The following is a 55561-nucleotide window of genomic DNA, read 5'->3' as shown; positions in this document are numbered from 1 at the left end:
TGCACTGCTACACCGCCGCCGTGGGCCGGGTGTTTTTCGAACTCCTCCAGCGCACCGGCGGCTACTCCGGATTCGGCGCCGCCAACACCCCCGTGCGCCGCGCCGCCCAGCATGCGCCGGCCGCCGCCGGCACACCCGCGGGCGGGAGTCCGGCCGGCTGATCCCGGCCGGCTTCCCCGGCAGCCGCAGCACCAGCAGGGCCGGCGGGCGGTTTCCCCAGCCCCGTCGGCCGTCCGCCGCCGCGCCCCTCCGCTCCGGCGGCAGACCTCCGCTCAACTGCCCGACCCCCTCACCCCGGAGACCCTCATGGCCCCAGACAGCAGCTCCCCCGACAGCACCCCGAGCGGCCGGGGGAGACCGCCGGGCGGCACCCCCGACCACGCCGGCCCGGGCGGCGCATCGCCGCAGAGTTCGGCCGGAGCTGCTCCGGCAGCAGGGCCGGACGCCGCCGGCACGTCCGGAGCGGGTACCGGACCCCAGGTGCGCGACCTTCCCGAGCCGGTCCGGCTGCGCGGGATGATCGGCCCCGGCATCGTCGCGGCCGGGATCGGCCTGGCCGCCGGCGAGATCATCCTGTGGCCCTACATCACCGCCATGGCCGGCTTCGGGCTGCTCTGGCTGGCGCTGGTCACCGTCCTGCTGCAGTCGGTCATCAACATGGAGATCGAGCGCTACACCCTGGCCACCGGGCAGACCGTGGTCGCCGGCTTCTCCCGCTGGTGGAAGGGGTGGGGCGTGATCATCTGCGCCGCCGGCGCCTTCCAGTACGCCTGGCCCGGCTGGGCGACCAGCGCCGCCACCGTCTTCACCTTCACGGTCGGCGGCGGCGACCCGCTCTGGGTCTCGGTGATCTCGCTCTTCGTCATCGGCATCCTGCTCACCGCGTCGCCGGTGGTGTACCGGACGGTGGAGAAGGCCGAGTTGATCAAGGTCGGCCTGACGCTGTTCTTCCTCGCCGTGGTGGTCGTCGCCGTGCTCGGCGCGAGCACCTGGGCCGAAGCCGGTACCAGCGCGGTCGCCGAGTTCGGCCAGGTGCCCGCGGAGATCCCCTTCGCGCTGATGCTCAGCGCCATCGGCGCGGCCGGCGCCGGCGGCGTGCACAACCTGGTGCTGAGCAACTGGATCCGGGACAAGGGCTACGGCATGGGCCGCCACGTGCCGGTGCTGGTCTCGCCGATCACCGGCCGCGAGGAGCCGGCCGGGACCGACCGCTATACCTTCCCCGACGACGAGCGGAACGCCGCCTGCTGGAAGGTGTGGTGGCGCCGCGCCAACGTCGAGCACGCCGCGTCGTTCACCGCGGTCTCCATCATCGCCATCGGCCTGATGTGCATGCTGGCCTACGAGACGCTGTTCGGCCGCGGCGATATCGAGAACAGCCCGGAGTTCCTGCGCATCCAGGGCGAGCTGCTCGGCGACCGCGTCGGGCCGTGGCTGGAGCTGCTCTTCTTCTCGGTCGCCACCGTCTCGCTGTGGGCGGCGGCGCTGGGCCTCATCGACATCATCGGCCGCGTCATCAGCGACTTCGTGAAGCGGAACTACCTGGAGTCCTCCACCCGCTGGACCGAGGGCCGCCTCTACCTGGCCGTCGTGTGGGGCGAGGTGCTGCTGGGCACCGCGATCCTGCTGTCCGGGATGGACCAGCCGGTGCAGCTGCTGCTCATCTCCACCTGCGCCGCCTCGGTGGTCACGCTGCTCTACGCTGCGCTGCTGCTGCGCCTCAACCGCCGCGACGTGCCCGCCACGGCCCGGATCGGGCGCGGCAGGACCGTGGCGCTGTCCGTGGCCGTCGCCTTCTACGCGTTCTTCGCCATCGCCACCCTCATCAGCCAGCTGAGCGGCGCCTGAGCCGGCAGCGCCGCCCCCGGTCAGGCGCGGCGGGCGACGTCGACGGTGCGGACGCGGTGGCCGGCGGTCTCGGTGACGCGGAGCACGCGGTCGCCGGCCGGGACGGTGTCGCCGCGGCGCGCGAGGCGGCCCAGCCGGGCCACCACGTAGCCGCCCACCGTCTCGTAGGGCCCCTCGGGCAGGTGGATGCCCGACTCCTCGGTGAACTCCTCCACCCGCAGGCCGCCGTTGTAGGAGCCGGCGCCGTCGGGGTGGTGCTGCTCCGCCGCCGCGGCGGGGTCGTGCTCGTCGCGGATGTCGCCGACGAGCTCCTCCACCAGGTCCTCCAGCGTGACGATGCCCGCCGTGCCGCCGTAATCGTTGACCACCACCGCAATGTGGGTGCCGCGGCGGCGCATGTCGCCCAGGGCCGGCAGGGCCGGGTTGGTCGTGGGCAGTGCGATGATCGGCCGCATCACGTCGCGCAGCACCGCTTCGGGGGAGTGCTCCGGGAGCAGGTCGCGCACGTGCACGTAGCCCGGCACGTCGTCGACGTCGGCACCGGTGACGGGGTAGCGCGAGTAGGGCCGCGCGGCGACCTGCGCGACCGCCTCGGCCACGGGAAGGTCGGCCGGCAGGAACTCCACCTCCACCCGCGGGCGCATCACCTCGCGCACCGAGCGCTCGGCCGCCTGGAACACGTCGGCGACGATGTCGCGCTCGTCGCGGGCCAGGTCCTCGTTGGCCGACACCAGTTCGCGCAGCTCCTCGCGGGTGACGTCTTCGCTCTTGGTCGCCGGGTCGCCGCCCAGCACGCGCACCACCGCGTTGGTGGAGACCGACAGCAGCCAGATCACCGGCCGCATCAGCGTGGCGAACCGGTCCAGCGGCGGCGCCACCACCAGCGCGATCCCCGCCGACTTCTGCAGCGCGAACCGCTTGGGCACCAGCTCGCCCAGCACCAGCGACAGGTAGGCGATGAGCAGCGTCAGCGCCACCAGCGCGGTCGCATCGGCCGCGCCTGCGGGCAGGCCGGCAGCGCTCAGCAGCGGCGCGAAGTCCGGGGCCAGGGTCGAGGCGCCGTAGGCCGCGGAGAAGAACCCGGTGACGGTCACCCCGATCTGCACCGCAGACAGGAACCGGTTCGGATTGCGGGCGACCGAGGCGACCTTCGCGCCGCGCGGGCTCTCCTTCTCCAGCCGGCGCAGCTGGCTCTCCCGCAGCGAGACCAGGGCCAGCTCGGTGCCGGCGAACACGCCGCCCAGCAGGACGAAGGCGACGACCATCGCGATGTTGAGCGCGGTCTGGCCGTCCATCAGCGGCCCCGCTCGGCAGCGGCCGCCGCCGCGGCGGGTTCAGCACGGGCCGCCTGGGCGGCGGCGCGGCCGGGACAGGAAGGGTCATCGTCCACCGGGGTTCCTGCTCCTCTCTTCGGCGCTTCTGTGCCGCCGGTGCGGTGCCAGCCGGCTCCGGCGGCGGGTGTCCGACGTGTATTGCCGCACGAGCAGGCGCCTAACCGGTGACGTCGCGCCGCGATTCAGCTGTGGGCGAACACTGCGCGTGAGAGGCGCGGGGCGGCGGGGACCGGGCCGACCGGGCCGGTGGCGGCGAGCGGGGCGGCGCGCGCCTGCCGGTTCGGCGGCCGCAGTGCCGCGCCCGGGCCGCACCGGGGCGGGTTCAGGTAGGAAGCGGCGGGGCCCCGGCCCCGGAGGCCGAGCCCGGCAGCAGCGCCGCGCGCACCCGGTCGCGCGCCCCGGCGAGCGAGGGGCCGTACCAGGTCAGGTCGCGTCCCGGCAGCAGCGCGCAGGGCAGCGGCGCGAGTGCCTCGGGGCCGTCTGCGGCGGCGAACGGGTAGGGCTCGTCCGGCAGCAGCACGACGTCGGGCCGGCGGGCCGCAATACCGGCGGGTCCGGTGCGCGGGTACCGCCCGGCGCCCTCCCCGCCCTCGGCGAAGACGTTGGCGGCGCCCGCACGGCGGAGCAGGTCGCTGGCGAACGTGTCCGGGCCCAGCACCATCCAGGGATCGCGCCAGACCGGTACCGCCACGCGCAACTCCGCCGGCGGCGGCGGGCCCGCCCACGCGTCGGCGGCGCGGTGCAGCCACTCCGGCTCGGCCAGCTGCAGCACCTCGGCGAGCAGCCGCCGCAGCGCGGCGATGCCCGCGGGCACCGTGTGCACGGCCGTCACCCAGACGGCGATCCCCCGCTCGGCCAGCCAGTCGACGTGCCGCTTGCGGTTCTCCTCCTGGTTGGCCACCACCAGGTCGGGCTTGAGCGCTGCGATCCGCTGCACGTCGGGGTTCTTCGTGCCGCGCACGGTCGGGGCGGCCAGCCCGGCCGGCTCGGTGCACCACACGGTGCGGCCGGCCAGGAGCTCCGGTGCCGACTCCGCGACCGCCTCGGTCAGCGACGGCACCAGGGACACCACCCGCCGCACCGGCCGCGGCACCTCAACGGCGCGTCCGAGATCGTCGCGCAGCCGCTCGGTCGGGCCCACGGGTCCTCCCACCGTCCTGCCGCGGGAACGGGGGCGCCCCGCGGTCGCGGACTGCGCACGCTACCGCGCGCCCGCCCGGAGCGGAACGGCCCGCGCGGTCCCGGCCGGGGCTGCGCACGGCCGGGGAGGTCAGGCGAGGCCGGCGACTCCGTCGGGCTCGCCGTCGGAGCCGTCCTGCGACGTGCGCGCGGGGCGGCCCAGGCGCAGGATCATCTGCGGGTGGCCGGAGGCGGCGAAGCGCTCGGTGATCAGGGCGCGCAGCAGCGGCTCCTCGAGCGGCTGGGAGTGGTAGGCGCTGCGCAGCCCGCAGCTCTCCGCGGTCAGTGCGATCCGCTGCAGCGCCTGGCCGGCGGCGAGGTGGCCGCTCCGGTCGTCGGCGACGGTGGTGAGCAGCGCGACCGCGCCGGTGGCCGAGCCGCCGACCGCGCGACGCCCGCCGATGCGGCCGTGCCCGAAGTCGCGGCCGGGGAAGAGCACCGCCTCGTCATCGGCGACCGGGGGGAAGTCCTCGGCGTGCACCCCGCCCGGCCGCGGGTCTCCGGCGGCGCGCACCCAGCGGTCCTGCTCCTCCACCACCGGCAGTTCGCTGCGGTGCAGGAATTCCGCCGCGGCGACCAGCGATGCCAGCGAGCGCACCCGGTCCACCCCGGTGACCAGCTGCAGCGAGGCGTGCTCGCTCTCCGCGGCGTCCTGCAGGCGCCGGATCCGGGTGGGGTCGCTCACCGGCTCGGCGAACGCGCCGCGGTGCGTGCGGCGGGAGTCGACCGCCTCGAAGAGCCGCACCGCGTCCGGGTCCGGCTCGGCCGTGCCGTCGGCCGTGACGGCGGCCAGCAGCCCCGGCCGGTCCGGATCGGGGAGCAGCCGCACCTGCGGCCGGAAACCCTGGGCCTGGAGTGCGACGCGGATGGTGAAGAGCGCCGCGCCGCAGCTCATGATCAGCTCGCGCGCCGTCGGGTCGGCGATCTCCAGCTGCCGGTCGCTGTCGGCGCTCAGGGTGATGTGCGTGCTGTCCCCGCCGATGATCCACGGGCGGGTGCCCGCGATGGACGGTGCGCGGTCGGCCGACCGCCGCGCCACCGCCAGCGCCTCCTGCTCCGGCCCTTCCGCCATCGCTGCCCCCGTCCCAGCTGAGCCCCGCTACCGCCCCGTGCGGCCACCCTAGCCACACCGCCACCGCGCGGCCGGGGAGGCGCGACCGGCGTGCCGCGCGCCCGGCCGGCGCACCGGCCGGATGCGGCCCCGCCTGCCGAGTCCGGAACCTCCGCGTGCGCGCCGCGGTCAGACGGGGAGGCAGAAGCGGAAGACAGGCAGGGAGGTGCCGGACGCAATGGCAGCAGCGTGGGTGGTGGTGGTCGAGGAGAGCACCGGCGGCTACCGGGGCCGCTTCGTGGCCGACCCGTCGGAGGGGACCGTCTACGGCAGCCGCGAGGAGGCGATGGAGGCGGCGCACGCGCTGGCGTACTCCCACTTCCCGCCGCATCCGTCGTCGGAGCGCCGCCGCACCGTCGTCCGCCGCGCCGACGACTCCTTCCTCGTCGTGTGCCGCGGCATGCTCGAGACGCACTTCTTCCGGGTCGAGGTCGGCGAACTGGTCTGAGGGCGCCGGAGCGCACCGGTCCGGGGCCGGGCGCAGCGGCACGCCAGGGAAAGGGACCGCAGACGGCAGGTGGGGGCGGCGCCCGCGCGGAGCGCCGGGTGGTCTACGTCGACGAGTGCAACGGGCCGGTGAACGACCCGATGGACGGGGGTGCGCTGCCGGAGGAGCGGGCGGTCTATCCGTCCCGTGCGCTGGCAGCGGAGGCCGCCTACCGGACGGCGCTGACGCACACCGGGTGGGGCTGGACGGCGGTCCGCACACGCACGGTCTTGGAGGAGGAGCGGGGCGCCTACACCGTCATCGCCACGATCTTCCTGGGCACATTCCGCTTCACGGTCCGTGTCCCGCGGGTGGTCGCCGTGGAGTGAACCGCGGCCGGGCTGGGGCCCGTGCGCGCAGCGGCCGAACGCGCGGCTCGGGGGACCGGCCGCTCACCCCGGCAGCGGAACCCGGGGTGCGCCCGCTCCGTCGGATGTGCTGGCGGAGCGGACCAGGGGGCGCGGGGGCGGGCGGGACCGCGCCCGGCAGCGCGGAAACGCGGAAACGCGGGAACGCGGGAACGCGAAGAAAGTAGGCGCCGTGGACCGGGAGACCGGGATCGGAGTGGCCCTGGGAGCCGTCATCGGCGCCTGGTTCGGCCGGATCTGGCTCCAGTGGGCCGGCGAGGGCCTGTCCGGCGGGCACCAGGTGCTCACCGTCCTCGGATGGCTGGTGTTCGCTGCCTTCGCCGCAGCGGCCGCCGCCGTCGCGGTGCGCGCGGTGCGGACACCCCTGCGCGGTGCCGCCGCATCCGGAGCACCGGCGCAGCCCGGCCGGCCGCACCCGGCGTGGTTCGGCCCCGTCATCGCGGTCGAGGTCGCGCTGGTCGCCGGCGGGGCCCACGTGATCCACGAACGGCTGGAGAGCCCGTGGCTGCAGCCGGCCTGGGTGCTCCTCGTGGTCGGAGCGCACTTCGTGCCGTTCGCGATCCTGCTCCGGGTGCCCCTCTTCTACTGGCTGGCGGCCGCGCTGTGCGGAACCGCCGTCGCCGCGGTGGCCGCGGCATCGGCGCTTCCCGGCGCAGACGGACTCTGGTATTCGGTCCCCGGCTTCGGCGGGGCGGTGTCGCTGTGGGCCTTCGCCGGCACGGCACTGACCATGGCCGTGCGCGGCACGTGGGGGCGGCAGGGGTAGGTCGTGCTTTTTGAACCATTCCTGGCTGCGCGACCACCAGGCTGCCTCTCGCTGCGCCGCTGCACTCGAAAAGCCAAACCAGGCTGAGCTTCGCCCAGCGGACTTGCGAGAGATTGCCTGGACGGCCGCTCGCCTGACGGAAGCCTTCAGAAAACACTCCCTAGGGCGCCTGACACCGGCCGGCGGCCTGGCGCCGTCCGGCGCGCTGCGCGGTCCCTCCGGCCCCGGCGTGCGAGTGTCTCAGGTACCGACCAGGGTGCCGCGGTCGCCGGCGGCACCGGGCTCCGGTTCGGCCTGCGCCGCGGATCCTCCGGGGAGGGGGACCCCGGCCTTGGCGTCGAGCCGGTCCTGGGTGAGCTGGTAGGCGATGAAGCCGGCCGCTCCGAGGAAGACCAGGACGACTCCCGCCGCCGTCACGCCCAGCACCGTGTAGATCAGGCCGACGTCGACCATCGGGCCACCTCGCTCTCAACGGGTCCGTGTGGTTCTGCTCCTCCCTCTAGAGTAATCACCGTTAACTGAAGCTGACGGTGTTTCTTTTAGTGAACTGCGTCATGTTTGCTCCGCGGAGCGTTCCCGGAGCCCCGGCGCAGTAAGGTCTGCGGATGGCGACACTCAGCGATGTACAAGCCGTCATCGACGCCGGCGGTCACCGCGGCGTGGTCTCGGTGGTGCGCTCCGACGGCTCGGTCCACTCCAGCGTGGTGGCGGCCGGGCTGACCGAGCACCCCCTGACCGGCGACCCCGCGGTCGCCTTCACCACCGTCACCGGCGCGGTGAAGCTGCGCGTCCTGCGGGTCCGGCCGCAGGCGACGATCGTGTTCCAGGCCGGCTACCCGTGGGCGAGTGTCGGCGGCCCGGCCCAGCTGGTCGGCTACGACGATCCGCTGCCCGGCATCGATGCACCGCGCCTGCGGGCCCTGCTGCGCGGCGTGTTCACCGCGGCCGGCGGGACCCACGACGACTGGGACGACTACGACCGCGCGATGGAGGAGGAGCGCCGCACCGCGGTCCTCATCCCCGCCGAGCGCATCCTCGCGATGGGCTGACGCGCGCCGGGCGCAGGACAGGGCGGTCGCGCCGCCGGCCCGACCCGCAGGACGGCCGGCGGCACCGCGTTCGGCCGCTCAGGCCAGCGCGAAGCCCCGGTAGCCGTCTTCGGCCACCTGGGTGCACAGCTCCCGATAGGGTCCGACGCCGCCCACGTAGGGGAGCAGGCGGCGCGGCTTGCCGGGGATGTTCGCACCGACATACCAGGAGTCGGCCTGCGGGTAGAGCGTGAGCGCCGCGGCGTCGGCGACGTGCTGCGTCCACTCCGCCTGCGCCTGCGGGGTCGCCTCGATCGTGCGGGCGCCGCGGTCGCGCAGCCCGGCGATGCAGTCGGAGATCCACTCCACGTGCTGCTCGATGGAGACCAGCATGTTGCTCAGCACCGACGGACTGCCGGGCCCGGTGACGGTGAACAGGTTCGGGAAGCCGGCCGCCGCCAGCCCGAGGTAGGTCTCCGGGCCGCCGGCCCAGGCGTCGCGCAGGCTGCGGCCGCCGCGTCCGTGCACGTCGACCGCTGCCAGCGCGCCGGTCATCGCGTCGAACCCGGTGGCCAGCACGATGTCGTCGGCCGGCCGTTCGCGGCGGCTGGTGCGCACGCCCCGCTCGGTGATCTCCGCGAGCGGTTCGCTGCGCAGGTCGACCAGGTGCACGCCGTCCCGGTTGTAGGCGGCGTAGTAGCCGGTGTCGAGGCAGGGCCGCTTCGTGCCCAGCGGGTGGGTCGTCGGGCAGAGTGCCTCGGCGGTGGCCGGGTCGTCCACCTCGGCCCGGATGCGGCCGCGGACGTAGTCGGCCACGGTCCGGTTCGCCTCGGCGTCGGTGAGGATGTCGGTGAAGCAGCGCAGCGCGCCGAACAGGCCGCCCTCGCGCCACATCCGGTCGAACTCCGCCTGCCGCTCCGCGGGCCCCACCGCCAGCGCCGAATGCTGCGGATCGGTGCCCGGCACCCCCGAGTGCGACGCGCGGGCCGCGGCCCGCCGCTGCGGCGACCGGCGCCGCGCCGCGTCCAGGGCCTGCGGCGGCAGCGGCGCGTTGCGGGCCGGCAGGCTGAAGTTGGCGGTGCGCTGGTAGACGGTGAGTTCGGCCGCCTCGGCAGCGATCAGCGGGATCGCCTGGACCGCCGATGAGCCGGTCCCGATCACCGCGACCCGCCGGCCGGTGAAGTCCGCGCCGCCGTGCGGCCAGCGCGCGGTGTGCAGTGTGCGTCCGGTGAACCGCGCGCTGCCGCGCAGCCGGGGGTCGTTCGGTACCGACAGGCAGCCGGTGGCCATCACCAGGTGGCGGGCGCGCAGCACAGCGCCGCCCTCGGCGCGCACCCGCCACAGCGCCTCCCCCTCGTCGAAGGCGGCCGCGGCGGCCCGGGTGCCGGTGGTGATGCGCGGATGCAGCGCGAAGCGGTCGGCAACGTGCCGGATGTAGGCGAGGATCTGCTCCTGGTCGGGGTAGCGGTGGGTCCAGTTCCAGTCCCGCTCCAGCTCGGGGGAGAACGAGTAGGAGTAGTCGATGCTCTCCACGTCGCAGCGCGCGCCCGGGTAGCGGTTGCGGTACCACGTGCCGCCGATGCCCGGCTCGGCCTCGATGGCGTGCGCGTCCAGGCCGAGCCCGGCCATCCGGTGCAGCAGGTACAGGCCGGCGAAGCCGGCGCCGACGACGAGCGCGTCGAGGGTGCGGTCGGGGAGCGCGGCGGAGGCGTCCGGGGAGGAGGACGGAGCGGGGGGCGCGGGCGGCATCGAGGGGCCTTTCGAGCCGGGGTCCGGTTCTCCGCAGTCTCAGCCCGGGTGCGGCGCGGGTCAACGGTCCCTGCCCCCTCCCCGGCGGGCCTTTCGGTGATTCATTCCGGAATCGTGATGGAATCGGTCTCTGACTGATACCTCGGGCCTGGGGCTGCAGGGGAGGGTGGGGGACCCGTTGTGTTCCGGCCGCCGCTCCGGCCAGGTCTGCGGGACCGCCCGACCCTGTCTGCCCTGTCTGCCGAATCCCCCGACCCGACCGGCGAGGCGCCCATGGACGTGCTGCTGAACGCGCTCATCTGGATTGCGAACAACGTCTTCGGACAGGTCGCGATCCTGATCGGACTGATCACGCTTCTCGGCCTGATCCTGCAGCGCAAGCCGGTCGAGGACGTCGTCGGCGGCGCGATGCGCGCCGTGCTGGGCATCGTCATCCTGTTCGTCGGCGTCGACCTGTTCAGCGGCGGCCTGGCCGACTTCCAGGCGATCGTCTCCAGCGCCGTGGGCGCGGAGCCGCCGGCGTCGCAGAACACCCTGGACGCCTTCCTGAACTCGCACGGCGGCACTATCGCGCTGGTGATCACGCTGGGGTTCATCATCCACATGCTGCTCGTCGCCGTGTTCCCGGCGGCGCGCTACGTGTACCTCACCGGGCACCTCATGTTCTGGGTGAGCGTCGTCATCACCGCCTGCCTCGTGGAGGCGTTCGGCGACCTGCCGCAGTGGACGCTCGTCGTCAGCGGCTCGATCCTCATCGCCTGCTACTGGACACTGCAGCCGCTGTGGATCGCACCGTTCATGCGCAAGGTCACCGGCCGCGACGAGTTCGGCCTCGGCCACACCACGTCGGTGCTGGCGCTGGTCACCGCGGTTGCGGCCAAACCGCTCGGCGATCCGGAGCGGCACAGCACCGAGAAGCTGAAGCTCCCGCGGCAGCTCTCCTTCTTCAAGGACGTCAACGTCAGCACCGCGCTGGTGATCGGCGCGATCCTGCTGGTGTCGATGGCCTTCGCCGACCAGGGCGTGGTGGCCGAGGCGGCCAACAACTACGAAGAGGGCATCGACCCGTGGGCGTGGGGTGTCATTGCCGGCTTCCGGTTCGCCGCCGGCATCGCGATCCTGCTCTACGGCGTGCGCATGTTCCTCGCCGAAATCGTGCCCGCCTTCAAGGGGGTCAGCGACAGGCTCATCCCCGGCTCCCGGCCGGCGCTGGACATCCCCACCATCTTCCCGTTCGCGCCCACCGCCGTCATGGTCGGCTTCGTCTCCAGCACCGCGGTCTTCCTGGTGCTGCTGGGGGTTTTCGCCTGGGCCGGCTGGTTCACTCTGGTCCCGCCGATGATCATGCTGTTCTTCGGCGGCGGCGCGGGCGGAGTCTTCGGCAACGCGGTCGCCGGCTGGCGGGGCGCGGTCTTCGGCGGGGTGCTCAACGGCATCGTGCTCGCCGTGGGCCAGGCCCTGTTCTGGGCGCCGCTCAGCAACACCGCACCGGAGCTGTCCACACTGGCCGACCCGGACTGGTACCTCATCATGGCGGTGCTGCTGCCGCTGTCCGGCATCGCGCCGACCGTGTGGGTGGCCCCCATCGCCGTCGGCGTGCTCACCGTCGCGGTGCTGCTCTGGCTCTCCCGGCGCAGCCGCGGCGCCGGCGCGGCCGAAGAGCCGGGCGGGTCCGGCGGGGCAGGCTCCGGCGGCCGGATGACCGAGGACGAGAAGGAGCGGCTGCGCGCCAAGGGGCGCGAGCGGATGCGCGGCAAGGGCGCCGAGGGCGGTTCGGGAAAGGGCGGCGGCTGACTGCAGCCGCCGGGCAGCACTGCACAGGACAGATCAGAGAGGGGCGCGGATGTCGCGGTCGGAGCCGTTGGCGGTACTTGCGGTGTGCGGGGTCGGTATGGGGTCGAGCCTCATCCTGAAGATGACGGCGGAGGGCGCGCTCGCCGACCTCGGCGTCGCGGCGAAGGTGGAGAACACCGACGTCACCACGGCCCGCGGGATGACGGCCGACGTCGTCATCGGACAGGGCATGCACACCGGCGACCTGGACGGCCTCGCCCCGGTCGTCCTCGCGGTCGACGACTTCCTCGACCGGGACGGCCTGGCGCGCGACCTTCGCGGCCCGCTCGCCGACCAGGGGTGGCTGTGAGCGGCGGGGGAGCGCCCGGGGCGGGGGCCGGTTCCGGCGGCCCGGACGGCTCCGCCGACGGCGGGTCGTTCGACGCCGGCGGCCTCGGTGCGCGGATGCGCGGCCATCTCGCCCGGGTGGAGGAGGCCAACGCGGCTGCGGTGGGCGAGGTCGCCGACCTCGTCGTGGAGCGCGTCGTCCAGGGCGGCGGCGTGGTGCTCGCCGCCGGCTCGGGCCACTCGCTGATCGCCGTCGCCGAGGCGTTCTTCCGCGCCGGCGGGCTCGCTCCGGTGAAGCCGGTCTACGATCCCGGGCTGCTGCCGCTGCACGGCGCCGCGGAGGCCACCGCGGCCGAGCGGAAGAGCGGCCTGGCCGCGCGGGTGCTCGCCGAGACGGGCTACCAGGAGAGCGACATCCTCGTCGTGTTCTCCACCTCCGGCGTCAACCCCTACCCGGTCGAGCTGGCGCGCGAGGCGCGCGAGCGCGGCATCCCGGTGGTGGCCGTCACCTCGCGGGCGGCGTCGGCCGCGGCGCCGCGCCGCGCCGGAGGCACGCTGGCCGAGGAGGCCGACATCGTCATCGACACGCTGGTGCCGCCCGGCGACGCGACCTACCCGGAGGCGGCGCCGGTGACCGCCCCGGTGTCCAGCCTGGCCAACGCCTACCTGTGGGACCTTCTGCTGGCGGCGGTCTACGACCGGGCGCAGGCAGCGGGCGCCGAGCCGCCGCTGTGGCGCTCGGCCAACGTCACCGGCGGCGACGAGGCCAACAAGCGCCTGTTCAGCCGCTACGCGCCGCGGATCCCCGAACTCGACTGAGGCTGCGGCCGGCCTGCACCTCCGTGCAGGCCGGCCGCCAGCACGCCGGGCCGCGGCGCGCCGCCCGGCAGGGTCAGCGCGCGGCCGAGGAGCGCTCGACGTAGCCGAGCCGGCCCAGTTCGGTGCGGGCCACCGACATCACGTCGGCGTGCTCCTCCGAACTCAGCCTGGGCCGCCGGGCCGTGTTCTCCGCGGGCATGAGCTCCAGAGCCGACACCTTCGCGCCGGTGAACGCCCGCAGCTGCTCGGCCGTCTCCACCTCCGAGCCGGAGATGTCCTCGTACCGCAGCGTCATGAGCCGCTCCGCGCTCAGCTCCGAGCGCAGCCGGGCTGACAGCCGCACGGCACCCCGCCAGCGCAGCGCGCACTTGGCCGCCGTCGACAGGTGCTGGTAGCGGTCGCGCTCGTCCCCGGTCTCGACGCCGAAGAACGGGTGCGGGAGGTCGCCGTCCAGGCGCACCGCGCCCGGCCGGAACCAGCCGGTCTCCCGCTCGTCGCCGAGCATCTCCGCTACGGCCTCCCGGCCGTCCCGGATGACCTGGACGAACGCGGCGTCGGCGAAGGCCGCGGAGAGAACCGGCGCGCTGTAGATCAGGTCCCGACTGGCGTCACCGTAGGCAGTGATCTGGGCCGCGTGCTCGCACGGCTCGGCCGAGGCGCGGGCGCTGTAGGCGGTGCCCGGGCAGAACGGGCAGGTGGGCGGAGTCAGCTGCCAGGATTCCGCGAAGGCGTCCCGCAGCAGTGCGGCGGCGCCGGACGAGCGCTCCTCCGCCACCCCCGGTTTGCGCGCCACCGTATAGACCGCGCCGGACACGGCCGGATGTCCGGCCCGCAGCAGCACCCCCGGGGCGCGGCCCAGCGCTCCGGCGACGAGATCGGTGCCGGAGTGCGGCGCCCCGATGACGAATACCGGGCGCCTGACCTTCGCCCCGTTGACAACGAGGATGTACGGCGGCTGCTTCATGTTGGTCGATTTTTGCACTCTTTGCCGGACTCCGGGGCGTGCCCCGCCGCCGAATCCGCGGCGCCCGCGGCGGTTGGGGCAGGTCGGCCATTGATAGGGGGATGTTGGAGGAAATGTACCGTGTCGAGGCCGTGTCGGAACGGGTTGCCGCCCGTGACCTGACCCGCAGTTCGGCGCGGTGCAGCGCTTCGATGCGGGGCAGTCCGGCAGCCGGATCCGCGCGGCTTGGGCCCGGCATGCGCCGAGGCGCCCCCGGGTGTCCCGGGGGCGCCTCGGCGGAGGACGGCGCAGTGCGCCTGGGTGCGTGCCCGCGGTGAGCGGGCCCGGATCAGCGGGCGGCAGCCGGAGCGGCGCCGCCGTCCTGCTCGGCGATGTCCTGGAGGGCGACGCCCTCCTCGATCTTGGCCTGGGTCTCCTCGGGGATCTTGAGGAACCAGGCGAGGATCGCGGCGATCACGTACATGACCGCGAAGATGATGACCACGGTGGCGGCGCCGAGCGGCAGGAAGAGGCTGACGATCGCCGGGCCGACGAAGGTCGCGGCGCCCGCGCCGAAGTTCAGCAGCGCCATGGCGCCGCCCTTGTTCTCCGGGGCCATCGACGGCAGCAGCGCCGAGATCGGGACGAAGCCGGCCAGCGTGGCGCCGTAGAACGCGCCGGTGAGCAGTGCCAGCCAGTAGTGGTCCGGGCCGGCGGCCAGCGGCAGGAAGTACACCGCCAGGATGCTGATCGAGCAGCCGATGGCGCCGAACCAGAAGATGGTGTTGCGCCAGCCGAGGCGGTCGCTGATCACGCCGAAGATGAGGTTGAAGAAGATGTTGGTGCCGTAGATGACCGACACGAGGAACAGCCAGCGGCTCTCGCCGAAGCCGATGTCCGTGGCGAAGATCGTCGGGAACATGACCAGCATGCCGAACTGCGGCGCGGTGTTGATGACCCGCACGACCATGCCCATGCCCACGCGCGGGTTCTTCCACGCGATCGAGAAGCTGGACATGAGGCTCTGGACCGGCTTGACGCCCTCGGGGGCCAGGCGCTGGTAGCCGGTGCGCTCGCGGACGCCGAGCAGGCAGATGAGGCCGCCGACGGCGATCACGCCGAGGGAGAGCCACAGCGTGCCGTAGTGGCCGAAGACCGGGTTGGTGAAGCCGGCGACGAGCGAGCCCAGGGTGGGCAGGCCGCCGGTGAAGGCGAAGTAGAACCAGCCGACCGCCGCGCCGAGCCGCTGCGGGTTGGCGATGGCGGTGATCCACACCAGGAACCCGAAGGCGAACATCGGATAGCCGAATCCGCGCAGGCCGTAGAAGAGCATCATCAGCGGGAAGCTCTCGATGGTCACGGCCACCAGGAACAGGGCGTGGAAGACGACCCAGATCCCCAGGCCGATGAGCATCACCCGGCGCGGGCCCCACAGCTCCGACAGGGCGCCGGAGAGCCAGGACGCCAGCATCACCGCGACGCCGTAGACGGTCACCACGTAGGAGGCGCGGATGTCGTCGCCGGCGCCGTTGGCAGCCATGAACGGCGCGATGAACCCGGACTCGATGCCGTCGCCGATCATGAAGATCAGCAGGCCGACGTAGCCCAGAGCCAGGGGGATCGGAAGCCCGGCGCGCTCCAGCAGCCGGGCCACCGGCCCGCGCCGCTGCGCGGCTGCGGGTGAAGTGGGTGTTGCGGTCATGTGTCCTCCAGACGAGATCCGGAGCACATCATGGACTTTGTGAAGTTAACATGCAACACGAGAACGTGATCAGTTTTCATCACATCTCGGTGACGGGGGTCATACTGCCGCGCCCGCGCCGCGGCCCGGGGCCCCGGAAGCCCTTGCGGCTGCGGCGGTCCGGCGTCCAGCGGCCGGCGCCGCCCCGGCCGCGCGGCCGCATCGCCGGGCGGCGCAGATCACCAGGGGGCGACTTCCACCGCGGCGTGCTGGCCCGCCTCCTCCGCCAGCTCGGGCGGGGTGTCGGCGTCGACGATGAGCCGGTCGTAGTCGCTCAGCGGTGCCAGCCGGTGCAGTGCGGGCCGGGGCATCTTCGAGGAGTCCATCAGCAGCACGCGCGTGGAAGACGCGGCGAGCATCGCCCGCTTCACCATCACGATCTCGGGCTCCTGGTGGAAGGTCATGTCCGCCGTCATCGACGAGGTGGAGACGAAGGCGATGTCCACCGTCAGCCGCTCCACCGCCTCGATGCAGGCCATGCCGATGAAGGAGTCGTGGGTGCCGGAGTAGTCGCCGCCGATGCAGATCAGCCTGATCTCCTCGGCGCCTTTGAGGGCCTCGATCGCCCCCAGGTAGTTGGTGGCCACGGTGAGCGGGCCCAGGTCGGGCAGCAGCCGGGCCAGTTCCAGGGCCGAGGTCGAGTCGTCGAGCAGCAGCGACATCCCGGGCTCGATGTGCGCCGCGGCCGACCGCGCGATCGCCGCCTTGGCCTCCACGTGCGCGCCGCGCCGGTACTCCTCGTTGCTCTCGAACACGGTCGAGGGCAGGGCGGAGACGCCGCCGCGGAACTTGCGCAGCAGGCCGCGGCGGGCGAGTTCGTCGAGGTCGCGGTGGACCGTCATGAGGCTGACGCCGGTCAGCTCGACCAGCTCTGCGGCCGAGGCCGACCCCTGCGCGATCACGTAGTCGGTGATGCGCTGCTGCCGGATCGTGCGTGAACGCGTGCTCCCGCCGGATGTCGCCTTCGTCATGTGAACCAGGATTGCGCATCGGGGCGTCCGGGTGTGCGCTGGGGCACGACACCGGCCGTGACAAGTAACAACTACCATGTTAACTTCGCGTTGACTTTGTGAAAGGGGTCTATCGATGACACTGGGCGCGGTCGTCTTCGACATGGACGGGGTCCTTGTCGAGAGCGAACACCTCTGGGAGGAGAACTGGGCGGCCTACGCCGCACGGCACGGGGTCGAGTGGACCCCCGCCGACACCGCCACCTGCCAGGGCAAGAGCGCTCCGGAGTGGGCGGCCTACCTGGCCGAGCGCAGCGGCGTTCCGGACCGGGCCGAGGAGGCCGAGCACGCCGTCGTCGACGGGATGATCGCCGCCATCGGCGAGGGCCGCGCGCCGCTCATCGAGGGCGCCGACGCGATGGTGCGCGACGTGGCCGCCCAAGCCCCGATCGCGCTCGCGTCCTCGGCCGCCCGCCGCGTCATCGATGCGGTCCTCGACGCCTACGCCCTGACCGGGCACTTCACCGCCACGGTCTCCTCGGCCGAGGTGGAGCGGGGCAAGCCCAGCCCCGACGTCTACCTGGAGGCCGCCTCCCGGCTCGGCCGCAGCGGTACCGAGTGCCTGGCCGTGGAGGACTCCGGCAACGGCATCCGCGCCGCGGCCGCCGCCGGCCTCACCGTGATCGCCCTGCCCAACCCGGAGTACCCGCCCAAGGCCGAGGCGCTGGCGCTGGCGACCGACGTCGCCAAGGGCGCACCGGACGCCAGCGGCAAGCTGCTCGCCCGCCTCGGCGGCGAGCGCGCACCCCAGGAGGTGAGCGCATGACCGTGCTCGGCGACCCCACCACCTTCAAGCGCGACTGGCTCGACGGCTTCGCCACCGCCTACGGGCGGACCGTGCGCAAGGTGCCCGGCGCCTACGGCGTCGTCGCCCGCAGCCAGCGGCCCGGCAAGGTCGCCGTCGTCATCGGCGGCGGCTGCGGCCACTACCCGGCCTTCGCCGGCCTGGTCGGCCCCGGCCTCGCCGACGGCGCCGTGGTCGGCGACGTCTTCACCAGCCCCAGCGCCGAGCAGGTCTACCGGACCGCGCGTGAGGCCGACAACGGCGCCGGCGTCCTCTTCGGCTACGGCAACTACCAGGGCGACGTCCTGCACTTCGGGCTCGCCGCGCGCCGCCTGGCCGCCGAGGGCATCGACAGCCAGACCATCCTGGTCACCGACGACATCGCCTCCGGCCCCGCCGAGGCGCCGGAGAAGCGCCGCGGCGTGGCCGGCGACTTCCTCGTCTTCAAGGTGGCCGGCGCCGCCGCCGAGCGCGGCGACGACCTGGCCGGCGTGCACGCGGCCGCGGTCAAGGCCAACGACGCCACCCGCACCTTCGGCGTCGCCTTCGGCGGCTGCACGCTGCCCGGCGCCGCCGAGCCGCTGTTCACCGTCGCCGACGACGCGATGGAGATGGGCCTGGGAATCCACGGCGAGCCCGGCGTGCGCACCGTCGGCCGGCTCGGCGCCGAAGCGCTCGCCGACGAGCTCGTCGACGGCCTGCTGCCCGAGCTGCCCGGCTCCGGCCGCGTGGTGGTGCTGGTCAACGGCCTCGGCCGGACCAAGTACGAGGAGATGTTCGCGGCCTTCCCGCGCATCCACCAGCGCCTCCTCGACGCCGGCCTCAGCGTGGTCGACAGCCAGGTCGGCGAGTTCGTCACCTCGCTGGACATGGCCGGCATGTCCCTGTCGGTGATGGTGCTCGACGACGAGCTCGCCGAGCTCTACGCCGCGCCCTGCGACACCCCCGGCTACGTCAGCACCGGCGCCGTGCTGGAGCAGGTCGCCACCGAGCGCACCGTCGACGCCGGCCTGGAGCGCCCGGACACGGCCGCCGCGGCCGGCCCGGTCGACCGCGGCCTGACCGCCGCCATGGTCCGGATCGAGGAGAACGAGGAGGAGCTCGGCCGCCTCGACGCGGTCGCCGCCGACGGCGACCACGGCCTGGGCATGGTCCGCGGCATCCGCGCCGCGGTCGCCGCCGCCCGCACCGCCGAGCAGGGCGGCGCCGCCCCCTCCGAGGCCCTGCTGCAGGCGGGGACCGCGTTCGCCGACGCCGCCGGCGGCGCCTCCGGAGCCCTGTACGGGGTGCTGCTGGCCGAGACCGGCGCCGGACTGGCCGGCATCGCGCCCGGCGCGGTGTCCCCGGCCGCGGTGTCGTCCGCCGCCGACGCCGCCGTCGCCGCCTTCACCGAGCTCGGCAAGGCCGAAGTCGGTGACAAGACGATGCTCGACGCCATCGAGCCGTTCCGCGCCGAACTCGCCGCCCGCGCCGCTGCGGCCCCGGCGGACGCCGGTCCGGACGCCGCAGCGGCCGCCTGGACCGCCGCTGCCGCCACCGCGCGCAGCGCCGCCGCCGCGACCGCCGACCTGAGCCCCGCCAAGGGGCGCGCCGCCCGGCTCGCCGCCCGCAGCAAGGGCCACGCCGACCCCGGCGCGACCTCGTTCGCCCACCTCGTCACCGCCGTCGCCGAAGCGGCGGCCCCGGAGGAGACCGCATGAGCACCGCTGACGCGCCCCTGCGCATCGTCGTCGCCGCCGACAACGCCGGCGCCGACCTGAAGAACCGGCTCGCCGATCTGCTGCGCGGCGACGACCGCGTCGCCGAGGTCATCGACGTCGGCGTGGCCGACTCCTCCGACCCCACCGCCTACCCTGACCTGGGTGTCGCCGGCGCCGAGACGATCGCCCGCGGCGACGCCGACCGCGGCGTCTTCGTCTGCGGCACCGGCATCGGCGTCGCCATCGCCGCCAACAAGGTCACCGGGATCCGCGCCACCGTCGCCCACGACGCCTACTCGGCGGAGCGGTCGATCAAGTCCAACAACTGCCAGGTGATCACCTTCGGCGCCCGCGTCATCGGCGCCGAGCTGGCCGAGAAGCTGCTGACCGACTGGGTCGGCTACCGCTTCGACCCCGCTTCCGCCAGCGCGGAGAAGGTCGCCCGCATCACCGGCTACGAGAACACGACCGGCAACGGCACCGCCGCGGACACCACCGCCGGCACCGGCTGCGCCTGAGCACGAGAGGAACAACCATGCGGATCCTCGCCGCTGGAGACGAATTCGTCCGCACCCCGCTGCTGACCGCGGCCGTGCGCGACGCCCTGGGCGACCAGGCCGCCCCCGAGATCACCGAGCTCACGCTGCCCTGGCCGGTCGAGCCGTTCGGCCCCGTCGGCAACGTCAACGAGGCCAGCGGCACCGAGCAGCAGGTCATCGACGCCCTGGGCGGCGCCGAGGCGGTGGTGACCCAGATGGCGCCGTTCACCGAGAAGGTGTTCGCCGCCGCCCCCGACCTCAAGCTGGTCTGCGTCAGCCGCGGCGGGCCGGTCAACGTCGACCTGGAGGCCGCCACCGAGGCCGGCGTCACCGTCACCTTCGCGCCCGGCCGCAATGCCGCCGCAGCCGCCGAGTTCGCCATCGGCATGCTGCTGGCCGCCATGCGCCGCATCTCCACCTCCTCGGCCGAGCTGCTCGGCGGCACCTGGCGCGGCGACTACTACGCCTACGACAACGCCGGCGTCGAGCTTGAGGGCACCACCGTCGGCCTCGTCGGCTACGGCGCGATCGGCGCCCGCGTCGCCAAGGTCCTCGTGGCCTTCGGCGCCCATGTGCTGGTCTCCGACCCGTTCGCCGACCCGGCGCAGATCACCGCCGTCGGCGCCGAGCCCGCCGAGCTGGACGACCTGCTGCGCCGCAGCGCCGCGGTCAGCCTGCACGCGCGGCTCACGCCGGACACGCACCACCTGATCAACGCCGAGAAGCTGGCGCTGATGCCGGAGGGCGCGGCGCTCGTCAACTCCGCCCGCGGCGGCCTGCTCGACTACGCCCCGCTGCCCGAGGCGCTGAAGTCGGGCCGGCTCGGCGCGCTGGCACTGGACGTCTACGACGTCGAGCCGCCGCCCGCCGACTGGGCGCTGCGCGACGCGCCGAACGTCATCGCCACGCCGCACCTGGCCGGCGCCAGCCGCCAGACGGCCCAGCGCGCAGCGCAGATCGTCGCCGCCGAGGTCGGCCGCTACGCCCGCGGCGAGAAGCTGGCCCACGTCGCCAACCCCGACGTGCTCGGGGCGCAGGGCTGATGATCGTCGGGGTCGACATCGGGACGTCGCTCACCAAAGCGGTGGCGTTCGGGCCCGACGGCCGCTCGGTTGCGCACGCCGGCGCAGCCTCCGCGCTGCGCCGGCTGCCCGGCGGGCGCGTCGAACAGGACCTCGACGAGGTCGTCGGCACCGTCGCCCGCGTCGTCCGCGAGGTGACCGGGCAGCTGGCCGGGCGCGGCGAGCGGATCGAGGCGCTCGCCCTCACCGGGCAGGGCGACGGCCTCTGGCTGCGCGATGCCGAAGGAGGCGCGGTCCGCCCGCCGGTGTCCTGGCAGGACGGCCGCGCCGCGGGCCGGGTTGCCGCCTGGCAGGCCGACGGCACGGCCGATGCGGTCTACCGGCGCACCGGCGGCGGCCTGTTCCCCGGCGGAATGGCGGCGCTGCTGGCGCACCTGGACGCCGAGGAGCCCGAGTCGCTCGACCGGGCGGCGGTCGCCGGATACTGCACCGACGCGGTGGCGCAGCGGCTGACCGGCCAGATCACCGTCGACGTGTCGGACGCGTCGCTGCCGTTCCTCAACCCTGCCACCCGCGCCTACGACGCCGGCGCGCTGGAGGCGGTCGGCCTGGGCCACCGGCGCGGTCTGCTTGCCGAGCCCGCGCGGGCGGGTTCGGTGCTGTCCCTGAACGCGGACGGTGCGCGCCTGCTCGGCCTGCCGGAGGGGCTGCCGGTTGCGGCCGGCCCGTTCGACATGCCGGCCTGCGCGATCGGGGCCGGTGTGCGCGAGCCCGGCGACGGGGTGCTGATCGCCGGCACCACGCTCGCCTGCCAGGTCCTGCAGCAGGGGCCGGTGATCTCCAGCGGTGAGGCGGCCGGGATGCTGCTGGCGCTGCCGGAGCAGGACCGCTACCTGCGGGCGATGGCGGCGATGGTGGGCACGGCCGGGCTCGACTGGGCGTGCGAGCTGGTCGGCGTGCAGGTCGAGGAGACCGACGCGCTGCTGGCCGAGTCCCCGCCCGGTGCCGACGGGGTGGCGGCGCTGCCGTTCCTGTCGGAGTCGGGGGAGCGGGCGCCGTTCGTTGATTCGGCGGCGCGGGCCCGGTTCACCGGGCTGACCCTGCAGCACTCCAAGGCCGACCTGGTGCGGGCGCTGTGCGAGTCGGTGGCGTTCGCTGCCCGGCACTGCCTGGAGGAAGCGGGTCTCACCGGCACCCTGTACGCGTGCGGGGGAGGGGTGCGCTCGCGCGAGTGGACGCACATCTTCGCCGACGTGCTGGGCCGGCCGGTTACCGTGCCGGACGATCCGGGCGTGGGCGCCCGTGGAGCAGTCATCGCGGCGGCCCGTGCCCTGGGCGCGCCGGTCGACGAGGAGCGCTGGGCGGCGCAGTCCCACACGGTGGCTCCGCGGGCTGAGCTGGTCGGGTTCTACGACGCGGCGTATGCGCGCTACCGCTCGTCGGTGGACTCCGCCCGCCTGGAGTGGGCTGCCTGAGCGGCGCACGGTCGCGTCCGCGATCGCGCAGCCGCCCGCACGCGGCCGGCGGGCCACCGCTGACCTGAATCCAGGAGCGGTGGCCCGCCGGAGCATGCTTCGGGCGAGGGCGGAGTGTTAGACCAGTTCCTCGGTGATGGTCTCGGCGATTCCGTTGCCATCCACCTCGACGGTGGCGTGCACGGGCATGTCGCTCTGGAGCGCGCTCTCGAAGGTGTCGATGTCGCAGGGGACGGTGCCGGAGCCGTCCTCGGGCGGGGTTCCGTCGGCGCAGGCGTAGATTCCGCCGAGGATCTCGGTCTCTTCAGAGACGAAGAAGGCCTGGCCGTCGATGATGTATTCGCCGGGGGCGAGGTATTCCACCTGCCCCGACAAGCTGGCCGCCGATTCCCCGCCGCCAGCTCCGTCTTCCGGAACATCCACGTTGCCGGAGCCGCCGTCCGGGCTCTCCGAGTCGCCGTTGTCATTCAGGTACTCGGTGATCGTGTCGGCGTTGCCCTCCACGACGTCGACCTCGGCGAATACCGGCATGTCGCTCTGGAGTGCGCTCTCGAAGGTGTCGATGTCGCAGGGGACGGTGCCCGATCCGTCTTCGGGCGGGGTTCCGTCGGCGCAGGCGTAGATTCCGCCGAGGATCTCGGTGTCCTCCGTGACGAAGAAGGCCTGGCCGTCGATGATGTATTCGCCGGGAGCCAGGTATTCCACCTGACCCGACAGCGTCTCCGTCACGTTGCTGGAGTCCGCATCCTGGGCCTCGCTCGCACTGCCCTGCAGATCCGCAGACGCCTGTTCCAGGTTGGCGCAGCCGGACGCGCTGACTGCCAGCAGGCCGGCGGCGAGAAGGGCCAGGAAGCTAGGGCGGGAACCGAGTCGCATCTTGTCCATTTCTTCTGAGGAAGTGGCTCTACACCAGTGTTGACGCGCCCTGGGGGCCAACGGTTCGCCCGATTAGGCAAGTGAAGCGGGATTTCGTTTCGATCGTGCTCATAGCTGCACCTTCAGGGCGTTCGAAGGCCGGCGCTTCCGCACGTCCGGCTGCCGTTGATCAGGATTGGGCCGCGAGGTCGAGGCGGCTGCGGATGGTGGCCCAGGTGGTCTTGTAGGTGCGGGCCAGCGCGGTGATGGACACGCCGGACGCATGGAGTTCGCGCAGGCGCTCGGGGGTGACGCCGAGGTCGCGGCGGAGCCGGCGGCGGGATTTCGGGGCCGGGCGGCGGGAGCGGAGGCGTTCGCGCTGGCGGATGGCGATGACGGTGACGTTCTTGTGCCGGACGCCCATCTTGGACCGGACGTCGTTGCCCCAGGGGCGGGTGGGGGTCTCGTGTTCGTGCCAGAGGGCGAAGAAGGCTTTGCGGGCGCGGGAGAGCAGCGAGTAGTAGGAGGACGTGGGCAGGTTGAGCGAGGCGGCTGCGGCGGCGTAGTCCTCGTGTTCGGCCAGGGCGAGGATGAGCTCGCGGTGCCGGGGGGTCAGGACGCGCCAGATCTGGGCGAGCGCGCGCCGTTCGACGACGGGGTTCTCGGGCGACGCGGTGGGCAGCGCGGTCAGCGTCCAGAACCGCTCGAACCCAGGGGCGGGTCCGTCGATGGTCCGGCCGCGGAACGACCAGTCCTTCCGAGAGGCTTCAGCAATGGCGGTCCAGGCGGCGCCGAGCAGGTCCTTCTCGGTAGGGGATCCGGCGGCGGCCATCAGGTGCTCGGCGATGGCGGACCAGGCGGTGGACTTGCGCTCCTGGATGTCGAGCGCGCACGCGTACCGATAGCGGAAGGCGGCGATGCGGGCGAGGCGGAGGAGGTCGTCGGGGGTGTAGCCGTGGATGTCGGTGGGGTCGCCCTGGTCGGAGCCGGTAGTGGATCCCGTGCACTGGAGTGCCATGTCGTTTCCTTGTTGCACTCGGCAGCGAGAACCGATGACCGCATTTTCGCCCATCGGGAGCCGCCTAGACGGTAAAGCCCCTCGTGGGGCTGCCATCTACGCTGGATCAACCGGGTTTCGGGCATCAAGGAAACAAGGAAGAGCGTTCTTCAATGTCGATCCCGGTGGCGCATAGTTGCCAGTTGTTGTTTCCTTGTTGTATGGCAGACAAGGTGCTTCCGGAGTGGACCCCCTTCGGTACCGAGCTGCGCCGACTCCGCAAGGAGCAGGCATTCTCGCAAGGCTACGTGGGCCGCCGCCTCAGCGTGACCGGAGCAATGATCGGTCATTTCGAGCGTGCGACCCGACCGCCGAACTATAAGCAAATGCGCAAACTGGACCAGATCTTCTCATTGAAGGACAGTTCTAGTGCTCTGCCCTCACTCTGGGAGGAAGCGACCCGGGACCACAGCGTTGCCCCCTGGTTCAGGGACGTCTTGGAGGTCGAGCGCAAGAGCGAGGAGATTCGCGTCTACGAGCCGATCCTCGTCCCCGGCCTTCTGCAGATCGGCGCTTACGCCAGGGCTCTGGTTGACGCCTGGCATCCGCGCATCGCCCCTCACGCCGCGGAGGCAATGGTCGAGGCCCGCATAAGTCGGCTGCCTCAGCTACTCGACCGTGGAGCTCGGCCGCTGCTCTGGTTCGTCGTCGACGAGATCGTCATTACCCGCCCGATCGGAGGCCGGGGCGTTTTCGCTGAACAGCTGCGCCATATCGCCACCCTCATTGAAGAGGGGACCATACGATTCCAAGTGCTCCCGACCGGCACCATCCACCCCGCGCTCTGTCCGCCCTACCGTCTGATGACGTTGAGCGAGCGCAACACCCTGCTGTACGTCGAACACGCATATGGTGGGCACACGGAGCGAGATCCAAAGCATGTCGGCCCAATGATGGGCCGGTTCGGCGCCATACAAGCGGATGCGATGTCGCGGGAGGCGTCATTGGCGCGCCTGCGCGAAGCCGAGAAGGAGATGCGCGATGCCTGAGTGGCGGAAGTCGAGCTACAGCGGCGGCAACGGAGGCGACTGCGTCGAGGCCGCGGTTAGTACAACCTCCCTCATCCGGGACACCCGGCACCGGGAAGCGGGCCACCTAGAGGTCGACGCCGCCGAATGGCGCGCCTTCCTCACCGCGGTCCGCGCCCACCAGCTTTAAGCCACTCAGCCGTGGGCGCGGGCCGCATTCACCAGCCAGCCCGCGCCCACGGCAACACCAACGGCTCTTCAGCCCCCAGCCTCGGGACCGCCGGTCTTGTCTTGCGTCCCGATAGATGTCCCGGCCCCGGGCCCGCCGTCCTTTTCCTGTGTGCCGATGGACGTCGCGCTACCGGGCCCGCCGCCCTTGTCGGCTGCAGCCGGCGCCGCGGCAAACCCGATCGCGGCTGCCGCGATGACGATCGCCGCGGCCGCCTTAGCGATGGTGCGCATGGCTTTCTCTCCCTCGAACTGCTGGAACGACTGGTGGCACGGTTCCACCGTCGCGCGGCGTCCTTACACCGCGCTTGCATGGCCGCGGTGGCGATGGTCTCGGGCCGCCAGCAGAGCCACTTCTCCCTCGCGCGCGGATCCCTGCAGGTGGGGGATGGTTCGGGCCGGTCCGCATGCGGACAGGGGCGCAACCGCGGGTGCGGGGGGTCCGTCCTCTCCCGACACGGCGTCCCGACGGGGGCCGCCACCGTGAGTGAGAGGTGATGGGAATGACGCACACCCCCGGAACGGGGCACCGGTTCGTCGGGCTCGCCGCAGTCGGCGTGCTGGCAGCAGCGGCACTGACCGCCGCAGCCGGCGCCGCAACCGCGGAGACCGGTACAGCCGCCGAGCCGCCGATCGTGTTCGGAGCCGAGATCGACGGCACCGCCGGCCTGTACACGATCACCCCGGGCGGGAAGATCCAGCAGCTCACCACCAGCGGCCGGAGCGCCGCCGAACCCGACTGGGCACCCGACCGGTCCGCCGTCCTGTTCAGCTCCGACCGCGGCGGCGCCAGCGGCCTGTTCAGCGCCGACGCCGGAACCGGCGACGAAACCGAGGTCACCGCCGACCTCGCCGAGCAGCACGACCCCGCCTTCGCGCCGAGCGGCGACGAGATCGCCTACACCGACACCAGCCCGCGCCGCCCGCCGGAGACCAACGGCATCTACACCGCCTCCGCCGACGGCACCGGTGCCTCCCAGCTCACCGAAGGCGGCCGCCAGCCGGCCTTCGACACCGAAGGCACCTGGATCGCCTTCGCCGGCACCGGCGGCGCCGACGACACCCTCTACCGCGTTCCGGCCGCCGGCGGCGACCCCGAGCTGCTCGTCGAAGCCGGCGGCGCCGAAGTCGCCCACCCCGAGTGGCGCCCCGACGGCGTCGGACTGCTCTACACCGAGCACGCCGGCGACCAGTCCCGGATCATGGTCGCCGGCCGCGACGGCGGCGACCCGCGCCCCGCCGCCACCGTGCCCGGCGGCGCCGGCGCCGCATCCTTCTCGCCCGGCGGCGACAAGGTCGCCTTCGCCGGCGACGCGGGCGACGGCAACGGCGTCTACACCGTCGAAATCGGCGACGGCAACGACCCTGGCACCCCCGACAAGGTCGCGGACCTCCCCGCCACCGGCCCGGTGGACGTCGACTGGACCTGACCCCCGGCGCCGGAGCACTGCGGGGGCCGTGCTCCGGCGCCACCCCGGCCCCTGCCCGAGGCGCGGCCGCGTTCCAGGACGCGGCGGTGGCACAATGGCCACGCCGCACGCCGATCGGGGAGAACGGGGAGACCATGGTGCCCACGGGGCTGGCCGAGGCCGAGGAGCTCATCGCCGGGGCGCGGCGGATCGCCGTGCTCACCGGAGCCGGGATCTCCACCGACTCCGGCATCCCCGACTTCCGCGGCCCCGAAGGCGTGTGGACCAAGAACCCCAGCGCCGAGGCCCTGTTCGACTACGACACCTACATGGGCGACGTCAACGTGCGCCGCGAAGTGTGGGCCCTGCGGCGCGCCAACGCCGCCTGGACCGCGCGCCCCAACGCCGCCCACCTCGCCCTGGCCGAACTCGACCGCGCCGGCCGGCTCACCGCGCTCATCACCCAGAACATCGACGGCCTGCACCAGAAGGCCGGCACCGATCCCGAACACGTCCTCGAAGTGCACGGCACCATCCACGAAGTCGAGTGCATGCGCTGCCACGCGCGCACCGACACGCCATCGGTGCTGTCCCGGCTCGACGAGGAGTCCGACCCGCACTGCACCCGCTGCGGCGGCATCCTCAAGACCGCCACGATCTCCTTCGGCCAGCGCCTCGACCCCGAGGTGATCGACGCCGCCGCGCGCGCCGCCGCAGAAGCCGACCTCTTCATCGCGATCGGCACCTCGCTGGCCGTCCACCCGGCGGCGGGCCTGTGCGACGTGGCGATCGACAACGGCGCGCCGCTGATCATCGTCAACAACGAGCCCACCCCCTACGACCAGGCCGCCGCAGCCGTCGTCCGCCACCCCATCTGCGACGCCGTCCCCGGCCTGATCCGCGTCGCGATCGACGAAGCGACCATCTGACCGGGTGAAGGGCCGTTATTCGGGCCCTGGCCAATGACGGCAGGAGCGTGCAGGCAGCGCTGAATCCGGCAATCAAGGGCTCCTGGCGCGGCCCTATTCCACGGCCTCATCGTCGGAGTGCGCGCCGAACTCGGCGACGCGCACCTCAGCGACGCGCTCATACCTGCTGATTCGGTCGGTCCACTCTGCCTCGACGCCGAATGCCGCCTGCGTGAAGCCCACCTTCGCGATGGCCTCTGCCAGGTCCGGATCGCTGGGGGCCAGTACCCGCAGCGGCGCGTCGAGCGCCACGGTGTGCGGCGGGATGAAGAACTCGTCCGGTACAACGGCTCGCGCGTGGACGAGGGCGCCGACAGCGACAACCGCGCCGGCACCCAACCGCGCGTCCTGCAGGACCGTCGCGGCGGTCGCCGCATAGACGCACCTGCCGGCCTCGCAGCCCAGCAGCGTCGCGTGCGGCCCCACGAAGACGTGATCACCGACGAGCACCGGCTGATCGCCGGCGGCCGCAGACGCGCGCAGTACCGCGTTCTCGCAGATCACCACCGCTTCTCCGACCTCGACCCGCGATCCCTCGGCGTCGAGCACCGCGCCGTACATAACCCGCGCCCTCGGCCCCACGCGGACATCGCCGACAAGCGTGGCTGTCGGGGCGACGTAGGCGGTGGGATCGACCTGCGGTTCTTGCCCGCGATGCCGGATGCGGATTCCCTGCGCTTCAGCGACCATGATCGGAGTCTCGTCCGACGAGCCGCACGCTGCTGGCGGATTTCAGACATTGCCGTGGGCGGGGCGGCGGATGCGGTCGTATCCGTCAGGCACCGGGCTCGCAGAGGCGCAGGATGTTGCCGAACGGATCGATGATTTCCATCGTGGGGCCCCCGGGCGCATCGCGGTCAATACCAGGCCGCAGTCGCGGGTGGTGCCGGGCTGTCACCTCGGCATGGAGGGCTTTGAGGTCACCCACGGGAATCCAGACCACCGACCCCGGTGTGCCGTCGCCGTGGTGCTCGGAAAGGTCGATGGTTGCACCGTCGCGGTGAATGCGCATGTAGAGCGGCATTCCGGACTCGAAGCGGTGCTCCCAGTCGACGGTGAAGGCGAGGTAATCCAGGTAGAAACTACGGGCGATGGCCTCGTCCTGAATACGGAGCACCGGGACTGGCACGCCTACCCCCGGGCTGGTCGGAGCAAGGGTCGCGTGGGCAGTGTTCCAGTCAGAAAAGCCGAGTTGGCTGGCAACAACTTCCAGCGTGCGGCTGTGTGAGAGGTCAATCCCGTCATCGGAAAGGCTTCGCCGGAGCGCACGTGCGGCCGCCTTGGCTTCAGCGATAGTCGTCTGCATGCTCGCCTGTCTTATCCCGATGCCCTGCTGGGTCGGTGCTCGCGTTGCCGGCCTCGGGCACCGTAATCACGGGAGCCTGCGACTGGTCTCCTGCTCGACGTGTTCACCTCACCGAGTTCGTCGGCGCGAGCGGCGGGCCACATCGAAACCCACGCCCACGTTACCGACGTTCTGTGCGCGGAGCATTGACCGCTGCCAGGTGAGCGGTCAGCGCCCGATCGTGCGGCTGCGGCCGCGGAACTCCGCGACGGTGCGGTCCCCAGCGGTCACCGTGACGTCGTAGACGCCGCTCCGGCCGAACCGGGTCCGCTCCTCGGCCGTTGCGGTGAGCACCTCGCCGGCGTGCGCGGGCGAGGTGAACACGATGTCGGCGCCGGCCGCCACCGTCACCGGCCCCCGCGAGTTGCAGGCGCACGCGAACGCGGAGTCGGCGAGCAGAAACACGTATCCGCCATGCGCCATCCCGTGCCCGTTGACCATGAGCTCGGTCAACGGCATGCGCAGCACCGCCCGCCCCGGCGCCAGCTCCACCGCGTCGATACCCAGGGCACCCGACGCCGCGTCGGCCGCGAGCATCGCCCGTGCCGCTTCAACACCCTCCGCGGACGCGGCGTCCTCGGCGGCGGTCGTGTCGGCGGGAAACTCCGAACTGGCCTCCGCGCCGGCTTCCGTGTCGGTCATTCCGCCGCCTTCCGTAGTTCGCGTTGGGCCGTCGATGATCCTTCCCTGACGGGGCGCGGGCCAGCTCTCCCGCTCGGGCCGCGTCTCGCCGGCGGACGTCGACCGCCAACCGGGGCGGTCACGCGCTCGCGGTCAGCAACTGTCCGCCGCCGTCGTTAGCGACCCGAGGGCTGGACAGGCCGGCCTCGCGGGCGAGGCCAAGCAATTGATCGTCGCGGTAGAAGTGTCCATGGCTGGCGACCGGCTCCGGAGCGGCATATGTTCCCCGCAGCTCGGGCGCCGTGGTGTAGACGGCGATGCGTCCCCCTGAGGTGAGGACGCGCTGGGCCTCCTGGAGTGCGGCCACAGGCGAGTCAAGGAAGAAGAACACCACCGACATCGACACAGCGGTGAACGATGCGTCCGGAAAGGGGAGGCGGTCCGCGCCCGCCAGCACCACTGTGCTGCCCGGAGCCCGTTCCTGCGCGAGCCGCACCATGTCCTCGCTGTGGTCGATGCCGCTCGCTGCCGCACCGAGTTCGAGGGCGTCACGGAGCAGCAGGCCGCCTCCGCACCCGACATCGAGGAGGCGATCGCCGGAGTCCAGCGCGAGCGCGTCCAGGATGGCGCGGCGGGCAAAGTCGTGCACGTCGTCAGCCCCGTAGACGGCACGCGCCCTGTCCCCGGACGGCCGACGGGCGACACGGTCGATGACCCACGCCTCGAAGGCATCGCCGGGGAGCCCGCTGGACTCCCAGGCGGCGCGGTCGTCGGCCTCAAGGCCAAGCTTCTCGAAGACCTGTTCCCGCGAACTCGAGTCACTCATGGCTTCATGACTAGCACTGGCGGTTAGCATCTGTCAGCTTGCGGGGAGCAAGTAAGTCGACGGGTCTGCGTTCAGGCCGGTGCTGCCGCGCCAGCCCTGCGGCCAACCGGCGCCTCCCGGGCGGCCCTCAGCCGCCCGTGGCGGTCTTGGTGTACTCGACCTTGTCCTGGCCCTCGCCCTCCAGCCGATCCCCGAGAACCCAGCCGCACGCCTCATAGAACGACGTGGCCCTGGTGTTGTCCGGGAAGGTCTCCAGCCGGATGGTCGGGTACTGGGCGAGGAGCGTTTCTTCCGCGTGCCGCAGCATCAGGCGGCCCAGCCCTCGCCGGTGATGATCGGGGGCGACCATCATCAGGTCGACCGTGGGGCCGTCGAGGATGGAGACGCCGACGATCCGGCCATGCTGGCTGAGGCAGTACACACCACCGCGCTCCAGGTGGCTCTTCACGTGCGCGTCCGAAGCCCCACTGCCGATGAACCAGTCCACTGCCTCGTCGCCGAGGAACCCGCGGTAGCAGGTGTCGATCGTGCGACGCGCGAGCGCCTGGAGATCGCCCAGGTCTTCTGCGGTCGCAGGGCGGATCGTGGGACGGGACTCCTCGGGCGACACAGCGGTTCTCATTCCACGGCGAAGGCTGGATCCTGACGTTATCCGCCTCACCCCTGCTGCAGCGCCGACGGCAGCGAGAACTGGACGGTCTCCCTCGTGGTCGTGTGCTCAGCGACGTCGACCGGCCCCAGCCCGCCGAGGGCGGCTACCACTGCGTCGACGAGCGAGGGGGGCGCCGAGGCGCCGGCGGTGAGGCCGACAGTGCCGGCCCCGGCCAGCCACTCGGGGCGGATGTCGCCGGGGCTGTCGATGAGGTGCGCCGGGGTGCCGCCGCGTTCGGAGAGCTCCACCAGGCGGACGGAGTTGGAGGAGTTCGCCGACCCCACCACCAGGACCAGGTCCGACTCGGCCGCTACCGCGGCCAGCGCCTCCTGGCGGTTGGTCGTGGCGTAGCAGATGTCGTCGGAGGCGGGCCCGCGCAGCAGCGGAAAGCGTGCCCGCAGCGCGGCCACCACCGCAGCCGTCTCGTCCACGGCCAGCGTCGTCTGGGTGAGGTAGGAGACCCGCGCGGGGTCGGCCACCTCCAGATGCTCGACATCCTCCGGGCGCTCGACCAGCACGGTGCGCTCCGGGGCCTCGCCGAGCGTGCCCTCCACCTCCTCGTGGCCCGCGTGCCCGATGAGGACGACGGTGTCGCCGCGCCCGGCGAACCGGCGGGCCTCCACGTGCACCTTGGCGACCAGCGGGCAGGTCGCGTCGACCACGTCCAGTTCGCGGCGGCCGGCGTCCTCGCGGACCGCGGGGGAGACGCCGTGCGCGGAGAACACTGCGGGGGCGCCCTCCGGCACGGCGTCGAGCTCGTCGACGAACACCGCGCCGCGCCGCTCCAGGTCGGCGACGACGGTGGTGTTGTGCACGATCTGCTTGCGCACGTAGACGGGTGCGCCGCGCTGCTCCAGCAGCCGCTCCACCACCTCGATCGCCCGCTCCACACCGGCGCAGAACGACCGCGGGGAGGCCAGCAGCACCCGCCGGCGGGCCCCGGCGACCGCTGACCACTCGGCGAACAGCGTCTGCGCGGCCGCGGCGGTGCCCCCGCCCGCGACCCCGATTCCGACGTCGGCGGGGGCACCCCGGTGGGTACCGCCGAACACCGCCGTCCGGGCGCCGGCGGCGCCTGTTCCGTCGGCACCGAGCGGCCCGGCGCGGACCGCCGAGCCCAGCCGGGCCGCGTGCCCGCGCAGCAGGACCGCTGCAGGGCTCGGCACGGTGCGGCCGTCAGCGGTGCGCAAGGTGTCGGCGATGAGCAGGGTCTGGTCCACGGGTGCGGTCCTCCGAAGTTCGGGCTCGGTTGCTGCGGCGGGGTCGTGCGGGCCAGGGCAGTGCCGCCGAACGGGCGGCCGGCCCGGGCGGCCCGCGGTTCAGGTGTCGCGGCGCGCGGCCATCCGGGCGAGCGCCTCCAGTTCGCGCCGCGCGGGGCCCTCCGGCGCGGCCGCGCGCAGCGCCCGGCCGGAGGACTCCAGCAGCTCGGTGGTGCGTGCCACCGCCCACCGCCGGCCGCCGGCCTGCTCCACCAGCGCCGCAGCCCGCTCCGTGTCGTCGCGGGTGAGCGCCGCTTCCGAGCGGTAGAGCGCAGCGAGCTCCGCGGCCGGCGCGGTATCCGACTCCAGAGCGGCCACGACCGGCAGCGTCTTCTTCCTGCTGAGCAGGTCGGAGTGGACGGGCTTGCCGGTGGAGTCCGGGTCGCCCCAGATCCCGAGCAGGTCGTCGGCGATCTGGAAGGCGAGCCCCATCTCAGCGCCGAACGTGTGCAGCGCCATGGTCTGCGCAGGGTCGGCGCCGCCGAAGACCCCGCCGAGGCCGGTGGCGCAGGACATCAGCGCCCCCGTCTTGTCGCAGGCCATGCGGGCGCACTCGGCCAGCTGCACGTCGGTGCGGGACTCGAAGCCCAGATCGGCCGATTGCCCGCCGATCAGGGACTGCACCGCCCCGGCGAGGAGGCGGCCGCCCTGCGGTGCGCACCGCAGCCCGCTCTCCGCGACCACCTGGAAGGCGAGTGTGAGGAGCGCGTCACCGGCCAGGATCGCCGGGCCGGCGCCGAACACCGTCCACGCCGTGGCCCGGTGGCGCCGCGTGGTGTCGCCGTCCATCACGTCGTCGTGCAGCAGCGAGAAGTTGTGCACCAGCTCCACGGCGACAGCGGCCGGCAGTGCTGCGCGGCCCGAGCCGCCGACGGCCTCGGCGCAGAGCAGCACCAGGGCGGGGCGCAACACCTTTCCGCCGCCCTCCTCGGTGGGGCGGCCTTCGGCGTCGCACCAGCCGAAGTGGTAGCCGGCGATGCGCTGCATGGACGGCGGAAGCGTCGCGACCGCCGCGCGCAGCTCGGGCTCGACCGCCTCCCGCGCCTCGACCAGGATCCGGTGCGCCGGACGCGGCAGCGGGGCCGCGCCCGCGGTGCGCCGCGCGGGGTTCGGGGGCCCGGCCGCGGCGGCTGCGGCGGATGGCGGGGTATCGGGGCCGGCTCCGGCGCCGGCGGAGCCGCTGGACGGGGCGCCGGACGGGGCGCCGGTGGCGGATTCAGTGGTGGACACGGATCCTCCCGGTTCGTGCATCGGGGCGGTCAGCGGCCGAGCTCCACGTTCTCCAGGACGCCGAGGGCGTCGGGAACCAGCACCGCGGCCGCGTGGTAGGCGGTGACGAGGAAGCGGCGGATCGCGGCGGGGCCGATGTCCATGGGGCGGACCGACACTCCGGGCGCGTACTCGTCGGGCAGGCCGGCCCGGTGCAGGCCGATGACGCCCTCGTCGTCTTCGCCGGTGCGCAGAGCCAGGATGGAGGTGGTCCGCGCACCGCTGATCGGGATCTTGTTGTTGGGCAGGATCGGCACACCGCGCCAGGAGGCCGCGCGCACGCCGCCGACGTCGGCGGACTCCGGGGCCAGGCCGCGCCGGCTGCACTCGCGGCCGAATGCGGCGATCGCGGCCGGATGCGCCAGGAGGAAGTGGGTCTTGCGGCGGCGGCAGAGGAGCTCGTCCAGGTCGTCGGGGCCGGGCGGCCCGGCGCGGGTGCTCAGGCACTGCCGGGGGTCGGCGCTGTGCAGCAGGCCGAAGCCCGCATCGTTGAGCAGGTCGTGCTCCTGGCGCTCGCGCAGCGCCTCCACGGTGAGCCGGATCTGCTCGTCCTGCTGGTCCATCGGGTCGCTGTACAGGTCGGCCACACGGGTGTGGACGCGCAGCACCGTCTGCGCCGTCCCGAGCAGGTACTCCCGCGGCGCCGGGTCGTAGTCGACGTAGGTGCCGGGGATCTCCCGTTCGCCGCTGTGCCCCGCGCGCAGCGCGATGGGCGCCTCCCCGTACTTGTTGCCGGCCGGCGCCCGGGCGGCGCGCGCCCGGCGCAGGTGGGCGGCCAGCGCCGGGGTGCGGCCGGCGGCCGCATCCAGCGCCTCCCGGCTGAGCGAGAGCACGGTGCACGCGGTGGCGGTGCGCACCGTCGAGTCCCACTCGGACTGGCCGGAGAGCGCGCCCGCCGGGGCGGCGAGGTCGCCGCGGGAGAGCCGGGAGAGGACGACGGGGTCGCCGTACTCGCCGGTGCCCACCCGCTCCAGCTTGCCGTGCGCGACCAGCAGGATCCGGTCGGCGGGGCGCCCGGCCTCGGCCAGCACCGCGCCCGGGCCGTGCCGCTCGGCGGTGAACGCCGCGGCGGCCGCCTGCAGGGCGGCCATCCCGGCTTCGCTGCCCTCGTCGAGGCCGCGCAGCAGGGCGAGCCCGCGCAGCCCGGCGGGGAGCACGGTGCACTCACCGGCGTCGATCAGGACCGGGACCCGGCCGTCGCCGGCGGCGCTGATGAGCCGGCGGTTCACCCGGTAGGCGCCGCCGCGGGCGTCCACCCACGGAAGCATCCGCAGCAGCCACCGCGGAGTGGTCTCGCTGGTGCCGGGCGGTGTCTTGGTGGTGGTGGCGAGTGTCCGGGCCGCACCGGTGCCCAGGCTCTGGGCCGGTCGGTCCGGGGGCGCGGCGGACAGGGGCGGATCGGACATCGGCGTTTCGGGCATGCTGCACCGTTCGTCGTGTCGTGCGGGAAGCGGGTTCGGCCCGGGGCGGGGCGGGCGCTGCGCTGCGGCGGCGCCCCGCCCCGGGGAGGCTCAGCGGCTCTCGCGGCCGATCTCGACGTGCTCCAGAACCCCCAGGGCGTCGGGCACGAGCACCGCCGCCGAGTAGTAGGTGCTGACCAGGTAGGAGATGATCGCCTTCTCGCTGATCCCCATGAACCGCACGGAGACACCCGGCTCGTACTCGTCCGGCAGGCCGGTCTGGTTGAGCCCCACCACGCCCTGGGACTCCTCGCCGGTGCGCATGAGCATGATGGACGTCGTGCGCGCGGAGCTGACCGGCAGCTTGTTGCACGGGAAGATCGGCACGCCCCGCCAGGCGGGCACCTGGTGGCCGTCGAGCGCCACCGGCTGCGGGTAGACGCCGCGGTTGCTGCACTCGCGGCCGAAGGCGGCGATGGCGCGGGGGTGCGCGAGGAAGAACGCCGGCTCCTTCCAGACCAGCGCCAGCAGGTCGTCCATGTCGTCGGGGGTGGGCGCCCCGTGCCGCGCCGGGATGCGCTGGCGCAGGTCGGCGTTGTGCAGCAGGCCGAACGAGGGGTTGTTGACCAGTTCGTGCTCCTGGCGCTCGCGCAGCGCCTCCACGGTCAGCCGCAGCTGCTCGCCGACCTGGCTCATCGGCTCGTTGTAGAGGTCGGCCACCCTGCTGTGCACCCGTAGCACCGTCTGCGCGACGCTCAGCTCGTACTCGCGCGGGGAGAGCTCGTAGTCGACGTAGGTTCCGGGGATGTCCGGCTCGCCGCTGTGCCCCGACGCCAGGTCGATGGCGGCTTCGCCGTGCTCGTTGTGCGCCCGGTCGCGGTCGGAGAGGAAGGCCGCGATGTGCGCCCGCAGGTCGTCCGAGCGGTCCACGGTCTCCAGGAAGGCGGTGCGGGGGAGGGCCAGCACCGTGGTGGCCGTCTGCGCCCGTACGGTGAAGTCCCAGTACTCGGACTCGTCGACCAGGTCCGACGAGCCGAAGTGGTCGCCGCTGACCAGCGTGTCCAGCACGACCGGGTCGCCGAATTCGCCGGTGCCGACCCGGGTGGCCTTGCCGTGGGCGATCAGGTAGACGGCGTTGGCCGGGTCGCCGGTGGCGACGATCGTGTCGCCGGCCGCGTACTCGCGCTGCTCGAACCGCTCGGCGAGGGCGCCGAGCACGGCGTCGTCGGTGAAGTCGCGCAGCAGGGGGAGCTCGCGCAGCTCCTGGGGGACGACGGCGATATCGGTCCCGGTGTTGGTGAAGGACACCCGCCCGTCGCCGATCACGCAGCTCATCCGCCGGTTCACCCGGTAGGTACCGCCGGCGGTGCGCACCCAGGGCAGCAGCCGCAGCAGCCACCGGGAGGTGATCTCCTGCATCTGCGGGTGCGACTTGGTGGTGGTGGCGAGGTTGCGCGCCGCCTCGGTGCCGAGGCTGAGCGGCGTCGCCGCCGCCGCGGTAGGCTCCTCGGTCTCGATCTGCTCGGTCAAAATGCACCGCCGTTTCTGCGGACGTGCCGGAGGGAGGGCCGTCGGGCCCGTTCGTTCAGCGTGCGGAATGACGTCGAATGCGCTCGATTGATCGACCGCCGTTCTACCCCCACAGCAGAACATAAATGCGATCTCGCGTTCGTGGTCTTTGTTCAAAAAGCGCAAGAGGGCGCCGTGGGGTCGGCGATTCGGAATACTAAAACAATTCGTCGACCTCGATGCCTGTGCCGTGTTGGCCTGCGCTTTTATGTGTAGCGAACGGGTAAGCGACCTGCATGAACCCGGGGGTTGAGGGTCCGAATCTGGGGGTCAGGGGACGGTCAGGTATCTCCGTGGAGCGGATTCGGCTGGCGTGGATACGGGGTTCCACCGCCGGGGGTGACCGATTTGCGGGGTCTTGCCGCGGTTTGCGGCAGCGGGGATCCGCGATGGGGGTTAATTGAATGCCCGGAACCGGGTGGGCAAAAGCGGCCGACTCGGCGCAAAAGGGTTCCTTCGGTGCTGCCGCTGCGGATTTCGCTGTTGCCGGAATAGGCGGGGACTTACGGTGTGCCCCGCAGGGCCGCAGTCCTGACGTACGGCACCGGCCCGGTGCCGTTGGTTGATGCCCTGCCCCCGGCCGACGATGGAGAGCCGCGCATGGACGCTTTCGCACTGCCCGACTTCTATCTCCCGCACCCGGCGCGCCTGAATCCGCATGTCGAGCGCGCCCGCGAGCACAGCACCGAATGGGCCCGCGCCACCGGAATCCTCGATGCGCCCGCACCCGGCGGCGGCCGCATCTGGAGCCCGGAGGACCTGGCCGCGATGGACTATGCGCTGATGTGCGCCTACACCCACCCCGACTGCGACGGCCCGACGCTCGACCTCGTGACCGACTGGTACGTGTGGGTGTTCTTCTTCGACGACGACTTCCTGGCCCGCTTCAAGTACGGCCGCGACCGCGCCGGGGCCCGCGCCTACCTGGACGGCCTGGACGCCATCCTGTCCGGCACCGGGAGCACGCCGGAGAACGCCGCGGAGACCGCGCTCGCCGACCTGTGGGCGCGCACCGCGCCGGCCATGTCCGACGGGTGGAAGGAGCGCTTCCTGCGCAGCACCCGCAACCTCATGGTCGAGTCGCTGTGGGAGCTCGACAACATCGACCGCGGCCGGGTGGCCAACCCGATCGAGTACATCCAGCTGCGCCGGATGGTCGGCGGCGCCCCGTGGTCCGCCGGGCTGGTCGAGGTCGCCACCGGGATGGAGGTGCCCGACCGGGTGGCCGCATCGCGCCCGCTGCGGGTCCTCTGCGACACCTTCGCCGACGCCGTGCACCTGCGCAACGACCTCTTCTCCTACCAGCGCGAGGTCCGCGAGGAGGGCGAGAACTCCAACGCCGTCCTGGTGTTCGAGCGGTTCTTCGACTGCCCCACCCAGCCGGCCGCCGAACACGTCAACGACCTGCTCACCTCGCGCCTGGTGCAGTTCGAGGACACCGCGCTCACCGAGCTGCCCGAGCTGGCCGCCGCGCACGCGCTGGATCCGGCCGAGCTCGCCGCGGTCACCGCCTACGTCAAGGGCCTCCAGGACTGGCAGGCCGGCGGCCACGAGTGGCACGCGGTGTCCAGCCGGTACATGAACACCGGTGCCGCGCGCGGGCCGCAGGTGCTCGCCGGCCCGTCCGGGATCGGCACCGAGGCGGCGCGGCTGCCCGCCCTGGAGCTCGGACCGGGCCTGCGCCGCCGGGCCCGGCGCCACTCCCGCACCCTGTTCGGCCAGGTCGGCCACCTGGAGCTGCCGGATCTGCCGATGCCCTACAGCTTCCGGATCAGCCCGCACCTGGAGGAGGCCCGCGCGCACGGCACGGCCTGGGCTCGGGAGATGGGCATGCTCGACCCGCCGCCCGGCGCGCCTGCCGGAGTCTGGGACGAGGAGCGCTTCATCGGCCTCGACCTGGCCTACTGCGCCGCCATGATCCACGCCGACGCCGACCTCGGCGAGGTGTCCCTGTCTACCGACTGGCTGTCCTGGGGCACCTTCGGCGACGACTACTTCCCGGCGGTCTTCGGGAGCCGGCGCGACGTGGCCGCTGCACGCGCCTGCCACCAGCGGCTGCTGCAGTTCATGCCGCTCGACATGGGCGCCGTCCCCGAGCCGCTGGATGCGGTTGAGCGCGGCCTGGACGACCTGTGGCGGCGCACGGCGGGCCCGATGGGCCCGGAGGTCCGCGCCGGGTTCCGGCAGGCGGTGGAGGACATGACGGCGAGCTGGGTCTGGGAGATCGACAACCAGCTCCTGCACCGCGTGCCCGACCCGGTCGACTACATCGAGATGCGCCGCCGCACCTTCGGCTCGGACATGACGATGGCGCTGGCCCGGTTCGCCAGCGCCGGCACGGTGCCGCTGGAGGTCTACGGTGTGCGCGCGGTCGTGGAGATGGAGACCGCGGCGCAGGACGTCGCCTGCATCATCAACGACCTGTTCTCCTACCAGAAGGAGGTCGAGTACGAGGGCGAGGTGCACAACCTCGTCGCCGTTGCGGAGAACTTCCTCGGCATCGGCCCGGAGCCCGCCCGCGACCTCGTGGTGGACCTGATGGCGGCCCGGCTGGAGCAGTTCGCGCACGTGGTGGAGAACGACCTTCCGGTCGTCGCCGAGGAGCACGGGCTCGACGGCGCGGCGCGCGAGGGCCTCCAGCACCACGCCGCGCTATTGGAGGACTGGATGTCGGGGATCTTGGAGTGGCACCGCTCCTGCCACCGCTACCGCGCGCAGGACCTCGAAGCCGAGCGGAACCGCCTCATCGCCGGCGCCACCGGCGGCCTCGCCGCCGGCCGCGGCGGCGCAGCGCTCGCGACCGCGGGTCTGCGCACGGGCGCCGGCTGAGCGGTGCGGGAGGGGCCTAGCTGAGCCGGGCCCCCGCCACGGGGGAGGAGAGGCGCCTGGCCGGACCTTCCTGGGTGCGCCGGCTGTCGAGCCGCAGCCACACGTCCGGCGGCAGATCCGGTCGGCCGGGCACGGGGTGCTCCTGCTCGGTCCAGGCGGTGCCGGCGACCGCGGTCGCGGCGGCGCGCCAGAAGGCTTCGGCGCCGGCGTTGGCGCGCTGGAAGGCGACGGCCCACCGGCCGGGACCGCCCTCCCAGAGGATTCGGACGGCCGCAAGCCCCACGCCGCCGCGGCGCGCGCCGCGCACGATGAAGAATTCGGTGACCGACTGGGCGCCGTCGTCGAGCGGCCGGGTGAGGGCGTAGCCGACCGGGCTGCCGCCCCACTCCACCAGGTAGGCGCGCCAGCCCGGCTCGGTGAACGCCTTCGGCAGCCGCCCGAGCGGATAGCGGCCGTCCGCGTCGGGCAGGCTGCCGCGGAACGCCGACATGTCGTGCGCGAAGAGCTGGCCGAAGCGCTCGATGAGTGGCCGGGATTTGGTGCCCACCCGGTGGACGGAGACGTGGTGGAAGCTCACCCGTGCATCATGGGCCGCCCGGTTCACGGCCCGCCCGATCCATGCATTCCCCGTGAGTTGGCCTCTCTCCTCCGCTCCCGCTGCCCTCCGCTTCCCGGGAGCCATCCGGTGGAGTACGGCTGGTTCTGCGGTACTTCGGCGCGCCCGTCGTCGTCCGCCGGTTCGGGCTGTCCGTTCGGGGCGGGAACGGTCGCGGAGGTGTCAGCGCCGCGGGAGCGGTATGCCGCTTCCCGGATCAGGCGTTCCCGGACTACGGGGTCGAGCAGCCCGCTCTCAGTGCCGTTGCCCGGGCGCGTGCGGGCGAAGTGCTCGGCGATCGCCCCCAAGAGTTCGGATGCCTCGTCTGCGCTCCAGGAGCCGAGCACAAGGCTGCCTGCGGAGCCGAGGCACTGAGCGACCACGTCGGCACGCATCCCGGCCGATTCGTGCGGGGCGGCGCCGTCATGCTCCCGAGCGGCCCCGGCCGCTCCGGCCTCGGCGACCGAGACGTCCGCGAGCATGACGCGCAGCGCAGCCAGGTCCAGCGGGCCGACGGTTCCCGGATCAGACAGCAGCAGGCGGTCATAGGCGATGACGCGCCGAGGGGCGTCCGTGCCGGGCGGGGTCGCCTGCAGCAGCGCGAGTTCGTGCAGCGGCGACCAGTTGACCCCGTTGCGCGTCCCGTCGCCGTACCACGTCATGAGGTTGGGGTGCACGTATCCCAGCAGCGGCCCGAGTTGCAGCATCATCCGCGCGGGTGTGCCGTTGCAGCGCAGCGCGACGGAGCGGAGCAGCCGCCCGGTCGCATCTTCGGGGTTCTTAGTGATCCGGTAGGGGTCGGTGACGTCCGCGATTTCGCTCTGCGACGCCGACCCCGACAAACCAGCCACATGCTTCTGTACGGCCTGTCCCCGCCATTCGAAACCCGTGCACTCGCCCAGGTTCAAGGGCGACCCGTCTTCGCGGCACACCACAGTGCGCGGGATAGTGCCGCTGAAAAGATGGCGCACCCGCAGAGCATCGATCAGACTGTGCCATTCAGAGTTGTACATCCCCCGCCAGGCCGATGCGTCGCTGCGCAGCCCCTCCCACGGAACGCGGCGATCGGGGTACAGCTCCGCCGCGTCCACTTTCCCCTCCAAGCACACCAGCAAGAGAAGCAGATTGGCCCGGTACGCACCCTGCCGCTGCACGATCGTCTCGCGGGCAGGGGAGTAGTCGGAGAAGCTGCGGTTCTCCCTCGGATAGGGCGCCTCGTGGAACAGCGCCAGCAGCACGTCGTACATCTCCGCGCGCTCCCGCGCGTCCGCGGCGAAGAGGTCCTCTAGAAACTCCACGACCGCCATTCGCACGGAAAACACCGCGAAGGAGGCGACCGCGAACAGCAGGCCGTCGTCCAGCGGCGCGGCATACCTGCGCCGCCGCGACGACCGCTTCTCCTCCACGAGCTCGCGCACTGCGGCCGCCACCATTCGCGCGACCAGGTACTCGCCGAACGTCGCGTGCAGGAACTCGTAGGTGTGCGCCGTGCCGCCGCTCCGCCGTGCCCGTGACTCATGGATGAAGAAGAACCGGCCGATCACCTGGTCCGCCGCCGGGATCTGCCCGTGCAGTCCCGCATTGTCCGCGCGCAGCTCCGCACCGGGCAGCAGCACCGACAGGTCGTGCTCCAGCTCCGGCGCCGTGATGCTCTGCTTGTGGCGCACGAACATCGCCACCGCCGCCACCTCCAGGCGGCGCATCTCGTCGTCGACCAGCCCGGCCATGTCCGCATCCGACAGGTGGGTGTGGTGCTTGGCGACCTCGCGCCGCGCGAACAGCTCCAGCAGCTCCTCGTACAGTGCCGCGCGGCTCATCCCGGCGCCGCTGTCGGCGGGGCCGCGTCTCAACCGGTCCCCGGCGCCGTTCGCCGTGCTGCGCTGCAGCGCATTGGCCTCGCCGTCATACAGCAGCAGCATCATCAGCAGCAGCGGCTGCTCCGCCAGTGACCGGTGCGCGAGCACCGCCGCGTCCGGACACGGCCGCAGGCCCCGGGACTGCAGCGCGCCCCGGTTTGCGTCGTTCCACACGTCCACCAGCGCCGCGATGCGCTTCTCATCGAACGGCTCCAGGCGGAGCACCGGCGCACCCCGCGGGATCCGCGCCCGGTCGGCCACCACCGTCCTGCTGGTCACGACCACCACGACCGGCTGCCCCATGGCGTGCTGGCGCAGCTGGAACTCCTGCACCTGCTCCAGATAGTCCGACCGGTCGACGCCGGTGGCCTGCAGCAGCTCGTCGAAGCCGTCCAGGATCACCACCGGCAGCGCGCCCTCGGCGGAGGCGGCCAGCTCCCGCCAGGGGGTGCCGATGTGCAGGTCGTGCTGGAGGGCCTCATCGATCTGGGTCTGCACGGGTGCGTTCGGCGCCGCGCCGCGCAGCTCCACCCGGACCGTCAGGAAGTCCTCGGCGGGCAGCCGCGCGGCGAGCATCTCGGTGAGCATCGACTTGCCCGCGCCCGGGTGGCCGAGCACCACGATCGGCACCTGCGTCGACTGCGGGTCGAGCAGCAGCCCGGTCAGATGCGGCTGGAGATCCTCCAATAGCGGGACCTCCTTCCACCACGCGGTGGACGAGGCCGAATCGGCGCCGGTCGCGGTCCGGTGCCGGCCGCGCGGGGCGAGATAGGCGTCCTCGGCGGTGGGGAACACCAGGTCGGTGCCGCCCTGGATACTGCGCAGCACCGGGCGGCGCAGCGCCGCGGTGTAGAGCGCGGCCAGCTCCTCGCGGCGCTGGTCGAGCGGGCGGTGCGACCGCATCTCCTCCAGCGTGTCCGCGACGCCCTGCAAGCCCTGGAGGACGTCGCCGCGCGTCTTCTCCGTCGACGCCAGAGCGGTCCACAGCCGCAACTCCGGCACCTCGGCGCTGAGCCGCAGGTACTCGTCGCGGTAGTGCCGTTCGGCGCGCTCGACGAGTTCGTGCTTCAGCGCGCGGAGGAGCCGGGACTGCTGCGTTTCGTCGAGGGCCTCCCACTGGGCCAGGCCGGCCAGGTGGCCGATGAACTGCTCGACGTCGGCACCCTGGTGGAAGGGCTGCCGGTAGGCGGCGTCCTCGTGCCGGATCGTGAAAGTAGAGAGGCTCTCCAGACCGTGGTCGGCGTGGCGGAGGATGTGCCACTGCTCCTCCGCGGTCAGCCGCAGGTCGCCGAGGGTGAACGGCGCGTCCGCCACGGACAGCGCCTCGTCGGCCGCCGTGAAGAAGGAGACCGCCGCCAGCACCTTCAGCGCCGCCTCGATCTGCTCGGTCCGCCCCGCCCGGTCGGTGCCGCGGATCCGCCGCCCCAGTGAGCGGACGGCTTCCAGGCCGCCGGTGACCAGCGCCCCGCGCGCGCCCAGCAGGTCGGGCACCCCGGCGGCGCCGAGCGCGCCGTCGGTCAGTTTGGACGCCAGATCGAGCAGGGCGGGGTCGTCGCGGCCCAGGACGCGCAGGGCATCCGAATAACCGAGCTGCTTCTTCGCCATGGAAAAGGGGCTCCGAGGGGGTCGGCGGCGGAAGGGGCGGGAGCCGGCGGGGCCGGAATCCCGTTGCCGGGCGGGAGTCTGCGATGGAAGCATGCCACGCGGAGCCCGGCGTCCGCAGGGCTCCCTCCACCGAAGGGAACCATGCCGAGCTACGTCCGCAAGATCACCGTCGACTGCGCGAACCCCTACGAGCTGGCGGTCTTCTGGTCGCGCGTCACGGGAGGGACCGTCGACCCCGACGACCGGCCCGGCGACGACGGCGCCCTGCTCCACCTGCCCGGCGAAGGGCCCGACCTGCTGTTCCTGCAGGTGCCCGAAGGCAAGTCGGTGAAGAACCGCATCCACTTCGACCTGGGCGCCGGCACCACGCGCGATGCCGAGGTCGAGCGCGTGCTCGGCGTGGGCGCGGTGCTGTACGCCGACTTCCGCAACGCGGACGGGACCGGTTTCGTCGTCCTCACCGACCCCGAGGGCAACGAGTTCTGCATCGAGCGCAGCGACGCCGAGAAGGCCGCCGCCGGCTGAACCGCGCCGCAGCCGAACCGCGGCGTGAAGGGCCGGCCGGACGCCTGCGCCCGAGCGCCGCGGCGGACTCTCCGAGAGGAACCATGCCGAGCCGCGTCCGAGTGATCAGCGTCGACTGCGCGGACCCCCACGGGTTGGCCGCCTTCTGGTCCCGGGTGGCCGGCGGCACCGTCGATCCGCGCTTCGGGCCCGGCGACGAGGGCGCCCTGGTCGAACTCCCCGGCGAGGGGCCCAACCTGGTCTTCCTCCGCGTTCCCGAGCCCAAGACGGTGAAGAACCGCCTCCACCTCGACCTCGACGCGGACAGCACGCGCGACGCCGAAGTGGAGCGCGTACTCGGCCTCGGCGCGCAGCTGTACGAAGACCACCGCAATTCCGACGGGACCGGTTTCGTCGTGCTCACCGACCCCGAGGGCAACGAGTTCTGAATACTCGGCAGTGCGGCCGAGAAGGCCGCGGCGGAGTGACCCGCAAGCTCGTCCACGTGGGCAGGGAACAGCTCACGGAGTGCCCCCGGTGCGCGTGCATCACCAGGGTCGGGGCTGCCACCGGGGATCGCGTCCGAGCGATCGCAGGAGCGCGCGCTGGCGGCTGTCCTGGTTGCTTGCCTCAGCAGGGGCGGCGAATTCGGCGGAAGCGCCGATCCCCTGCACCCAGCGGACGTAGGGCACGAGGGCGCCTTCGACCACCCGCCCGTCCAGCGCAGCGTTCTGGCCGGTGGCGCGTGCGAGGTCCCAGGCGTGGACGGCGATGTCGGCGCCCCGGAGCGCGGCATAGCGGCCCGCGGCAATGCGGCCCGCCGGATGCTCCAGTGGATCCGCATCATCGGCCCGTAGAAAGGCCGCACGCTGCTCTCGCGACGTCTCTTCCAGCAGCGTGCGGCACTGCGCCCAGGAAGGGACGTGGTCCGGGAGGCCCGGCGCGGTTCCGGTGAGCAGCCGCACCGCCAGGCCGTTGCCGGTGGCGACATGGAAGACAAGGTCGCGCACAGTCCACTCCGAGCAGGGGGTGGGCGCCAGGTGCTGGGCCGCGTCCACCTGCTCCACCCGCCGCGCAAACTCCGCGGTGCAGAGGTCGAGCAGGGCGACGTGCGCGCCGGCGACCATGGCGTCAGCCTGCCATGGCCGCCGCGTTCGCAGCGTCGTGCGCTGCCCTCAGGGCAGGCGCCAGTCGATCGGGGCCGCCCCCTGCTTTTCGAGGAGCGCGTTGGCGCGGCTGAACGGGCGCGAGCCGAAGAAGCCGTTGTGCGCCGACATGGGGGAGGGGTGCGTCGACTCCACGCACGGCACGTCCGGCATGAGCGGGCGCAGGTTGCGGGCATCGCGGCCCCACAGGACAGCGACCATCGGCGTGCCGCGGGCGGCCAGTGCACGGATGGCCTGGTCGGTGACCTCTTCCCAGCCCTTGCCGCGGTGCGAGGCCGGCTTGCGCGGCATCACCGACAGCGACCGGTTGAGCAGCAGCACCCCCTGCTCGGTCCACGGAGTGAGGTCGCCGTTGGACGGCTGGGGGAGGCCGAGGTCGTCGCCGTACTCCTGGAAGATGTTGCGCAGGCTGCCCGGCAGCTTCACGTCCGGCGCGACCGCGAAGCTCAGCCCGATGGCGTGGCCCGGCGTGGGATAGGGGTCCTGCCCCACGATGAGGGCCCGGACGTCGTCGAACGGCTGCTGGAACGCGCGCAGCACCCTGTCGCCGGCCGGCAGGTAGGTGCGGCCGTCGGCGATCTCCCGGCGGAGGAAGTCCCCCATCTCCGCGATCCGGTCGGCCACCGGCTCCAGCGCCTTGGCCCAGCCCTCGTCCATGATCTCGTTCAGCGGTCGTGCCATGCCGACCAACTTAGCGGCGTTCGCACCCGCAGAGGCACGAATCGGTGGAACGCGGCGTATCGCGCTGCGGGCCGGCAATCCCGGCGTCCGGGGCGGTGCGCACTATGCCGGTCCGCCTCCGGTGCCGCCAGCAGTGCCGCCGGCTTCGCCGTCCCCCTCCGCGCCCTCCGCTCCGCCGGCGGTGTCCCGGCCGGCCCAGAGGCGGCCGCGGCGCACGTCCGCCGGCCGCTCCCGGGCCCGGTCGGCCGCCCGGCCGGTGCCGCCGCCCGGGCGCCGCTCGGCGGTCCGGTCCGCGGTGAAGGCCAGCGCCCACTCGGCGAACTCCGGCGAGGCGACCAGGCCGGCCGCGACCACGGCCCGCCCCGGCTCCTCGTAGAGGACGCCGGCGGTGTGCAGCGGGGCGACCTCGATGACGTCGGTGCGCAGCGACGCCTTGCTCCACCGCGGATGCAGCGCATGCAGGTCGGCGATGCGGCGCTCCGCGGTGCGGGCGGCCGCCTCGGCGTGCCGCTGGGCGCGCGGCAGCCACGCCTCGAAGCACGGCCAGGTGGCGCGCGCGTACGCCCGCACGGCCGGCCACGGCGCGAGGTCAGCGAACCGCGGCGCCGAATCCGGCCGCGGCCCGCCGCCGGGTCTTTCGCCCTCGGTGTCCTCCGACTCCCCGGAGCCGCCGCTTGGGCCGGCCCGCCGTGCTGCCCACTCCGCCCATTCGGCCCACTCCGCGCGCAGCCGGTCGCCCGGCTCGGGCCGCCCCGCCGGGCACGCGGCGAGGTCGGAGTCGGCCACCCCCGGATCGGCGAACGCGAGCCAGGCCGCGCGCGCGGTGGCGCGCGCCCGCACGCGGTGCCCGCCGATATCGGGCGGCGGCGGCGCGACGGCGGGGCCGCCGGTGAACCACCCCGACCCCGCCCGGCGGGGCGGCGCGGCCGACGCGAACGACTTCAGCCACGGCGGGTAGCCCGCAGAGGTGAGGAAGGCCAGGGTGATCGTCGCGTCGCCGGGCCGCTCACTCAGCACCGCAGGGTCGGCCAGCCCCACCACACGGATCCGCGCCACCCGCGCGGGGTCCATCGCCCGGACCGCCTCGGCGGGCAGACCGCCTGGCAGCGTCGGCGCCTGGGCCGCCAACGTGCGCCGGAACGTGCGCAGCCAGCGCACGAAGAGCGGCCAGCCGGCGATGCAGTACCGGCGCAGCTCCGGCCAGGGGGCCAGCGGATCGAAGGCGGGCGCCCGCACCGGCAGCCGGCCCGCAGCGACCAGCATGCGCGGCCGCGCCGCCGGGCACTGCCCGCTCAGCAGCGCGTCCTGCCAGGCCGTCCACTGCCGGCGTACCGCGGCGCTGGGCGCGGGGCGCGGAGCGTCAGGGCGCGGCAGGAAGGCGCCGTCCGGCAGGGCCGGGTCGATGAAGCGCTCCCAATTGGCCGCCGCGGGAAAGCGCGCGTCCAGATCCGGCCAGGGTGCTCCGTTTTCGGGGTCGGGAAAGTGGGCGTCCATATTCCATCCGTCGGCGCGGCCCGGTCGACGTCGGAAAACGGCGCGACCGCACCGGGCGGTCGCTGCCCGGCGGAGGACATATACCCGCCGGCAACAGCCGCGGACAGTCTCTTTCCGGCAAGTATTTGCTGTCTGGGGCCGCCATTCGGCCAATGGCATCCGGCGGTGCGGCCGGAAGGGGGCGGGCGGCAGCCGCGGAGCCCGAGCCGGGTTTGACGGTGTCCCGCTGTCCGGGCATTATGGGGCGGTGCTCTATCGCGGCGGCCGCGTGTACGGCAGTCGGGGTAAGCACCCGAACTTGGGAGATGTCTCCGTGATGCAACGGTACATCGGGCAGATCTGACCCTTCCGCGCGACGCCCCTTCGGCGTCCGGCGCCGGTTCCGGCGCTGTTCTGCGCGTTTCGCCATCCACACTCTGCACCGCCTTTTCGCGCGTGCTCATTTCCGCGTCCGCGTGTGCCCTTATCCGCGCGGGCGCCAGGCCCCGGGGAGATCTATGTCCACCGCCTTTAATGCTGCGATCATCGAAGAATTCCGCGCCAACCACGGCCGCGTCGGCGGCCCCTTCGAAGGGGCGCGCCTGCTCCTGCTCACCACCCGCGGCGCGCGCACCGGCACTCAGCACACCGTCCCGCTCGGCCGCCTCGTCGACGGCGACCGGGACCTCGTCATCGCCTCGGCGATGGGCGCCGACCGGCACCCGCAGTGGTACCGCAACCTGGTCGCCCACCCCGAAGTGACCGTGGAGGACGGGCTGTTCATCCGGACCGCGCAGGCGGTCCCGCTGGAGGGCGCCGAGCGGGACCGCCTGTTCGCCCGGGCCGCCGAAGCCGACCCGGGCTGGGCCGAGTACCAGGCGCGCACCGACCGGGTGCTGCCGGTCGTCGCCCTGAAGGCGACCAGGGCGCGGCCGGTGGAGATGGCTCCGTCGGAGTACCTGCCCACGGTGCACGCCGCCTTCCGCCGCGAGCTCGCCCTCGTCCGCGCGGAGGTCGACCGCTCCGGGCCGGGGTCGCTCGGCGCGCAGCTGCGCGCCAACTGCCTGGCGGTGTGCGACGGCGTGCACCACCACCACACCGGCGAGGACACCATGATGTTCCCCGCCCTGCTGGAGGCCGACCCGTCGCTGGAGCCCGCCATCGCGAAGCTGGCCGAGGAGCACACCGCCGTCGCCGCACTCGTCGCGGAGTTCCGCGACCTGGTGTCCGACCCCGCGGCGGAGCGGGGGTCGGTGCTGTCGCGCGTCGACGCGATCATCGCCGCCCTGGAGGCGCACTTCGACGTGGAGGAGCGCAGCCTCGCCGCCGCGTTCTCTGCCGGGTGAGCGTACGGGCGCGCCGGCCGGATGCCTTCGCTGCCGCGCTGCGCTGACCGGCACCGGCCGCCGGGCACCACTCGGCGGCCGGTGCCGCCTCCGCGCGCTGCGGGGCAGCAGCAGCTTCACGTGTCTGCCCTGATCTCGGCCGCCGCCGGAGCGGTCCAGTGCTCGGCTGCCGGCGGCGGGACCGCGGGGAAGCGGGGCCGACCCGGCGCGCATTCCCTGGACATCAGTCCGGGGGCACGCCAGAGTGCTGCCATGGCGACCGACTCGCAGAGCGCGTCCACCGGACCGCTCGCACCGCTGGACGAAGACTTCACCCGCGTCCTCGCCGTCGTGGCGCACCCCGACGACCTGGAATTCGGCACCGCATCGGTGATCGCCCGCTGGGCCGAGGAAGGCAAGAAGGTGCGCGAGCTGCTGGCCACCCGCGGCGAGGCCGGCATCGACACCGTGCCGCCCAGTGAGGCCGGCCCGCTGCGCACGGAAGAGCAGCTCGCCGCGGCGCGCGTCGTCGGCGCCGCCGGGGTGGAGTTCCTCGACTTCCCCGACGGCACTCTGGAGTACGGCCTCAGCCTGCGCCGCGCGCTGGCCCGCGCGATCCGCGCGCACCGGCCGGACGTGGTCGTCTCCATCAACTTCCGGGAGAACTTCGCCGGCGCGGACTTCGTCAACCACGCCGACCACCGGGTCCTCGGAGCAGCACTGGTGGACGCGGTGCGCGACGCCGCCAACCGCTGGGTCTTCCCCGAACTGGCCGACGAGGGCCTGGCGCCCTGGACCGGCGTGCGCTACGCGGCGTTCTCCGGATCGCCGCGGGCCAGCCACTACGCGCCGTTCACCGCCGAGCAGCTGGAGACCGGGATGGCGTCGCTGGACGCCCACGAGGTGTACATGGCGGCGCTCGGCGACGGCTTCGACCACCGGGCCATGCTGCGCCAGCTGGCCGCCGACACCGGTGCGCGCTGCGGTACCGACTACGCCGTCGCCTTCGAGGTGATCCCCGTCTGAGCCCGGTAGGGCAGGCGCCGGCCAGCGCGTCAGGCCACAGCCGGAGCGGAGGGTGGAGGCCGCCGCCCGGCCGCGGGTTCAGGCGGCCCCGGAGGTGCGCTCCGGGGCGTCGCCGCGGAACGACAGGTCGGCGCCGCGGCGGTCCGGAAAGGTGAAGGCGACCGCGAGGCTGATCGCCGCCAGCACGGCCAGGTAGCCGGCGACGGCGAGTACGCTCTGCAGCTCCGACTCCAGCCAGGTGGCGATCATCGGGGCGAACGCGCCGCCGAGGATCGCGCCGATCGCGTAGGCGATGGAGGCCCCGCTCAGCCGGACCGGCGCCGGGAAGTGCTCGGCGTACAGTGCCGCGAGCGCGCCGTAGGAAAGGCCCATGAGGAGCCCGAACACGAGCAGCGCGGCGAGCACTGCCCCGTAGCGGCCCGTTCCCACCAGCCAGAACATCGGCAGCAGCCACACGATGACCGCGGCGTAGCCGATCACGAACGTGCGCGGCCGGCCGATGCGGTCCGACAGCGCCGCGCCGTACCAGGTGGAGGCGATCCACGCGACCGAGGCCGCCATCAGGAACAGCAGGACGACGGTCTTGTCCATGCCCTGCTGTTCGGTGGTGTAGTTCAGCAGGTAGCCGCCGACCAGCATGTAGCCCAGCCCGTTCTGGCCCACGAAGAGCAGCGCCGCCTGGATCAGCGCCACCGGGTGGCGGCGGAACAGCACCGGCAGCGGCGCCCGCTCGGTGGCGGAGGCGCGCTCCATCTCGGCGAAGACCGGGCTCTCCTCCACCCGGCGGCGGACGTAGTGGCCCACCAGCAGCAGCACGATGCTCAGCAGGAACGGGATCCGCCAGCCCCACGCCAGGTAGGCGTCCTCGCCCATCGGCAGGATCAGGCCGAGGCTGGCGGCCGACGCGAGCAGCATCCCGGCGGGGACTCCGAGCTGCGGGAACGATCCGAAGCGGCCGCGCCGTGCGGCCGGCGCGTGCTCGACGGCCATCAGCGCCGCGCCCGCCCACTCGCCGCCGGCGGAGAAGCCCTGCACGATGCGGAGCAGGATGAGCAGCAGCGGCGCTGCGGCGCCGATCGTCGCGTAGGTGGGCAGCAGCCCGATCAGGGTGGTGGCGCCGCCCATCAGCACCAGGGTGACGATGAGGACGACACGGCGGCCGTACCGGTCGCCGACCGCGCCCATCACCACCGCGCCCAGCGGCCGGACCAGGAAGCTGATCCCGATCGTGGCGAACGACGCCAGGGTGGCCGCGATCCCCTGGAGCGGGGAGAAGAACGATCCGGCGAACACCAGGGCCGCGGCGTTGGCGTAGATGAAGAAGTCGTACCACTCGATGGTGGTGCCGACCGTCGTCGCCATGGCGACGCGCCGCTGCTGGCGGGACATCCGGAGACGGTCGCCCATGCCTGGCTCCAAGGGGTGCGCAACGCCGAACCGGGACCCGTGGAGTGTGTGACGCGCATCACGGCGCTGTCAAGAGCCTGCGGCCGTGTCGGCGGGGTGCGGCGCAGAGGGCGCGGCGGGCCGCCGGAGCTGCGCGGCACGGGTGGAGAATGCGCGGGCCGGACCGGTCAGCGCCGGTCCGGCCCGTGCAGCCGCACTCTCCGCGGAGGTGTCCCGCCGCGTCAGTCCTTGCCGCCCGGGGGCTCCTCGCCGGAGCCGGAGCCCTTTCCATCCGCCTGCTTGCCGTTGGCGCCCTTGTTCCGCTGGCGCTTGGGCCTCTTCGTGCTTCCGGAGCCGCCGGCAGCGCCGCCGCCGGCCGCTGAGCCGCCGCCCCCGTCCTGATCCGGCCCTGTGCCGGACGGCAGGCCCGCCACCGCGGGATCCAGGGGTGCGGCCGCCTCCGGGGACAGTGCCGAGGCCCCGGTTTGGGCGTCGTCCGGCCCGCCGCGCTCGTCGACGACGAACGGACGGTCGCGCAGCAGCGCCGCGACGACCGCCGCCACCGGCGTTGCCAGGAACATCCCGAGGATGCCGCCGATGACGGCGCCCGCCGACACCGAGGCCAGCACCACCGCGCTGGGCAGGTCGAGCGCGCGGCCGTAGATGCGCGGCGCGAAGATGTTGCTCTCCAGCTGCTGCACGATGAGCACCGCCGCGACCACGATGAGCGCCGCGACCAGCCCCTCGGTGACCAGCGCGACCAGGGCCGCCAGCAGGCCGGAGACGAACGCGCCGACGATCGGCACGAACGCGCCGAGGAAGGTGAGCAGCACCAGTGTCGGGACCATGCCCGGGTCGATGATGAACAGCAGCGGGATGCCGATGCCGATGGCGTCGATGAAGCCGACGCCGGCCACGCCGCGGATGTAGCGGCCGACCACGCCGTAGACGGTGTCGCCGGTGGCGCGCAGGCCGGGCCGCGAGTTCTGCGGCACCAGCGTCGACAGCCACTCCACCAGCTTGTCGCCGGAGTGCACGAAGTAGATCGTCAGCACGATCACCAGCACGAAGCCGACCACCACGTCGAGCGCCGCGGCGCCGGCCGTCCAGACACCGGTGACCAGCTGCTGGCGGTTCTGCTCGATCGCGGTCATGGCCTGCTGGGTGGCCGAGTCGAGCATGCTGTCCAGCAGCATCGGGTCGAGGCCGAACGCCTGCAGCGTCGACCGGACCGCCTCGGGCGCGCGCACCAGGCTGTCGACCATGCCGGAGAACCCGGAGATCGCGGGCTGCACCACCAGCGTGACGACGCCGCCCAGTACCACGACCGCGCCGATGACGCTGACCGCCGTCGCCGGCCCGCGGCCGAGGCCGCGCCGGCGCAGCCAGTGGCAGACCGGCATCAGCAGCGCGGTCAGGAAGACGGCGAGGATCACCGGGATCGTGACGACCTTGACGTAGGCCAGCCCCCACAGGGCCACCACGATGACCGAGCCGACCACGAGTATGCGCCAGGACGCGTCGCTGAGGCGGTGGAGCAGCGTCGGCGGTTCGTTCACGGGGGTTCCTCGTCTCTCCGGGCCGCCCGGGGCGGACAGCCGCGTGCCGTCAGGGCCGGTTCCGCCGGCCCGTCGTCGTTCAGGGGTAAGACGTTCCGCCGCGGGCCCGGCGTTCCGCCCAGCGGGTGGCGGTGGCCCGTCCCACAGGGCCCCTGCCTCCCCTGCCCCCCATCCTCCCTTCCTACCGGTTCGCGCGGTGAACCCGCGGTAAGGACGCCGGGCCGGGGCATCGGCCGGCAGCGGCCGTCATAAGGATTCCTGATGAGATTCCGCGGATTCCTGTGCTTTACCTATGGCCGCGCCCGGTGACACCGTTGAAGCCGGACCTGTGGCGCGCGTCACCCGGGCCCAGGCAGCCGGACCGCCCCGCCGGGGCGCCGCACACCCTGCCCGCGCAGCCGGGCCGGAACGGAGGAACACCGCCATGCCCAAGCCCTTCGCCTCCTCGGCCGACCTCGCCGAGAAGGAGCAGACCTTCGAGGTGCTCGCCGACGGCGTGTACGCCCTCACCGCCGAGGGCGACCCCAACATCGGCGCGGTCGAGGGCGAGGACTTCCTCGTCTGCTTCGAGGCGCTCGCCACGCCCGAGGCGGCCCGGCCCTGGCTGGCTGAGCTGCGCCGGCACACCGACAAGCCGATCCGCTACCTGGTGCTCTCGCACTACCACGCGGTCCGGGTCCTGGGCGCGAGCGCGTTCGGTGCCGAGGCGATCGTCGCGCACGAGAACACGGCCGCGCTCATCGCCGAGCGCGGCGAGGCCGACTGGGCCAGCGAGTTCGGCCGCATGCCGCGGCTCGCCAAGGGCGCCGATTCGGTGCCCGGCCTCACCTGGCCCACCGTGACCTTCGCCGACCGGATGGCCATCGAGCTCGGGGGCGGCCGCGGCAGCCTGGTCCTGGCCCACCTCGGCCGCGGCCACACCGAGGGCGACATCGTGGCCTGGCTCCCGCAGCAGCGCATCCTGTTCGCCGGCGACCTCGTCGAGGCCGAAGCCGCCCTCTACACCGGCGACGCCTACCACCGCGAGTGGTCCGGCGCCACCCTGGACCGCCTTGAGGCGCTCGGCGCCGAGACCCTCGTCGGAGGCCGCGGCGGTGTCACCCGCGGGACCGCCGCCGTCGGCGCCGCCGTTGCCCAGACCCGCGGCTTCCTCACCACGATGATCGCCGAGGTGGGCGCCGTGCACGAGCGCGGCGGCACCCTCAAGGAGGCGTTCGGCGCCGCGCACGCGGCCCTCGCTCCCGCCTACGGGCACTGGCCGATCTTCGAGCACTGCCTGCCTTTCGACGTGTCCCGGCTGTGGGACGAGCTCTCCGGCATCGAGCGGCCGGTGGTCTGGACCGCCGAGCGCGACCGCGAGGTCTGGGACCAGCTGCAGGACTGACCCGCCGCGGCCGGGGCCGGGCAGCAGAGGAGGAGGCGGAGATGGCGGAGGCAGGGCAGGGGGCGGCGGAAGCGGTGCCGCGGCCGCGCGGCGCGGGCCGCACGCGGGTGCTGGTGCTCGGCGCCGGTCCGGTCGGCCAGACAGCGGCGCTGCTGCTGGCCCGGCACGGTCTGCAGCCGGTCCTGGTGGACGCAGCGGAGGGGCGCGACCCGGTCGGCTCCAAGGCGATCGTGCAGCAGGGCGACGTGCTCGACGTGTGGGAGTCCGTGGGCGCCGGCGCCGTGGCGCGCGAAGGGCTCACCTGGAGCACGGCGCGCACGTTCTACCGGGAGCACGAGCTGTTCGCGGTGGCGGCGCCCGGCAGCGGCGGCTCCGGAGCGGTCCCCGCGCCGCTGCCGCCGTTCGTCAACATCTCCCAGGGGCGCACCGAGGAGATCCTCGACGCCTGCCTCGCCGAGCAGGGCGCCGCCGTGCTGTGGCGGCACCGTGTCACCGGCATCGAGCAGGACGGCGCGGGCGTCACTGCGGTCTGCACCGGCCCCGGCGGCGAGGTGCGGCTGCGCGGCGCCTACGCCGTCGCCTGCGTCGGCGCGCACGGATCGGCGGTGCGCACCGCGCTCGGCGTCCGGTTGGACGGGGAGAGCTTCGACGACCGCTTCCTCATCTGCGACATCCGCGCCGACCTGCCCGGCTGGGAGCGCGAGCGGCGGTTCTACTTCGACCCGGAGTGGAACCCCGGCCGCCAGGTGCTCATCCACCCCTGCCCGGACTCGGTCTTCCGGATCGACTGGCAGGTGCCGCCCGATTTCGACCTGGAAGCCGAGGAGGCCGAAGGCGGGCTGGACCGGCGCATCCGGCAGATCATCGGCGACCGGCCCTACGAGGTGGTGTGGCGGACCGTCTACCGGTTCCACACCCGCGTCGCGGACCGCATGCGCATCGGCCGGGTCCTGCTCGCCGGCGACGCCGCCCACCTGTACGCCCCCTTCGGTGCGCGCGGCCTCAACTCGGGGGTGCACGACGCCGAGAACGCGGCCTGGAAGATCGCCTTCGCCGCCCGCGGGTGGGGCGCCGAAGAGGCGCTGCTGGAGAGCTACCACGCCGAGCGGCGCGCGGCCGCTCAGGAGAACGCCGATATCACCGGCGCCACCATGGAGTTCCTCGTGCCGCGCGGCCCCGGCGCGGCGGCGCACCGCACAGACGTGCTCCGGCGCGCGGTGGACGACGCGTCGGTGCATCCGCAGGTGGACTCGGGCCGGCTGTCGGAGCCGTTCTGGTATCCCGGGTCGCCGCTCGTCGCTGCGCATCCCGAGCGCCCGCCGGCGCGCCGGCCGCCCCGCGGCGCGCGCTGCACCCCCGGTCCGGGCGTGCTGGTGCCCGACACCGTCCTCTCCGCGGCCGAGGCGGCCTCGGCGCCCGCCGCCGCCCGGGGAGCGGGTACGGGCCCGTGCCGGCTGCGCGCCCTCTCCCGCGCCGGAGGCGGCCTGACGGCACTCGTCGTCGGTGCGGGTCCCGTGCCTGCCGCCGCTGCGGCCGCCCTCGGGGGCGCCGTTCCGGTGCACACCGCCGCGCTCGATCCGGACGGCGGCTGCGCCGCAGCGCTCGGTGCCGCCCCGGGCGAGGTATGGCTGCTGCGCCCGGACGCGCACGTGGCCGCCGTTGCCGATGCGGCTGACGCGGAGGCGCTCGCGCGGGCCGTGCGCACCGCGGCCGGCCTCGGCG

Annotated in this window: 52 protein-coding genes (1 of these 52 cut by a window edge); 25 read left to right on the top strand and 27 right to left on the bottom strand. The window is 73.3% G+C overall.

Features of this window, described 5'->3' with window-relative positions:
- Positions 1-161 carry the 3' portion of a TIM barrel protein gene (locus ACYVGT_RS13310; protein ID WP_460857793.1) on the top strand. It extends 1750 nt beyond the left edge of the window, so only the last 161 of its 1911 coding nucleotides appear in the window; the start codon falls outside the window, past its left edge; its stop codon occupies positions 159-161.
- A 319-nt stretch (positions 162-480) separates the two neighbouring features.
- The gene (locus tag ACYVGT_RS13305; RefSeq protein WP_460857791.1) at positions 481-1848 is read left to right on the top strand and encodes an Nramp family divalent metal transporter; all 1368 of its coding nucleotides are present in this window, start codon (positions 481-483) and stop codon (positions 1846-1848) included.
- A gap of 20 nt (positions 1849-1868) precedes the next feature.
- Here the strand turns inward: ACYVGT_RS13305 and ACYVGT_RS13300 are convergent, their stop codons facing one another.
- The 3 genes from ACYVGT_RS13300 to ACYVGT_RS13290 all read right to left on the bottom strand — a co-directional run bounded on the left by ACYVGT_RS13300 (position 1869) and on the right by ACYVGT_RS13290 (position 5433).
- Positions 1869-3143, bottom strand: a complete 1275-nt coding sequence (locus ACYVGT_RS13300) for a hemolysin family protein (RefSeq protein WP_460857789.1) — start codon at positions 3141-3143, stop codon at positions 1869-1871.
- A gap of 361 nt (positions 3144-3504) precedes the next feature.
- On the bottom strand, positions 3505-4323 hold the full coding sequence (locus ACYVGT_RS13295) for a helical backbone metal receptor (RefSeq protein WP_460857787.1): 819 nt from the start codon (positions 4321-4323) through the stop codon (positions 3505-3507).
- Positions 4324-4452: 129 nt separating this feature from the next.
- Complete coding sequence (locus ACYVGT_RS13290; RefSeq protein ID WP_460857784.1) at positions 4453-5433, bottom strand: Acg family FMN-binding oxidoreductase; 981 nt, start codon at positions 5431-5433, stop codon at positions 4453-4455.
- A 217-nt stretch (positions 5434-5650) separates the two neighbouring features.
- On the opposite strand from ACYVGT_RS13290, the gene ACYVGT_RS13285 reads away from it, so the two are divergent.
- The 3 genes from ACYVGT_RS13285 to ACYVGT_RS13275 all read left to right on the top strand — a co-directional run bounded on the left by ACYVGT_RS13285 (position 5651) and on the right by ACYVGT_RS13275 (position 7093).
- A complete protein-coding gene (locus ACYVGT_RS13285; RefSeq protein ID WP_460857782.1) occupies positions 5651-5920 on the top strand; it encodes a hypothetical protein in 270 nt (89 codons plus the stop codon).
- 98 nt (positions 5921-6018) lie between these two features.
- On the top strand, positions 6019-6288 hold the full coding sequence (locus tag ACYVGT_RS13280) for a hypothetical protein (protein WP_460857780.1): 270 nt from the start codon (positions 6019-6021) through the stop codon (positions 6286-6288).
- Between the two features lie 211 nt (positions 6289-6499).
- Positions 6500-7093 carry a hypothetical protein gene (locus tag ACYVGT_RS13275; RefSeq protein WP_460857777.1) on the top strand — a complete coding sequence of 198 codons (594 nt, stop codon included), beginning with the start codon at positions 6500-6502 and terminating at the stop codon, positions 7091-7093.
- A 240-nt stretch (positions 7094-7333) separates the two neighbouring features.
- On the opposite strand, the gene ACYVGT_RS13270 is transcribed toward ACYVGT_RS13275, so the two are convergent.
- Entirely contained in the window at positions 7334-7546 is a 213-nt protein-coding gene (locus ACYVGT_RS13270; RefSeq protein ID WP_460857774.1) for a hypothetical protein, read from the bottom strand.
- A 152-nt stretch (positions 7547-7698) separates the two neighbouring features.
- Here ACYVGT_RS13270 and ACYVGT_RS13265 point away from each other — a divergent pair, with 152 nt between their 5' ends.
- Entirely contained in the window at positions 7699-8142 is a 444-nt protein-coding gene (locus tag ACYVGT_RS13265) for a pyridoxamine 5'-phosphate oxidase family protein (protein ID WP_460857771.1), read from the top strand.
- 78 nt (positions 8143-8220) lie between these two features.
- Here the strand turns inward: ACYVGT_RS13265 and ACYVGT_RS13260 are convergent, their stop codons facing one another.
- The gene (locus ACYVGT_RS13260; protein WP_460857769.1) at positions 8221-9870 is read right to left on the bottom strand and encodes a flavin-containing monooxygenase; all 1650 of its coding nucleotides are present in this window, start codon (positions 9868-9870) and stop codon (positions 8221-8223) included.
- Between the two features lie 273 nt (positions 9871-10143).
- On the opposite strand from ACYVGT_RS13260, the gene ACYVGT_RS13255 reads away from it, so the two are divergent.
- From ACYVGT_RS13255 to ACYVGT_RS13245, 3 genes are read left to right on the top strand one after another with little or no spacing between them, the layout of a single operon-like run.
- Positions 10144-11664: a PTS ascorbate transporter subunit IIC gene (locus ACYVGT_RS13255; protein WP_460857767.1), complete on the top strand. Its 1521-nt coding sequence runs from the start codon at positions 10144-10146 to the stop codon at positions 11662-11664.
- A 49-nt stretch (positions 11665-11713) separates the two neighbouring features.
- Positions 11714-12013: a PTS sugar transporter subunit IIB gene (locus tag ACYVGT_RS13250; RefSeq protein ID WP_460857764.1), complete on the top strand. Its 300-nt coding sequence runs from the start codon at positions 11714-11716 to the stop codon at positions 12011-12013.
- The gene (locus tag ACYVGT_RS13245) at positions 12010-12810 is read left to right on the top strand and encodes a sugar isomerase domain-containing protein (protein WP_460857761.1); all 801 of its coding nucleotides are present in this window, start codon (positions 12010-12012) and stop codon (positions 12808-12810) included. Before ACYVGT_RS13250 ends, ACYVGT_RS13245 begins: the two co-directional genes overlap by 4 nt.
- 73 nt (positions 12811-12883) lie before the next feature.
- On the opposite strand, the gene ACYVGT_RS13240 is transcribed toward ACYVGT_RS13245, so the two are convergent.
- The 3 genes from ACYVGT_RS13240 to ACYVGT_RS13230 form a co-directional block, all read right to left on the bottom strand.
- Complete coding sequence (locus ACYVGT_RS13240) at positions 12884-13774, bottom strand: sulfotransferase (protein WP_460857759.1); 891 nt, start codon at positions 13772-13774, stop codon at positions 12884-12886.
- Between the two features lie 328 nt (positions 13775-14102).
- Positions 14103-15455 carry an MFS transporter gene (locus ACYVGT_RS13235; RefSeq protein WP_460857756.1) on the bottom strand — a complete coding sequence of 451 codons (1353 nt, stop codon included), beginning with the start codon at positions 15453-15455 and terminating at the stop codon, positions 14103-14105.
- A 218-nt stretch (positions 15456-15673) separates the two neighbouring features.
- The gene (locus ACYVGT_RS13230; protein ID WP_460857754.1) at positions 15674-16465 is read right to left on the bottom strand and encodes a DeoR/GlpR family DNA-binding transcription regulator; all 792 of its coding nucleotides are present in this window, start codon (positions 16463-16465) and stop codon (positions 15674-15676) included.
- 115 nt (positions 16466-16580) lie between these two features.
- Here ACYVGT_RS13230 and ACYVGT_RS13225 point away from each other — a divergent pair, with 115 nt between their 5' ends.
- Genes ACYVGT_RS13225 through ACYVGT_RS13205 form a run of 5 tightly spaced genes read left to right on the top strand, consistent with a single transcriptional unit; the run spans position 16581 to position 22024 of the window.
- A complete protein-coding gene (locus ACYVGT_RS13225) occupies positions 16581-17270 on the top strand; it encodes an HAD family hydrolase (protein ID WP_460857751.1) in 690 nt (229 codons plus the stop codon).
- Positions 17267-18988, top strand: a complete 1722-nt coding sequence (locus tag ACYVGT_RS13220; RefSeq protein WP_460857748.1) for a dihydroxyacetone kinase family protein — start codon at positions 17267-17269, stop codon at positions 18986-18988. Before ACYVGT_RS13225 ends, ACYVGT_RS13220 begins: the two co-directional genes overlap by 4 nt.
- On the top strand, positions 18985-19506 hold the full coding sequence (locus tag ACYVGT_RS13215) for a ribose-5-phosphate isomerase (protein ID WP_460857745.1): 522 nt from the start codon (positions 18985-18987) through the stop codon (positions 19504-19506). The genes ACYVGT_RS13220 and ACYVGT_RS13215 overlap by 4 nt, the downstream gene beginning before the upstream one ends.
- Positions 19507-19523: 17 nt before the next feature.
- Positions 19524-20570 (top strand): 2-hydroxyacid dehydrogenase, encoded by a 1047-nt coding sequence (locus ACYVGT_RS13210; protein ID WP_460857742.1) that lies wholly within the window; start codon positions 19524-19526, stop codon positions 20568-20570.
- A complete protein-coding gene (locus ACYVGT_RS13205) occupies positions 20570-22024 on the top strand; it encodes an FGGY family carbohydrate kinase (protein WP_460857739.1) in 1455 nt (484 codons plus the stop codon). Before ACYVGT_RS13210 ends, ACYVGT_RS13205 begins: the two co-directional genes overlap by 1 nt.
- A gap of 117 nt (positions 22025-22141) precedes the next feature.
- Here the strand turns inward: ACYVGT_RS13205 and ACYVGT_RS13200 are convergent, their stop codons facing one another.
- Positions 22142-22900: a hypothetical protein gene (locus ACYVGT_RS13200; RefSeq protein ID WP_460857736.1), complete on the bottom strand. Its 759-nt coding sequence runs from the start codon at positions 22898-22900 to the stop codon at positions 22142-22144.
- 169 nt (positions 22901-23069) lie between these two features.
- On the bottom strand, positions 23070-23897 hold the full coding sequence (locus ACYVGT_RS13195; RefSeq protein ID WP_460857734.1) for an RNA polymerase sigma factor: 828 nt from the start codon (positions 23895-23897) through the stop codon (positions 23070-23072).
- A 200-nt stretch (positions 23898-24097) separates the two neighbouring features.
- Here ACYVGT_RS13195 and ACYVGT_RS13190 point away from each other — a divergent pair, with 200 nt between their 5' ends.
- Both ACYVGT_RS13190 and ACYVGT_RS13185 read left to right on the top strand, forming a co-directional pair.
- The gene (locus ACYVGT_RS13190; protein WP_460857732.1) at positions 24098-24925 is read left to right on the top strand and encodes a helix-turn-helix domain-containing protein; all 828 of its coding nucleotides are present in this window, start codon (positions 24098-24100) and stop codon (positions 24923-24925) included.
- On the top strand, positions 24918-25094 hold the full coding sequence (locus ACYVGT_RS13185) for a DUF397 domain-containing protein (protein ID WP_460857729.1): 177 nt from the start codon (positions 24918-24920) through the stop codon (positions 25092-25094). The genes ACYVGT_RS13190 and ACYVGT_RS13185 overlap by 8 nt, the downstream gene beginning before the upstream one ends.
- Before the next feature lie 68 nt (positions 25095-25162).
- Here the strand turns inward: ACYVGT_RS13185 and ACYVGT_RS13180 are convergent, their stop codons facing one another.
- A complete protein-coding gene (locus tag ACYVGT_RS13180) occupies positions 25163-25366 on the bottom strand; it encodes a hypothetical protein (protein WP_460857725.1) in 204 nt (67 codons plus the stop codon).
- A gap of 269 nt (positions 25367-25635) precedes the next feature.
- On the opposite strand from ACYVGT_RS13180, the gene ACYVGT_RS13175 reads away from it, so the two are divergent.
- Positions 25636-26562, top strand: coding sequence for a TolB family protein (locus ACYVGT_RS13175; protein WP_460857723.1), 927 nt, complete (start codon positions 25636-25638; stop codon positions 26560-26562).
- A 134-nt stretch (positions 26563-26696) separates the two neighbouring features.
- A complete protein-coding gene (locus tag ACYVGT_RS13170; protein ID WP_460857921.1) occupies positions 26697-27470 on the top strand; it encodes an SIR2 family NAD-dependent protein deacylase in 774 nt (257 codons plus the stop codon).
- 93 nt (positions 27471-27563) lie between these two features.
- Here ACYVGT_RS13170 and ACYVGT_RS13165 read toward each other — a convergent pair whose 3' ends face one another.
- The 9 genes from ACYVGT_RS13165 to ACYVGT_RS13125 all read right to left on the bottom strand — a co-directional run bounded on the left by ACYVGT_RS13165 (position 27564) and on the right by ACYVGT_RS13125 (position 36411).
- Entirely contained in the window at positions 27564-28199 is a 636-nt protein-coding gene (locus ACYVGT_RS13165) for a gamma carbonic anhydrase family protein (protein WP_460857720.1), read from the bottom strand.
- A gap of 85 nt (positions 28200-28284) precedes the next feature.
- Positions 28285-28815, bottom strand: coding sequence for a glyoxalase superfamily protein (locus ACYVGT_RS13160; RefSeq protein ID WP_460857717.1), 531 nt, complete (start codon positions 28813-28815; stop codon positions 28285-28287).
- A 207-nt stretch (positions 28816-29022) separates the two neighbouring features.
- The gene (paaI, locus tag ACYVGT_RS13155; RefSeq protein ID WP_460857919.1) at positions 29023-29391 is read right to left on the bottom strand and encodes a hydroxyphenylacetyl-CoA thioesterase PaaI; all 369 of its coding nucleotides are present in this window, start codon (positions 29389-29391) and stop codon (positions 29023-29025) included.
- Between the two features lie 223 nt (positions 29392-29614).
- Positions 29615-30301 carry a class I SAM-dependent methyltransferase gene (locus ACYVGT_RS13150; protein ID WP_460857714.1) on the bottom strand — a complete coding sequence of 229 codons (687 nt, stop codon included), beginning with the start codon at positions 30299-30301 and terminating at the stop codon, positions 29615-29617.
- 127 nt (positions 30302-30428) lie between these two features.
- The gene (locus ACYVGT_RS13145; RefSeq protein ID WP_460857713.1) at positions 30429-30923 is read right to left on the bottom strand and encodes a GNAT family N-acetyltransferase; all 495 of its coding nucleotides are present in this window, start codon (positions 30921-30923) and stop codon (positions 30429-30431) included.
- A 35-nt stretch (positions 30924-30958) separates the two neighbouring features.
- Complete coding sequence (ispH, locus tag ACYVGT_RS13140; protein ID WP_460857711.1) at positions 30959-32173, bottom strand: 4-hydroxy-3-methylbut-2-enyl diphosphate reductase; 1215 nt, start codon at positions 32171-32173, stop codon at positions 30959-30961.
- A gap of 99 nt (positions 32174-32272) precedes the next feature.
- Complete coding sequence (locus tag ACYVGT_RS13135; RefSeq protein ID WP_460857709.1) at positions 32273-33442, bottom strand: family 2 encapsulin nanocompartment cargo protein polyprenyl transferase; 1170 nt, start codon at positions 33440-33442, stop codon at positions 32273-32275.
- Positions 33443-33471: 29 nt separating this feature from the next.
- Positions 33472-34887 (bottom strand): family 2B encapsulin nanocompartment shell protein, encoded by a 1416-nt coding sequence (locus ACYVGT_RS13130; RefSeq protein ID WP_460857707.1) that lies wholly within the window; start codon positions 34885-34887, stop codon positions 33472-33474.
- Between the two features lie 105 nt (positions 34888-34992).
- On the bottom strand, positions 34993-36411 hold the full coding sequence (locus ACYVGT_RS13125) for a family 2B encapsulin nanocompartment shell protein (protein ID WP_460857704.1): 1419 nt from the start codon (positions 36409-36411) through the stop codon (positions 34993-34995).
- A gap of 639 nt (positions 36412-37050) precedes the next feature.
- On the opposite strand from ACYVGT_RS13125, the gene ACYVGT_RS13120 reads away from it, so the two are divergent.
- Positions 37051-39279, top strand: a complete 2229-nt coding sequence (locus ACYVGT_RS13120; RefSeq protein WP_460857702.1) for a terpene synthase family protein — start codon at positions 37051-37053, stop codon at positions 39277-39279.
- Positions 39280-39295: 16 nt separating this feature from the next.
- Here the strand turns inward: ACYVGT_RS13120 and ACYVGT_RS13115 are convergent, their stop codons facing one another.
- Positions 39296-39856 (bottom strand): GNAT family N-acetyltransferase, encoded by a 561-nt coding sequence (locus ACYVGT_RS13115; protein WP_460857699.1) that lies wholly within the window; start codon positions 39854-39856, stop codon positions 39296-39298.
- Positions 39857-39879: 23 nt separating this feature from the next.
- The gene (locus ACYVGT_RS13110; protein ID WP_460857696.1) at positions 39880-43335 is read right to left on the bottom strand and encodes an NACHT domain-containing protein; all 3456 of its coding nucleotides are present in this window, start codon (positions 43333-43335) and stop codon (positions 39880-39882) included.
- A 141-nt stretch (positions 43336-43476) separates the two neighbouring features.
- On the opposite strand from ACYVGT_RS13110, the gene ACYVGT_RS13105 reads away from it, so the two are divergent.
- The gene (locus ACYVGT_RS13105) at positions 43477-43860 is read left to right on the top strand and encodes a VOC family protein (RefSeq protein WP_460857693.1); all 384 of its coding nucleotides are present in this window, start codon (positions 43477-43479) and stop codon (positions 43858-43860) included.
- Positions 43861-43943: 83 nt separating this feature from the next.
- Positions 43944-44288 (top strand): VOC family protein, encoded by a 345-nt coding sequence (locus ACYVGT_RS13100; protein WP_460857689.1) that lies wholly within the window; start codon positions 43944-43946, stop codon positions 44286-44288.
- Between the two features lie 99 nt (positions 44289-44387).
- Here the strand turns inward: ACYVGT_RS13100 and ACYVGT_RS13095 are convergent, their stop codons facing one another.
- The 3 genes from ACYVGT_RS13095 to ACYVGT_RS13085 all read right to left on the bottom strand — a co-directional run bounded on the left by ACYVGT_RS13095 (position 44388) and on the right by ACYVGT_RS13085 (position 47180).
- Positions 44388-44966, bottom strand: coding sequence for a TIGR03086 family metal-binding protein (locus ACYVGT_RS13095; protein ID WP_460857687.1), 579 nt, complete (start codon positions 44964-44966; stop codon positions 44388-44390).
- Positions 44967-45014: 48 nt separating this feature from the next.
- Complete coding sequence (locus ACYVGT_RS13090; protein WP_460857685.1) at positions 45015-45686, bottom strand: uracil-DNA glycosylase; 672 nt, start codon at positions 45684-45686, stop codon at positions 45015-45017.
- 102 nt (positions 45687-45788) lie between these two features.
- Complete coding sequence (locus ACYVGT_RS13085) at positions 45789-47180, bottom strand: hypothetical protein (protein WP_460857683.1); 1392 nt, start codon at positions 47178-47180, stop codon at positions 45789-45791.
- A 497-nt stretch (positions 47181-47677) separates the two neighbouring features.
- Between ACYVGT_RS13085 and ACYVGT_RS13080 the strand changes: the two genes are divergently transcribed.
- Together ACYVGT_RS13080 and ACYVGT_RS13075 are read left to right on the top strand one after the other, a co-directional pair.
- The gene (locus tag ACYVGT_RS13080; RefSeq protein ID WP_460857681.1) at positions 47678-48505 is read left to right on the top strand and encodes a nitroreductase/quinone reductase family protein; all 828 of its coding nucleotides are present in this window, start codon (positions 47678-47680) and stop codon (positions 48503-48505) included.
- A gap of 252 nt (positions 48506-48757) precedes the next feature.
- On the top strand, positions 48758-49510 hold the full coding sequence (locus ACYVGT_RS13075; RefSeq protein ID WP_460857677.1) for a PIG-L deacetylase family protein: 753 nt from the start codon (positions 48758-48760) through the stop codon (positions 49508-49510).
- Positions 49511-49588: 78 nt separating this feature from the next.
- Here the strand turns inward: ACYVGT_RS13075 and ACYVGT_RS13070 are convergent, their stop codons facing one another.
- Positions 49589-50917, bottom strand: a complete 1329-nt coding sequence (locus tag ACYVGT_RS13070) for an MFS transporter (RefSeq protein WP_460857674.1) — start codon at positions 50915-50917, stop codon at positions 49589-49591.
- A gap of 221 nt (positions 50918-51138) precedes the next feature.
- The gene (locus tag ACYVGT_RS13065) at positions 51139-52455 is read right to left on the bottom strand and encodes an AI-2E family transporter (RefSeq protein WP_460857672.1); all 1317 of its coding nucleotides are present in this window, start codon (positions 52453-52455) and stop codon (positions 51139-51141) included.
- A gap of 424 nt (positions 52456-52879) precedes the next feature.
- Here ACYVGT_RS13065 and ACYVGT_RS13060 point away from each other — a divergent pair, with 424 nt between their 5' ends.
- Together ACYVGT_RS13060 and ACYVGT_RS13055 are read left to right on the top strand one after the other, a co-directional pair.
- The gene (locus ACYVGT_RS13060; protein WP_460857669.1) at positions 52880-53839 is read left to right on the top strand and encodes an MBL fold metallo-hydrolase; all 960 of its coding nucleotides are present in this window, start codon (positions 52880-52882) and stop codon (positions 53837-53839) included.
- A gap of 41 nt (positions 53840-53880) precedes the next feature.
- A partial coding sequence (locus ACYVGT_RS13055) for an FAD-dependent monooxygenase (protein ID WP_460857667.1) occupies positions 53881-55561 on the top strand: 1681 nt, incomplete at its 3' end.

It is taken from the genome of Nocardiopsis coralliicola (genome assembly GCF_054779695.1).
The sequence above is the reverse complement of the archived record's forward strand: the minus strand, read 5'-3'. Positions and strand labels throughout refer to the sequence as shown.

Bases quoted from the DNA above. Each gene is read 5' to 3' on its own strand.
- ACYVGT_RS13300 (WP_460857789.1), bottom strand. From the start codon at position 3,143: ATGGACGGCCAGACCGCGCTCAACATCGCGATGGTCGTCGCCTTCGTC.
- ACYVGT_RS13290 (WP_460857784.1), bottom strand. From the start codon at position 5,433: ATGGCGGAAGGGCCGGAGCAGGAGGCGCTGGCGGTGGCGCGGCGGTCG.
- ACYVGT_RS13285 (WP_460857782.1), top strand. From the start codon at position 5,651: ATGGCAGCAGCGTGGGTGGTGGTGGTCGAGGAGAGCACCGGCGGCTAC.
- ACYVGT_RS13270 (WP_460857774.1), bottom strand. From the start codon at position 7,546: ATGGTCGACGTCGGCCTGATCTACACGGTGCTGGGCGTGACGGCGGCG.
- ACYVGT_RS13265 (WP_460857771.1), top strand. From the start codon at position 7,699: ATGGCGACACTCAGCGATGTACAAGCCGTCATCGACGCCGGCGGTCAC.
- ACYVGT_RS13260 (WP_460857769.1), bottom strand. From the start codon at position 9,870: ATGCCGCCCGCGCCCCCCGCTCCGTCCTCCTCCCCGGACGCCTCCGCC.
- ACYVGT_RS13255 (WP_460857767.1), top strand. From the start codon at position 10,144: ATGGACGTGCTGCTGAACGCGCTCATCTGGATTGCGAACAACGTCTTC.
- ACYVGT_RS13250 (WP_460857764.1), top strand. From the start codon at position 11,714: ATGTCGCGGTCGGAGCCGTTGGCGGTACTTGCGGTGTGCGGGGTCGGT.
- ACYVGT_RS13240 (WP_460857759.1), bottom strand. From the start codon at position 13,774: ATGAAGCAGCCGCCGTACATCCTCGTTGTCAACGGGGCGAAGGTCAGG.
- ACYVGT_RS13235 (WP_460857756.1), bottom strand. From the start codon at position 15,455: ATGACCGCAACACCCACTTCACCCGCAGCCGCGCAGCGGCGCGGGCCG.
- ACYVGT_RS13230 (WP_460857754.1), bottom strand. From the start codon at position 16,465: ATGACGAAGGCGACATCCGGCGGGAGCACGCGTTCACGCACGATCCGG.
- ACYVGT_RS13225 (WP_460857751.1), top strand. From the start codon at position 16,581: ATGACACTGGGCGCGGTCGTCTTCGACATGGACGGGGTCCTTGTCGAG.
- ACYVGT_RS13220 (WP_460857748.1), top strand. From the start codon at position 17,267: ATGACCGTGCTCGGCGACCCCACCACCTTCAAGCGCGACTGGCTCGAC.
- ACYVGT_RS13215 (WP_460857745.1), top strand. From the start codon at position 18,985: ATGAGCACCGCTGACGCGCCCCTGCGCATCGTCGTCGCCGCCGACAAC.
- ACYVGT_RS13210 (WP_460857742.1), top strand. From the start codon at position 19,524: ATGCGGATCCTCGCCGCTGGAGACGAATTCGTCCGCACCCCGCTGCTG.
- ACYVGT_RS13205 (WP_460857739.1), top strand. From the start codon at position 20,570: ATGATCGTCGGGGTCGACATCGGGACGTCGCTCACCAAAGCGGTGGCG.
- ACYVGT_RS13200 (WP_460857736.1), bottom strand. From the start codon at position 22,900: ATGCGACTCGGTTCCCGCCCTAGCTTCCTGGCCCTTCTCGCCGCCGGC.
- ACYVGT_RS13195 (WP_460857734.1), bottom strand. From the start codon at position 23,897: ATGGCACTCCAGTGCACGGGATCCACTACCGGCTCCGACCAGGGCGAC.
- ACYVGT_RS13190 (WP_460857732.1), top strand. From the start codon at position 24,098: ATGGCAGACAAGGTGCTTCCGGAGTGGACCCCCTTCGGTACCGAGCTG.
- ACYVGT_RS13185 (WP_460857729.1), top strand. From the start codon at position 24,918: ATGCCTGAGTGGCGGAAGTCGAGCTACAGCGGCGGCAACGGAGGCGAC.
- ACYVGT_RS13180 (WP_460857725.1), bottom strand. From the start codon at position 25,366: ATGCGCACCATCGCTAAGGCGGCCGCGGCGATCGTCATCGCGGCAGCC.
- ACYVGT_RS13175 (WP_460857723.1), top strand. From the start codon at position 25,636: ATGACGCACACCCCCGGAACGGGGCACCGGTTCGTCGGGCTCGCCGCA.
- ACYVGT_RS13170 (WP_460857921.1), top strand. From the start codon at position 26,697: ATGGTGCCCACGGGGCTGGCCGAGGCCGAGGAGCTCATCGCCGGGGCG.
- ACYVGT_RS13165 (WP_460857720.1), bottom strand. From the start codon at position 28,199: ATGGTCGCTGAAGCGCAGGGAATCCGCATCCGGCATCGCGGGCAAGAA.
- ACYVGT_RS13160 (WP_460857717.1), bottom strand. From the start codon at position 28,815: ATGCAGACGACTATCGCTGAAGCCAAGGCGGCCGCACGTGCGCTCCGG.
- paaI (WP_460857919.1), bottom strand. From the start codon at position 29,391: ATGCTCGCGGCCGACGCGGCGTCGGGTGCCCTGGGTATCGACGCGGTG.
- ACYVGT_RS13150 (WP_460857714.1), bottom strand. From the start codon at position 30,301: ATGAGTGACTCGAGTTCGCGGGAACAGGTCTTCGAGAAGCTTGGCCTT.
- ACYVGT_RS13145 (WP_460857713.1), bottom strand. From the start codon at position 30,923: ATGAGAACCGCTGTGTCGCCCGAGGAGTCCCGTCCCACGATCCGCCCT.
- ACYVGT_RS13130 (WP_460857707.1), bottom strand. From the start codon at position 34,887: ATGTCCGATCCGCCCCTGTCCGCCGCGCCCCCGGACCGACCGGCCCAG.
- ACYVGT_RS13120 (WP_460857702.1), top strand. From the start codon at position 37,051: ATGGACGCTTTCGCACTGCCCGACTTCTATCTCCCGCACCCGGCGCGC.
- ACYVGT_RS13110 (WP_460857696.1), bottom strand. From the start codon at position 43,335: ATGGCGAAGAAGCAGCTCGGTTATTCGGATGCCCTGCGCGTCCTGGGC.
- ACYVGT_RS13105 (WP_460857693.1), top strand. From the start codon at position 43,477: ATGCCGAGCTACGTCCGCAAGATCACCGTCGACTGCGCGAACCCCTAC.
- ACYVGT_RS13100 (WP_460857689.1), top strand. From the start codon at position 43,944: ATGCCGAGCCGCGTCCGAGTGATCAGCGTCGACTGCGCGGACCCCCAC.
- ACYVGT_RS13095 (WP_460857687.1), bottom strand. From the start codon at position 44,966: ATGGTCGCCGGCGCGCACGTCGCCCTGCTCGACCTCTGCACCGCGGAG.
- ACYVGT_RS13090 (WP_460857685.1), bottom strand. From the start codon at position 45,686: ATGGCACGACCGCTGAACGAGATCATGGACGAGGGCTGGGCCAAGGCG.
- ACYVGT_RS13085 (WP_460857683.1), bottom strand. From the start codon at position 47,180: ATGGACGCCCACTTTCCCGACCCCGAAAACGGAGCACCCTGGCCGGAT.
- ACYVGT_RS13080 (WP_460857681.1), top strand. From the start codon at position 47,678: ATGTCCACCGCCTTTAATGCTGCGATCATCGAAGAATTCCGCGCCAAC.
- ACYVGT_RS13075 (WP_460857677.1), top strand. From the start codon at position 48,758: ATGGCGACCGACTCGCAGAGCGCGTCCACCGGACCGCTCGCACCGCTG.
- ACYVGT_RS13070 (WP_460857674.1), bottom strand. From the start codon at position 50,917: ATGGGCGACCGTCTCCGGATGTCCCGCCAGCAGCGGCGCGTCGCCATG.
- ACYVGT_RS13060 (WP_460857669.1), top strand. From the start codon at position 52,880: ATGCCCAAGCCCTTCGCCTCCTCGGCCGACCTCGCCGAGAAGGAGCAG.